The 56,395-nt window shown below is 72.4% G+C and carries 56 protein-coding genes (1 of these 56 cut by a window edge); 31 read left to right on the forward strand and 25 right to left on the reverse strand.

Translation table 11 applies throughout. The annotated features are described in order from the left end of the window. Positions 1–373: 373 nt before the first annotated feature. Both ASE20_RS09325 and ASE20_RS09330 read right to left on the reverse strand, forming a co-directional pair. Complete coding sequence (locus ASE20_RS09325) at positions 374–973, reverse strand: ClpP family protease (protein ID WP_056894279.1); 600 nt, start codon at positions 971–973, stop codon at positions 374–376. Continuing rightward, the gene (locus ASE20_RS09330) at positions 970–1,596 is read right to left on the reverse strand and encodes a ClpP family protease (RefSeq protein WP_056894280.1); all 627 of its coding nucleotides are present in this window, start codon (positions 1,594–1,596) and stop codon (positions 970–972) included. Before ASE20_RS09330 ends, ASE20_RS09325 begins: the two co-directional genes overlap by 4 nt. A 115-nt stretch (positions 1,597–1,711) precedes the next feature. Between ASE20_RS09330 and ASE20_RS09335 the strand changes: the two genes are divergently transcribed. The 3 genes from ASE20_RS09335 to ASE20_RS09345 all read left to right on the forward strand — a co-directional run bounded on the left by ASE20_RS09335 (position 1,712) and on the right by ASE20_RS09345 (position 4,881). Beyond that, positions 1,712–2,395: an SAM-dependent methyltransferase gene (locus tag ASE20_RS09335; protein WP_082612283.1), complete on the forward strand. Its 684-nt coding sequence runs from the start codon at positions 1,712–1,714 to the stop codon at positions 2,393–2,395. Between the two features lie 59 nt (positions 2,396–2,454). After that, positions 2,455–3,951: a cellulase family glycosylhydrolase gene (locus ASE20_RS09340; protein ID WP_162260990.1), complete on the forward strand. Its 1,497-nt coding sequence runs from the start codon at positions 2,455–2,457 to the stop codon at positions 3,949–3,951. 90 nt (positions 3,952–4,041) lie between these two features. Then, the gene (locus ASE20_RS09345; protein ID WP_056894282.1) at positions 4,042–4,881 is read left to right on the forward strand and encodes a Bax inhibitor-1/YccA family membrane protein; all 840 of its coding nucleotides are present in this window, start codon (positions 4,042–4,044) and stop codon (positions 4,879–4,881) included. Between the two features lie 224 nt (positions 4,882–5,105). Here the strand turns inward: ASE20_RS09345 and ASE20_RS09350 are convergent, their stop codons facing one another. Then, a complete protein-coding gene (locus ASE20_RS09350) occupies positions 5,106–6,128 on the reverse strand; it encodes an SGNH/GDSL hydrolase family protein (protein ID WP_082612285.1) in 1,023 nt (340 codons plus the stop codon). Positions 6,129–6,165: 37 nt separating this feature from the next. Between ASE20_RS09350 and ASE20_RS09355 the strand changes: the two genes are divergently transcribed. Continuing rightward, positions 6,166–7,551: a cystathionine beta-synthase gene (locus ASE20_RS09355; protein WP_056894284.1), complete on the forward strand. Its 1,386-nt coding sequence runs from the start codon at positions 6,166–6,168 to the stop codon at positions 7,549–7,551. Next, positions 7,544–8,053: a GNAT family N-acetyltransferase gene (locus ASE20_RS09360; RefSeq protein WP_225869026.1), complete on the forward strand. Its 510-nt coding sequence runs from the start codon at positions 7,544–7,546 to the stop codon at positions 8,051–8,053. Before ASE20_RS09355 ends, ASE20_RS09360 begins: the two co-directional genes overlap by 8 nt. A gap of 10 nt (positions 8,054–8,063) precedes the next feature. On the opposite strand, the gene ASE20_RS09365 is transcribed toward ASE20_RS09360, so the two are convergent. Continuing rightward, complete coding sequence (locus ASE20_RS09365; protein WP_056894285.1) at positions 8,064–8,459, reverse strand: low affinity iron permease family protein; 396 nt, start codon at positions 8,457–8,459, stop codon at positions 8,064–8,066. A 14-nt stretch (positions 8,460–8,473) separates the two neighbouring features. Beyond that, positions 8,474–9,424: a GNAT family N-acetyltransferase gene (locus ASE20_RS09370; protein WP_157538408.1), complete on the reverse strand. Its 951-nt coding sequence runs from the start codon at positions 9,422–9,424 to the stop codon at positions 8,474–8,476. A gap of 104 nt (positions 9,425–9,528) precedes the next feature. Between ASE20_RS09370 and fdxA the strand changes: the two genes are divergently transcribed. Together fdxA and dapC are read left to right on the forward strand one after the other, a co-directional pair. Beyond that, positions 9,529–9,855 (forward strand): ferredoxin, encoded by a 327-nt coding sequence (gene fdxA, locus ASE20_RS09375; protein WP_056894287.1) that lies wholly within the window; start codon positions 9,529–9,531, stop codon positions 9,853–9,855. Between the two features lie 12 nt (positions 9,856–9,867). Then, a complete protein-coding gene (dapC, locus tag ASE20_RS09380) occupies positions 9,868–10,986 on the forward strand; it encodes a succinyldiaminopimelate transaminase (RefSeq protein WP_056894288.1) in 1,119 nt (372 codons plus the stop codon). Positions 10,987–11,116: 130 nt separating this feature from the next. Here dapC and ASE20_RS09385 read toward each other — a convergent pair whose 3' ends face one another. Continuing rightward, positions 11,117–11,506 carry a hypothetical protein gene (locus tag ASE20_RS09385; RefSeq protein ID WP_056894289.1) on the reverse strand — a complete coding sequence of 130 codons (390 nt, stop codon included), beginning with the start codon at positions 11,504–11,506 and terminating at the stop codon, positions 11,117–11,119. A gap of 64 nt (positions 11,507–11,570) precedes the next feature. On the opposite strand from ASE20_RS09385, the gene ASE20_RS09390 reads away from it, so the two are divergent. After that, complete coding sequence (locus tag ASE20_RS09390) at positions 11,571–13,484, forward strand: hypothetical protein (RefSeq protein ID WP_056894290.1); 1,914 nt, start codon at positions 11,571–11,573, stop codon at positions 13,482–13,484. Here the strand turns inward: ASE20_RS09390 and ASE20_RS09395 are convergent. The 6 genes from ASE20_RS09395 to ASE20_RS09420 all read right to left on the reverse strand — a co-directional run bounded on the left by ASE20_RS09395 (position 13,477) and on the right by ASE20_RS09420 (position 17,860). Next, on the reverse strand, positions 13,477–14,436 hold the full coding sequence (locus ASE20_RS09395) for a hypothetical protein (protein ID WP_056894291.1): 960 nt from the start codon (positions 14,434–14,436) through the stop codon (positions 13,477–13,479). The genes ASE20_RS09390 and ASE20_RS09395 overlap by 8 nt on opposite strands. Positions 14,437–14,474: 38 nt before the next feature. Next, positions 14,475–15,416 (reverse strand): 2,3,4,5-tetrahydropyridine-2,6-dicarboxylate N-succinyltransferase, encoded by a 942-nt coding sequence (dapD, locus tag ASE20_RS09400; protein ID WP_056894292.1) that lies wholly within the window; start codon positions 15,414–15,416, stop codon positions 14,475–14,477. 36 nt (positions 15,417–15,452) lie between these two features. After that, positions 15,453–15,947 carry a DoxX family membrane protein gene (locus tag ASE20_RS09405; protein WP_056894293.1) on the reverse strand — a complete coding sequence of 165 codons (495 nt, stop codon included), beginning with the start codon at positions 15,945–15,947 and terminating at the stop codon, positions 15,453–15,455. Between the two features lies 1 nt (position 15,948). Continuing rightward, the gene (locus ASE20_RS09410) at positions 15,949–16,425 is read right to left on the reverse strand and encodes a DM13 domain-containing protein (protein ID WP_056894294.1); all 477 of its coding nucleotides are present in this window, start codon (positions 16,423–16,425) and stop codon (positions 15,949–15,951) included. A 108-nt stretch (positions 16,426–16,533) separates the two neighbouring features. After that, on the reverse strand, positions 16,534–17,328 hold the full coding sequence (locus ASE20_RS09415; protein WP_056894295.1) for an acyl-CoA thioesterase: 795 nt from the start codon (positions 17,326–17,328) through the stop codon (positions 16,534–16,536). A 46-nt stretch (positions 17,329–17,374) separates the two neighbouring features. After that, on the reverse strand, positions 17,375–17,860 hold the full coding sequence (locus ASE20_RS09420) for a DinB family protein (RefSeq protein ID WP_056894296.1): 486 nt from the start codon (positions 17,858–17,860) through the stop codon (positions 17,375–17,377). A gap of 162 nt (positions 17,861–18,022) precedes the next feature. Here ASE20_RS09420 and ASE20_RS09425 point away from each other — a divergent pair, with 162 nt between their 5' ends. The 8 genes from ASE20_RS09425 to ASE20_RS09455 all read left to right on the forward strand — a co-directional run bounded on the left by ASE20_RS09425 (position 18,023) and on the right by ASE20_RS09455 (position 26,976). Next, complete coding sequence (locus ASE20_RS09425; protein ID WP_157538407.1) at positions 18,023–18,535, forward strand: hypothetical protein; 513 nt, start codon at positions 18,023–18,025, stop codon at positions 18,533–18,535. Positions 18,536–18,805: 270 nt separating this feature from the next. Further along, a complete protein-coding gene (gene ileS, locus ASE20_RS09430; RefSeq protein ID WP_056894298.1) occupies positions 18,806–22,042 on the forward strand; it encodes an isoleucine--tRNA ligase in 3,237 nt (1,078 codons plus the stop codon). Positions 22,043–22,121: 79 nt separating this feature from the next. Then, the gene (locus ASE20_RS09435; RefSeq protein ID WP_162260989.1) at positions 22,122–22,535 is read left to right on the forward strand and encodes a PaaI family thioesterase; all 414 of its coding nucleotides are present in this window, start codon (positions 22,122–22,124) and stop codon (positions 22,533–22,535) included. Between the two features lie 61 nt (positions 22,536–22,596). Beyond that, positions 22,597–23,691 carry a succinyl-diaminopimelate desuccinylase gene (dapE, locus tag ASE20_RS09440; RefSeq protein ID WP_056894299.1) on the forward strand — a complete coding sequence of 365 codons (1,095 nt, stop codon included), beginning with the start codon at positions 22,597–22,599 and terminating at the stop codon, positions 23,689–23,691. After that, entirely contained in the window at positions 23,688–24,416 is a 729-nt protein-coding gene (locus ASE20_RS09445; protein WP_056894300.1) for a TIGR00730 family Rossman fold protein, read from the forward strand. Before dapE ends, ASE20_RS09445 begins: the two co-directional genes overlap by 4 nt. A 7-nt stretch (positions 24,417–24,423) precedes the next feature. Further along, entirely contained in the window at positions 24,424–25,098 is a 675-nt protein-coding gene (locus ASE20_RS24250; protein WP_225869025.1) for a DUF6278 family protein, read from the forward strand. A gap of 136 nt (positions 25,099–25,234) precedes the next feature. Further along, on the forward strand, positions 25,235–25,402 hold the full coding sequence (locus tag ASE20_RS24255; protein WP_082612288.1) for a DUF3117 domain-containing protein: 168 nt from the start codon (positions 25,235–25,237) through the stop codon (positions 25,400–25,402). After that, complete coding sequence (locus tag ASE20_RS09455; protein ID WP_082612289.1) at positions 25,399–26,976, forward strand: leucyl aminopeptidase family protein; 1,578 nt, start codon at positions 25,399–25,401, stop codon at positions 26,974–26,976. The genes ASE20_RS24255 and ASE20_RS09455 overlap by 4 nt, the downstream gene beginning before the upstream one ends. Here ASE20_RS09455 and ASE20_RS09460 read toward each other — a convergent pair. After that, entirely contained in the window at positions 26,968–27,624 is a 657-nt protein-coding gene (locus ASE20_RS09460; RefSeq protein WP_056894302.1) for an O-methyltransferase, read from the reverse strand. The two genes, ASE20_RS09455 and ASE20_RS09460, sit on opposite strands and share 9 nt — an antisense overlap. Positions 27,625–27,783: 159 nt before the next feature. Between ASE20_RS09460 and sigE the strand changes: the two genes are divergently transcribed. From sigE to ASE20_RS09475, 3 genes are read left to right on the forward strand one after another with little or no spacing between them, the layout of a single operon-like run. Continuing rightward, entirely contained in the window at positions 27,784–28,365 is a 582-nt protein-coding gene (gene sigE, locus ASE20_RS09465) for an RNA polymerase sigma factor SigE (protein ID WP_056894417.1), read from the forward strand. Next, positions 28,362–28,844 carry an anti-sigma factor family protein gene (locus ASE20_RS09470; RefSeq protein ID WP_056894303.1) on the forward strand — a complete coding sequence of 161 codons (483 nt, stop codon included), beginning with the start codon at positions 28,362–28,364 and terminating at the stop codon, positions 28,842–28,844. Before sigE ends, ASE20_RS09470 begins: the two co-directional genes overlap by 4 nt. Before the next feature lie 36 nt (positions 28,845–28,880). Next, positions 28,881–30,251 carry a S1C family serine protease gene (locus ASE20_RS09475; protein WP_056894304.1) on the forward strand — a complete coding sequence of 457 codons (1,371 nt, stop codon included), beginning with the start codon at positions 28,881–28,883 and terminating at the stop codon, positions 30,249–30,251. Positions 30,252–30,266: 15 nt separating this feature from the next. On the opposite strand, the gene ASE20_RS09480 is transcribed toward ASE20_RS09475, so the two are convergent. Beyond that, entirely contained in the window at positions 30,267–30,500 is a 234-nt protein-coding gene (locus ASE20_RS09480; protein WP_056894305.1) for a helix-turn-helix domain-containing protein, read from the reverse strand. 115 nt (positions 30,501–30,615) lie between these two features. On the opposite strand from ASE20_RS09480, the gene ASE20_RS09485 reads away from it, so the two are divergent. After that, a complete protein-coding gene (locus tag ASE20_RS09485) occupies positions 30,616–31,308 on the forward strand; it encodes a hypothetical protein (protein WP_157538405.1) in 693 nt (230 codons plus the stop codon). Further along, a complete protein-coding gene (locus tag ASE20_RS09490; protein ID WP_056894307.1) occupies positions 31,305–32,558 on the forward strand; it encodes an AAA family ATPase in 1,254 nt (417 codons plus the stop codon). The genes ASE20_RS09485 and ASE20_RS09490 overlap by 4 nt, the downstream gene beginning before the upstream one ends. On the opposite strand, the gene ASE20_RS09495 is transcribed toward ASE20_RS09490, so the two are convergent. Together ASE20_RS09495 and ASE20_RS09500 are read right to left on the reverse strand one after the other, a co-directional pair. Continuing rightward, entirely contained in the window at positions 32,548–33,891 is a 1,344-nt protein-coding gene (locus ASE20_RS09495; protein WP_082612290.1) for a hypothetical protein, read from the reverse strand. The genes ASE20_RS09490 and ASE20_RS09495 overlap by 11 nt on opposite strands. Beyond that, complete coding sequence (locus tag ASE20_RS09500; protein WP_056894308.1) at positions 33,888–34,247, reverse strand: hypothetical protein; 360 nt, start codon at positions 34,245–34,247, stop codon at positions 33,888–33,890. Before ASE20_RS09500 ends, ASE20_RS09495 begins: the two co-directional genes overlap by 4 nt. Before the next feature lie 145 nt (positions 34,248–34,392). Here ASE20_RS09500 and ASE20_RS09505 point away from each other — a divergent pair, with 145 nt between their 5' ends. Both ASE20_RS09505 and ASE20_RS09510 read left to right on the forward strand, forming a co-directional pair. Beyond that, complete coding sequence (locus ASE20_RS09505) at positions 34,393–35,856, forward strand: wax ester/triacylglycerol synthase family O-acyltransferase (RefSeq protein WP_056894419.1); 1,464 nt, start codon at positions 34,393–34,395, stop codon at positions 35,854–35,856. Positions 35,857–35,883: 27 nt separating this feature from the next. After that, positions 35,884–36,087 (forward strand): hypothetical protein, encoded by a 204-nt coding sequence (locus tag ASE20_RS09510; RefSeq protein ID WP_157538404.1) that lies wholly within the window; start codon positions 35,884–35,886, stop codon positions 36,085–36,087. Between the two features lie 177 nt (positions 36,088–36,264). Here ASE20_RS09510 and ASE20_RS09515 read toward each other — a convergent pair whose 3' ends face one another. Beyond that, positions 36,265–36,747, reverse strand: a complete 483-nt coding sequence (locus ASE20_RS09515; protein WP_082612291.1) for a DUF2505 domain-containing protein — start codon at positions 36,745–36,747, stop codon at positions 36,265–36,267. Positions 36,748–36,749: 2 nt separating this feature from the next. Next, on the reverse strand, positions 36,750–37,232 hold the full coding sequence (locus ASE20_RS09520) for a DUF2505 domain-containing protein (protein ID WP_056894311.1): 483 nt from the start codon (positions 37,230–37,232) through the stop codon (positions 36,750–36,752). 156 nt (positions 37,233–37,388) lie between these two features. Here ASE20_RS09520 and ASE20_RS09525 point away from each other — a divergent pair, with 156 nt between their 5' ends. Next, complete coding sequence (locus ASE20_RS09525; protein ID WP_056894312.1) at positions 37,389–42,383, forward strand: NAD-glutamate dehydrogenase; 4,995 nt, start codon at positions 37,389–37,391, stop codon at positions 42,381–42,383. 52 nt (positions 42,384–42,435) lie between these two features. Next, positions 42,436–44,154 carry an FHA domain-containing protein gene (locus ASE20_RS09530; protein WP_056894313.1) on the forward strand — a complete coding sequence of 573 codons (1,719 nt, stop codon included), beginning with the start codon at positions 42,436–42,438 and terminating at the stop codon, positions 44,152–44,154. A gap of 90 nt (positions 44,155–44,244) precedes the next feature. On the opposite strand, the gene ASE20_RS09535 is transcribed toward ASE20_RS09530, so the two are convergent. Beyond that, complete coding sequence (locus ASE20_RS09535) at positions 44,245–45,180, reverse strand: Ku protein (protein ID WP_056894314.1); 936 nt, start codon at positions 45,178–45,180, stop codon at positions 44,245–44,247. A gap of 49 nt (positions 45,181–45,229) precedes the next feature. Here ASE20_RS09535 and lhgO point away from each other — a divergent pair, with 49 nt between their 5' ends. From lhgO to ligD (ASE20_RS09550), 3 genes are all read left to right on the forward strand, one after another. After that, positions 45,230–46,423: an L-2-hydroxyglutarate oxidase gene (lhgO, locus tag ASE20_RS09540; protein ID WP_225869024.1), complete on the forward strand. Its 1,194-nt coding sequence runs from the start codon at positions 45,230–45,232 to the stop codon at positions 46,421–46,423. 8 nt (positions 46,424–46,431) lie between these two features. Beyond that, the gene (gene ligD, locus ASE20_RS09545; protein WP_412778590.1) at positions 46,432–47,361 is read left to right on the forward strand and encodes a non-homologous end-joining DNA ligase; all 930 of its coding nucleotides are present in this window, start codon (positions 46,432–46,434) and stop codon (positions 47,359–47,361) included. Between the two features lie 161 nt (positions 47,362–47,522). After that, positions 47,523–48,440 (forward strand): non-homologous end-joining DNA ligase, encoded by a 918-nt coding sequence (gene ligD, locus ASE20_RS09550; protein WP_056894317.1) that lies wholly within the window; start codon positions 47,523–47,525, stop codon positions 48,438–48,440. Positions 48,441–48,492: 52 nt separating this feature from the next. Here the strand turns inward: ligD (ASE20_RS09550) and ASE20_RS09555 are convergent, their stop codons facing one another. The 4 genes from ASE20_RS09555 to ASE20_RS09570 all read right to left on the reverse strand — a co-directional run bounded on the left by ASE20_RS09555 (position 48,493) and on the right by ASE20_RS09570 (position 50,840). Then, a complete protein-coding gene (locus tag ASE20_RS09555) occupies positions 48,493–48,861 on the reverse strand; it encodes a hypothetical protein (RefSeq protein WP_056894318.1) in 369 nt (122 codons plus the stop codon). A 76-nt stretch (positions 48,862–48,937) separates the two neighbouring features. Next, positions 48,938–49,747, reverse strand: a complete 810-nt coding sequence (locus ASE20_RS09560; RefSeq protein WP_056894319.1) for a PP2C family protein-serine/threonine phosphatase — start codon at positions 49,745–49,747, stop codon at positions 48,938–48,940. 125 nt (positions 49,748–49,872) lie between these two features. Then, positions 49,873–50,100: a DUF3107 domain-containing protein gene (locus ASE20_RS09565; protein ID WP_056894320.1), complete on the reverse strand. Its 228-nt coding sequence runs from the start codon at positions 50,098–50,100 to the stop codon at positions 49,873–49,875. An 86-nt stretch (positions 50,101–50,186) separates the two neighbouring features. Continuing rightward, positions 50,187–50,840 carry a TetR/AcrR family transcriptional regulator gene (locus ASE20_RS09570; RefSeq protein WP_056894321.1) on the reverse strand — a complete coding sequence of 218 codons (654 nt, stop codon included), beginning with the start codon at positions 50,838–50,840 and terminating at the stop codon, positions 50,187–50,189. A gap of 198 nt (positions 50,841–51,038) precedes the next feature. On the opposite strand from ASE20_RS09570, the gene moeZ reads away from it, so the two are divergent. Both moeZ and ASE20_RS09580 read left to right on the forward strand, forming a co-directional pair. Continuing rightward, positions 51,039–52,247, forward strand: coding sequence for an adenylyltransferase/sulfurtransferase MoeZ (gene moeZ, locus ASE20_RS09575; RefSeq protein WP_056894322.1), 1,209 nt, complete (start codon positions 51,039–51,041; stop codon positions 52,245–52,247). Positions 52,248–52,448: 201 nt separating this feature from the next. After that, positions 52,449–52,748, forward strand: coding sequence for an MGMT family protein (locus tag ASE20_RS09580; RefSeq protein WP_200952755.1), 300 nt, complete (start codon positions 52,449–52,451; stop codon positions 52,746–52,748). Positions 52,749–52,780: 32 nt separating this feature from the next. Here ASE20_RS09580 and tpx read toward each other — a convergent pair whose 3' ends face one another. Both tpx and ASE20_RS09590 read right to left on the reverse strand, forming a co-directional pair. Continuing rightward, complete coding sequence (gene tpx, locus ASE20_RS09585) at positions 52,781–53,272, reverse strand: thiol peroxidase (protein ID WP_056894324.1); 492 nt, start codon at positions 53,270–53,272, stop codon at positions 52,781–52,783. 35 nt (positions 53,273–53,307) lie between these two features. Continuing rightward, entirely contained in the window at positions 53,308–55,842 is a 2,535-nt protein-coding gene (locus ASE20_RS09590) for an SCO7613 C-terminal domain-containing membrane protein (RefSeq protein ID WP_056894325.1), read from the reverse strand. A 501-nt stretch (positions 55,843–56,343) separates the two neighbouring features. On the opposite strand from ASE20_RS09590, the gene ASE20_RS09595 reads away from it, so the two are divergent. Then, positions 56,344–56,395: the beginning of a cupin domain-containing protein gene (locus tag ASE20_RS09595; RefSeq protein ID WP_056894326.1), read on the forward strand. It continues 359 nt past the right edge of the window; the window shows 52 of its 411 coding nt (coding positions 1–52); the start codon lies at positions 56,344–56,346; the stop codon falls past the right edge of the window.

Genomic DNA, 56,395 nt, shown 5'->3' on the forward strand with positions numbered 1-56,395 from the left:
ACGGACTTCGTCCGCGCCGCCGCTGACGCGGCCGCCCGGCTCGTTCTGGCCTGTTGGGCGTTGGTGACCCCCGTCGTTTGGTCACAGACCGCAGAAAAACCGGCCCGGAATCTGCGGTTCGTGCCCACTCGAGGGGGTCACCACGCACCACCACGCGCCACCACCCCAAGCCGGCCGCAACCCGGCCGCCGGACCCGACCCACGACCCGACTCGTCCGGTCGCTGCCGCCTGCGAACCCCACCACCGACCGACGCAACATCGCGCCGGTGACCCGGAGCGCGGCCCACCGATGCACCACAAGAGCCGGGATGTCTGCGGTTCCTGCCCACTCGAAGGGGGACGAGGACCCGGACGGCTGCCCGACCCGCGGCATCACGCGAGCGCGGGACGCTCCTCGATCACCTGGTCGATCAGCCCGTACTCGCGCGCCGCGGCCGCGGTGAACACCCGGTCGTGGTCGGTGTCCGCGCGCAGCCTGGCGACGTCCTGCCCCGTGTGCCGCGACAGGATCCGCTCGATGTCGGCGCGCACCCGGACCACCTCGTCGGCCTGGAGGATCAGGTCGGGGATCGGACCGCGGCCGCTGGCCGCGGGCTGGTGGAGCACGACCCGGGCGTGGGGGAGCGCCGATCGCTTGCCGGGGGCGCCGGCGGCGAGGAGCACCGCTCCGACGGCGACGGCCTGGCCGACGCAGGTGGTGGCGACCTGCGGCCGGATGTACTGCAGCGTGTCGTGGACGGCGAGCATCGCGCTCGGGTCGCCGCCCTCGCAGTTGATGTAGAGCTGGATGTCGCGGTCGGGGTTGTCGGCCTCGAGGAAGAGCAGCTGCGCGACGAGGGCGTTCGCGACGCCGGCGTCGATCGCGGTGCCGAGGTAGACGACGCGCTCGGTCAGCAGGTGCGAGTAGACGTCCATGACCCGCTCGCCGCGCGGGTGCTGGGCGATGACGTTGGGGATCGTGTAGCTGCTCATCGTGCACCCGCTGCGAACGTGCCGAGACCGACGGTACGACGCACCGTCGTCGCCACGGCGTGGAAGGAGTCGACCACCTCGTCGACGAAGCCGTACTCGAGGGCCTCGGTCGCGGTGTACCAGCGGTCGCGCAGCGAGTCCTCGAAGACCCGCTCGATCGGCTGGCCGGTGTCCTCGGCGATCAGGCCGAGCACGGTGTCGCGCATGTGCCGAAGATCCTCGGCCTGCAGCTCGACGTCGGCCGCGGTGCCGCCGATCCCGGCGGAGCCCTGGTGCATCAGGATCCGGGCGTGGGGGAGGGCCCGGCGCTTGCCCGGCGTACCGGACGACAGCAGGAACTGCCCAGCGCTGCAGGCGATGCCGAGCGCGAGGGTGGAGACGTCGCAGGGCACCAGCCGCATCACGTCGCGGATGGCGAGCATCGCCGGCACCGAGCCGCCGGGTGAGTGGATCCACAGGGCGATCTCGGAGGCCGGGTCCTCGGCGGCGAGGCCCAGGAGCTGGGTGGCCAGGACGAGGCCGTTGTCGTCGTCGAGCGCGCCGTCGAGCACGAGCACGCGTTGCTGGTGGAGCTCGCGCCGACGGCGGTCGTCGAACATCCGTGGGCGTTGGTCATCGGTCATGGCGCCACGATGCGTCGCCGTACGACGGCGGACCAGCGGTTGCTGCCCACGGCGGAGACGCGCTGCTCACGGCAGCAGTTGACTTCAGGTCGACCTGAACCGCCACAGTGGACCCATGCAACGTCACGACCACGACCACGACCACCTGTCCGTCGAGACACTCCGCGAGGCACTGACCGCCGGCTTCTGGGACGAGCGCTACGGCGGCAGTGACCGCGTGTGGAGCGGCCGGCCCAACCAGCGGCTGGTCGAGCAGGTCGCCGACCTCGAGCCCGGTACCGCGCTCGACGTGGCCTGCGGCGAGGGCGGCGACGCGATCTGGCTGGCCAAGCAGGGCTGGCGGGTGACGGCGGTCGACGTCTCGCAGGTCGCCCTCGCGAAGGTCGCCGCCCACGCCGAGCAGGAGGGTGTCGACGACCGCCTGCGGCTCGGGTTCTACGACGCCCTCGCCGACCCGCGGCCCGCCGGCCGGCACACGTTCGACCTGGTCACGGTGAGCTTCCTGCACGTGCCGGTCGACGACTTCGGTGCGATCTACCGCGGGATCGCTGCCGCGGTCGCGCCGGGTGGCCGGCTGCTCGTCACCGCCCACCACCCCGAGGACGTCGCCACCGGCGCACGGCACGACCACGGTCCCGGCCTGCTGTTCGAGCCGGACCGGGTGCTCGCGACCCTGGGCGCGGACCAGCCCGACTCGGAGTGGGAGGTCGAGGTCGCGGACACCCCGGACCGGGTGCAGGAGACGGTCGACGGGCCGCTCGCCGTGCGGGACACGGTGGTCCGGCTGCGCCGTCGCTGACCCGCGCCCGCTGCGGCGAGGGGTGACGGAGGTCACTCCCGTCGCGTACCGTGCCGGACGTGCTCCCTGCAACACGTTCTAGTTCGCTGTGCCGTGCCGCCCTGTTGGTCGCCGCCGTGCTCCTCGCGGCCCTCGGCCTGACCGCGACGGCCGCGTCGGCGAGCGCGGCGCCCACCGACGACGACACGCCCCAGCTGCGCAAGCAGGGGCGTTGGCTCGTCGACGAGCAGGGCCGGGTCGTGATCGTGCACGGGTTCAACCTGGTCTGGAAGCTCGACCCGTACGTCCCACCCGCGACCGCGGAGGGCTTCACCGCCGCCGACGCCGACTGGCTGGAGCAGCACGGCTTCAACGGCGTCCGGCTCGGCACGCTGTGGGCGGGGATCACGCCGGACGCACCGGGGGTGGGCGACCCGTCGTACCGCACCGGGTGGCAACGGGTGATGGACCTGCTCGCCGACAAGGGCATCTGGATGCAGCTCGACATGCACCAGGACCAGTTCCACGAGACGTACGGCGGCGAGGGCGTGCCGGACTGGGCGCTGCACCGGCCGCTGGTCCTCGGGCTGCTGCCGCCCGTCAACCTGCCCTTCCCGATGGGCTACTGGACCCCCGAGAACTCGCTGGTCTTCGACGAGTTCTGGGCCAACCGCCACCGCGGCATCGACCACTGGGCGTCGGCCTGGCAGGTCGCCGCCGGCTGGTGGAGGGACCAGCCGTACCTGATGGGCTACGACCTGATCAACGAACCCTGGATGGGTCTGGAGTGGCTCGCCTGCTTCACCGGCGGCTGCCAGAACAGCTACGTCAAGGAGCTGCAGCCGGCCTACGAGAAGGTCACCCGCGCCATCCGTGCGGTCGACGGCGAGAACGTCGTGTGGTGGGAGCCGCAGCAGCTGGCGGCCGGGCGCCCGGTGCCGACGTACCTCGAGCCGATGGCGGGGGAGCAGCAGCTCGGCTACTCGTGGCACAACTACTGCCAGGACGTCTTCCTCGAGTCGCAGGGCCTGCCGTTCGGCAACGTCGAGAACTGCTGGAAGTTCAGCCAGGAGCGCACGACCACCGCGCTCGCGCAGGCCGCGCGGATCAGCGCCGCGCCGATGATGAGCGAGTGGGGCGCGACCGACAACCTCCGCGCCGTCGAGATCGACGCGGCGGTCGCCGACCGCAACCTGATGGGCTGGACGCACTGGGCCTACAAGCAGTGGCAGGACCCGACCACCGCCGACGACGCGCAGGGGATGTTCCACGACGACTCCGACCTCGGCTCGGTCAAGGCCGACAAGCTGCGCGTCCTGGTCCGCACCTACGCCCAGGCCACGGCCGGAACGCCCCTCGCGATGGACTTCGACGCGACCACCGGCGCCTTCTCCTACCGCTACCGCTCGAACGCCGTCGACGCCCCGACCGAGATCTTCGTCAGCCCGCTCCACTACCCGCACGGGTACGACGTCGCGGTCACCGGCGGCTCGTGGGCGCCCGGCACGGACGGCCGGATCGAGGTGCGGCCCGACGTACCCGGGCAGGAGGTGGGGGTGCGCATCTCCGCCCGCTGAATTCCGGGAACCATTCGCCAGCACCGGGCGTTCCATCAGCATCAGGCCCCTAGACTGGGGTCCTCGACCTATCGCTGTGCGGAGGAGATCATGCAGAGCAACAACCCGGTGTTCCGGCGCTCCGAGGAGTTCACCCGGAGCGGTGCCGGCGCCTACCAGCAGTTCGGCCAGCCCCAGTACGGCGGCCAGCCGGGCTACCCGGCCCCGCCCGCCCCCGTCCAGCAGAGCGGCCGGATGACGATCGACTCCGTCGTCCAGTCGACCGCGATCACGCTCGGCATCACGATCGTCGCCGCCGCGGCGACGTGGTTCCTCACCCCCGACATCGACAGCACCGAGGCGATCAGCACCCTCTCGGGCATCATGATCGTCGGTGCCGGCGCGGCGTTCATCCTGTCGCTGGTCAACTCGTTCAAGCGGGTCATCAGCCCCGCCCTGGTCATGGCGTTCGCCCTGGCCGAGGGTGTCGCGCTCGGTGGCCTGAGCAAGTTCTACGACGCTGCCTACGGCTCGGACGCCTCCGGCATGGGCGGCATCGTCGTCCAGGCGGTCGTCGGCACCTTCGCCGCCTTCGGTGGCACGCTCGCGGCCTACAAGTTCTTCGACATCAAGGTCGGCCAGAAGTTCCGCACCTTCGTCATCGCTGCGATGTTCGGCATGGTCGCGCTCAGCCTGATGGAGGTCGTCCTCGGCCTCTTCGGCAACGGCGTCGGCCTGTTCGGCGACGGCAAGCTCGGCCTGCTGTTCGCGGTCGGCGGCCTGGTGCTCGGTGTGTTCATGCTGATCCTCGACTTCGACTTCGTCGAGCAGGGCATCGCCAACGGCCTGCCGGAGCGCGAGTCGTGGCGGGCCTCGTTCGGCCTGCTCGTCAGCCTGGTCTGGATCTACACCAACCTGCTCCGGATCCTCGCGATCCTCCAGCAGGACTGATCCCTGTCGTACGACGGCCCCGGCCCACCTCGGTGGGCCGGGGTCGTTCGGTTTTTCCGGCCCTCCTGCTGCTCTCGTGGCACACCTGTCGCGGTGGCTCCGGCGGCCGCGCGTAGCCGACCGACCCCCGGCGCGAACGTCACCACCGGACCAACCGCAGCGTGGTGCGGAGAATCCGCGACGCGACTCATGGAGACGTCGCAGGAGTCGGCCTCCGGAGCGGGTCAGTCCGCGGCCGGGACGCTCTCGTGCTCGGCAGGCGCCTCGCCCGGGACGTGCTGGCGGCTGCGGCGGTGGCGCAGCTCGACCCACAGGCCGCGTACGCCGGCGCGACGGCCGGCGATCTCGGTGCCGTCGAGCTCGGTGCCGGGCTCCTTGACGGCCTGGACGGCCGCACGGGTGACGGGCAGCACGCCCTCGCCGCGGAAGGCCTCCAGCCCGACCTCCTCGGCCGGCGCCTGCTCGAGCGCGGCGAGCACGGAGGGGATCAGCACGTCGGCGAGGCGGCGGTAGCCCTCGGCGGAGGGGTGGAACTGGTCGGGGCCGAACAGCAGCGCGGGCGCGGCCGCGAACTCCGGGCCCAGGACGTCGCCGAGCGACACGGTCCGGCCGCCCTCCTCGATCACCGCGATGGTCTGCGCGGCGGCGAGCCGGCGCGACCACGAGCGCGCGACCTGGCGCAGTGGGGGAGCGATGGGCTGGATGGTGCCGAGGTCGGGGCAGGTGCCGACGACGACCTTCGCGCCGGAGCCCATCAGGCGTCGTACGCCCTCGGAGAGGTAGCGCACCGACTGCGAGGGCCGCATCGTGTGGGTGACGTCGTTGCCGCCGATCAGGATGACCACGGCCTCGGGCTCGATCGGCAGTGCGCGCTCGACCTGCGATGCGAGGTCGGACGACTTCGCGCCGACGACGCAGAACTCGCGCAGGTAGACGCGGCGGTCGGCGTGCTCCGCGATCGCCGAGGCGATCAGCGCACCGGGTGTCTCCTCGACGCGCTCGGCGCCGTAGCCGGCCGCGCTGGAGTCGCCGAGCAAGGCGATCCGGATCGCCGGACCGGGTCGGCCGCGGCCGTACCAGCCGGTGGCGTCCGGCGGCGGCTCCTCGCGAGCGGGGCCGATCGTCTTGCGCGCCAGCCGGGCCTCGGCGGTCAGCACGCCGTAGAGGCCTGCGCCCAGCGCGGAGAGCCCGCCCCCGCCGTAGAGCGCGGCGGAAGCGAGCTTGCGGGCTGCGGACGCCTTGCTCACGGCGGCAACTCTACGGATCCACCGATACGGTGTCCGCATGGAGTACGTCGAGTCCCTGCTGGAGCTGATCGGCAACACCCCGCTGGTCCGGCTCAACCGTTCCCTCGACCTGCCAGCCGACGGACCGTTGGTGCTGGCCAAGGTGGAGTACCTCAACCCCGGCGGTTCGGTGAAGGACCGGATCGCCACCCGGATGATCGAGGCCGCCGAGGAGTCCGGCGCCCTCAAGCCCGGCGGCACGATCGTGGAGCCCACGTCCGGCAACACCGGCGTCGGGCTGGCGATGGTGGCCCAGCAGAAGGGCTACCACTGCATCTTCGTGTGCCCTGACAAGGTGAGCGAGGACAAGCGCAACGTCCTCAAGGCCTACGGCGCCGAGGTGGTCGTCTGCCCGACGGCCGTCGCCCCCGAGCACCCCGACTCCTACTACAACGTGTCCGACCGCCTCGCCAGCCAGCCGGGCGCGTGGAAGCCCGACCAGTACTCCAACCCGCACAACCCGCGCTCGCACTACGAGGAGACCGGACCCGAGCTCTGGCGCCAGACCGAGGGCCGGATCACCCACTTCGTCGCGGGTGTCGGCACCGGCGGCACGATCTCCGGCATCGGTCGCTACCTCAAGGAGCAGAACGCCGAGGTCCAGGTCGTCGGCGCCGACCCGGCCGGCTCGGTCTACTCCGGCGGCACCGGCCGCCCCTACCTCGTCGAGGGCGTCGGCGAGGACTTCTGGCCCGAGACCTACGACCGCGAGATCGCGGACCGGATCATCGAGGTCTCCGACGCCGACTCGTTCGCCTTCACCCGCCGCCTGGCCCGCGAGGAGGCGATGCTCGTCGGCGGTTCCTCCGGCATGGCCGCCTACGCCGCGCGCCAGCTCGCGCAGGAGCTCGCTGCCGAGGGGCGCAACGACGCCGTGATCGTGGTCCTGCTGCCCGACTCGGGCCGCGGCTACCTCAGCAAGGTCTTCAACGACGACTGGCTGGCCCAGTACGGCTTCAGCAACGGACAGGCGCAGCCGACCCGGTCGATCGGGGAGGTCCTGAGCCACAAGACCGGCGGGCTGCCCGCGCTGGTCCACACGCACCCCAACGAGACCATCGCCGAGGCGGTCGGCATCCTGCAGGAGTACGGCGTCTCGCAGATGCCCGTCGTCCGCGCGGAGCCGCCGATCGTGGCCGCCGAGGTCGCGGGCTCCGTCTCCGAGCGGGCGCTGCTCGATGCGCTGTTCACGGGCAAGGCCCGGCTCAGCGACGCGGTCGAGGACCACATGTCGGCCGCGCTGCCGACGATCGGCTCGACCGAGGAGGCCACCGCCGCCGTACCCCTGCTGGAGTCGGCGGACGCAGTGCTCGTGCACGAGGACGGCAAGCCGGTCGGCGTGCTGACCCGCCACGACCTGCTGAGCTTCCTGGCGCGTGGCTGACGCAGGCCCGGGCCTGCCGGCCGGTGTCCGGCACGCGAGGCCGGAGGACGTCCCCGACGTCCTCCGGCTGATCCGTGGGCTCGCCGACTACGAGCGCGAGCCCGACGCGGTCGAGACCACGGAGGACGACCTCCAGCGCTGGGTGTTCGGCGACGACCCGGTCGCCAACGTGCTGGTCGCGGAGTCCGCGCCCGGCGGCCCGGTCGTCGGCATGGCGCTGTGGTTCCGCACGTACTCGACGTGGACCGGCGTGCCGGGTATCTACCTCGAGGACCTGTACGTCGACCCGCAGGCCCGCGGCACCGGCCTGGGCAAGGCGCTGCTGGCCGCGCTCGCCCGGATCGCCGTCGACCGCGGCTACCGCCGCGTGGAGTGGGCGGTGCTCGACTGGAACACGCCGTCGATCGAGTTCTACGAGAGCCTCGGCGCCTGCCCGATGCAGGAGTGGTCGACGTACCGGCTGACGGGCGAGGCGCTCACGGAGCTGGGCCGCACGGACTGACCCCGCCGGGTCAGTGGCGCTCCTCGAGGCCGACGGCCTCGCGCAGCCGCCGCACCGACGCACCGAGCTCGCCGGACTCGTCGGGCTGGTGGGCCATCAGGTCCGAGAGCGCCTCGGCGATCACGTTGAGCTTCTCCTGCGACGCCTCCTCGCCGCGCCGCCCGGCGTTCTCGAGCAGCACGAGGAGCAGCAGGGACAGGATCGAGGATCCCGTGTGCAGCCCGAGCTCCCACTTGGTCGTGCTGGCCCACAGCGGCTTGCTCAGCCCCCACAACGCCAGCGCCACGACGATGACGCCGAAGAAGGGCGCCCTGCTGATCCGGTGGTTGATGGCGTCGACGAACACCTCGAACCGGCCGGGGCCTCGCGTGCCGTGCCGGGACTCGCTCGCGGGATTGCTCTCCATGTCCGGAGGCTACGTCAGTGGACCGGCCCCGGCGCGTAGTAGCGGCAGGTGTGGTGGGGTGTGAACCCGAGCGCGTCCCAGAACGCGAGTCCGGCGTCGTTGGCGGTCTCGACGTGCAGCCACACCGTGAGCGCACCCTGCTCGGCGCCCCACTCCAGGAGCTCGGAGAGGACGTCGGTCGCGAGCCCGCGCCGGCGGTGGCCGGGATCGACGGTCAGGCCGTAGATGCCGAGCCAGTCGCCGTCGATCGTGGCCTGGGCCTCGGCGAGCGGGTCGCAGCCGGTGCCGATCGTGGCGAGGGCGCGGGCGCCGGTGACGGCCAGCTCGGGCGCGTGTCGCTGGCGGGGGAGGGCCCGCCGGACCCTCGAGACCGCGGCGAGGCGCAGCTCGGACTCGCCGTACCCGAGCGGTTGCCAGCCGAGTTCCTGCAGCCCGGCCTCGACGTCGGAGCCGGCCTCCAGCTGGATGAGCGGGTCGCGCGAGCGGGCGGCGTAGAACTCCCGCACCTGCGCGGCCGCCTCGGCCAGCGGTACGCCGGGGTCGCCGATCGCCAGGCAGGAGTTGGCGCGCTTGCGGAGCACCGTCGCCCCGGAGGGCTGGCAGCGCAGCTCCCACTCGCCGAGGGGCAGGCGCTCGAGGTCGGGCCAGAGCGCGCCGGTGCGGGCCTCCGCCTCGCGCACGCCGACCCGCTGGCGCACCGACGGCCGCGGCGGGACCGGCTTGCCGGAGACGATGTCGGTGACCGGGATCGCCACCGGCTCGCCGGACTCGGGCTGCACGACGCAGCGGCCGTCGGCCCACGACGTGCAGACGCCGAGGACGTCGGTGAAGGCGGGGCCGCCGGTCGGACCGGTCTCGCCGTGCACCAGTCGCCGGACGACGACGCGCTGGCCCACGACGTGGGGACCGAGCAGGTGCTGGCCGGGACGGTGTCCATCTTCGGGGGGTCTGCGAGCGTCGGACACGATCGGGATACTAGGCTGCCCCTCGACACGAAACCCCTTCGTTATCGGGCGCCGTCGTGTCGGCATGCCAAGCCCCAGTTGAAGTCCTGGTCCAGGAGGAACCGATGACCTACATCATCTCGCAGCCGTGCGTCGATGTTAAGGACCGTGCGTGCGTCGACGAGTGCCCGGTCGACTGCATCTACGAGGGCAAGCGGATGCTCTACATCCACCCCGACGAGTGCGTCGACTGCGGTGCCTGCGAGCCGGTCTGCCCGGTCGAGGCGATCTTCTACGAGGACGACGTTCCGGAGGAGTGGAAGGACTACTACGACGCCAACGTCAAGTTCTTCGACGACCTCGGCTCGCCCGGCGGTGCCGCCAAGATGGGCGAGATCGACAAGGACGCCGAGTTCGTCGCTGCGCTCGACCCGCAGAACCAGGACCACTGAGTCCTTCCTGCGATGGTGGAGGCCTCGAAACCCGTCTCGGGTCGGCTGCCCGACTTCCCGTGGGACAAGCTGACGCAGTACGCCGCCACGGCGCGCGCGCACGCTGACGGGATCGTGGACCTGTCGATCGGTACGCCGGTCGACCCCACCCCCGAGGTCGCGCGCCGCGCCCTGGCGGAGGCAGCGGACTCGCCCGGCTACCCGCTCACCGTCGGCACCCCCGAGGTCCGCCAGGCCGTCGTCGACTGGCTCGCCGGCACGCACGGCGCCACCGGCATCGGCACCGACCAGGTGCTGCCGCTGATCGGGTCCAAGGAGTTCATCGCCTCGCTGCCGACCTTCCTCGGGCTCGGCCCCGGCGACGTGATCGGCTACCCCGAGCTGGCCTACCCGACGTACGAGGTCGGGGCCGCGCTGGTCGGCGCCCAGGCCGTCGCCACGGACTCCCTGACCACCTTCGGTCCCGAGACGCCGACGCTGCTCTGGATCAACTCGCCCTCGAATCCGTCGGGCCGGGTGCTCCCCAAGGAGCACCTCAAGAAGGTCGTCGACTGGTGCCGCGAGCGGGGCGTGCTGCTCGTCTCCGACGAGTGCTACCTCGACTGCGTCTGGGAGGGTGAGGCCTACTCCGTCCTGCACCCCGACATCTGCGGCGGCTCCTCCGAGGGCATCCTCGTCGTCCACTCGCTGTCGAAGCGCTCGAACCTCGCCGGCTACCGCTGCGGCTTCGTCGCCGGCGACCGCGCGGTGATCGCGGAGCTGCTCGCCGTCCGCAAGAACCTCGGCCTGATCATGCCCGGCCCCGCCCAGCACGCGATGGCCGCCGTGCTCGGCGACGAGGCGCACGTCAAGGAGCAGCACGAGCGCTACCTCGCCCGTCGCACCAGGCTCCGCGCGGCGCTCGAGGCCTCGGGCTACACGATCGACCACTCCGAGGCCTCGCTCTACCTCTGGACGACCAAGGGCCCCGACGGTCCCGGCGCCTGGGAGCTCGTCGCCGAGCTCGCCGAGCTGGGCATCCTGGTCGCGCCCGGGGCGTTCTACGGCGCCGCCGGCTCGCACCACGTGCGGATCGCGCTGACCGCGACCGACGAGCGGATCGACGCCGCGGTCGCGCGCCTGACGGCCTGACCACCGGCGTGACCACTCAGCTCGCTCGCTTGTAACTCGGTGTCCGTGCGTCCACCACGGTGTCCTGACCGGTCACGACACCGTGGCAGTGCACCCGAACACCGAGTTACAAGCCGCCGACGCCGGGCGGCTACGCCGGGATCGTCGCGAGCACCCCGAGCATGTGGTTCATCACCGCCAGGTGCTCGGCGGCCGGGCTGAACATGACGAGCTCGGCCTCCTCCTCGACCCGCACGGTGTGGCCTGCGGGCCAGTGGACGACCTCGCCGGCCGTGCAGCGCTCGGTGCTGCCGTCGCCGTAGGTCACGACCACGACGCCGCGCACGACGTAGCCCCAGTGGGCGGCGAAGCAGAGGCCGTCGTCGAGGCCGGCGAGCAGGGGAGCGACGTCGACGCCGGTCGCGAGGACCAGGTGCTCGGCGGCGAGGGTGCCGTAGGCGGTGCCGAACTCACCCTGGTGGCGGGCGACGGCGCCGAGGGCGTTCATCTTGACCGGGAGGTCGGTGGTGGTGGCGTGCATGGCGTTTCCTCTCCTCGGGAGCTGTTCACCCCTGAGGCGTGACAACCGGTGTCACAATGCGACAGTGAGCCCCGAGGACCTCGAGAGGCAGGCACTGGAGCGGTACGCCGCCGGTGACCTCGAGGGCTCGGTCGCCGCCTGGGAGGCCGTGTACGACGCCGAGCTGGTCGCCGGGCGCGACGAGGCCGCGGCCCGGGCCGCCGCGCTGGTCGCGCTGAACCTGCTCTGCGAGACCGGGCTGATGGCGCCGGTGCGTGGCTGGGTGGCGCGGGCGCGCCGGCTGGTGGCCGACGCCGAGCCGGGCCCGGTGCACGCGCTGCTCGCGGTCATCACGACCTACGAGCGCTTCCTCTCGGGCGACCCGGCCGCGGCGCTCGCGCCGGCGCGGGAGGCCGTGGAGCTGGGGGAGCGCTTCGGCGTGGACCCCGCGCGCGGGCTGGGTCGGGTGGCGGTGGCCCGGCTCGCGTTGCACGCCGGCGACCTGGACGGCGGGTTCGCGCTGCTCGACGAGCTCGCGGTGGACCTCGGCGCCGGCCGCTTCGACCCGCTGACGACCGGCAACGTCTACTGCGAGCTGATCTGCGCGGCGCAGTGGCTGGGCCGCCACGACCGGGCGCGTGAGTGGACCGAGGTGATGGATCGCTGGCGCGAGGGCCCGGCGTTCGGCGCGACCCACGGCCGTTGCCGCGTGCACCGCGCGGAGCTGCTCCGGATCTCCGGGCCGGCCGACGTCGCCGAGGACGAGGCGCTCGCCGCGTGCGACGAGCTGCGGCCGTGGCTGCGCCGTGAGCTGGGCTGGCCGCTGGTCGAGCTGGGCACGATCCGGCTGCGCCGGGGTGACCTCACCGGGGCGGAGGAGGCCTTCCGCGAGGCCCACCAGCGCGCCTGGTCCCCGCAGCCGGGCCTCGCCCTGCTCCGGCTCGCGCGCGGCGACCTCACCGGCGCCGCCGCGATGATCCGCAACGAGATCGCCCACCCCAGCGACGTGCCGTGGAAGGAGCGCCCGCCCTTCGGCGACCTGCGCCTGGTGCCGTTGCTGGCCGCCCGGTCCGAGATCGCCGCCGCGTCGGGAGACCGCACGGAGGCGGAGCAGGCCGCCGACGAGCTGGCGCGGATCCAGGCCACCTACCCGAGCCAGTCCCTGGCCGCCGAGGTCGCCCTCGCGCAGGCGCGTGCCGCGTTGCTCGCGGACGACCCGGCGACGGCGATCGGTGCCGCGACCGCCGCCGTCGCGACGTGGACCGACCTCGACGCCCCGTACGACGCCGCAGGCGCCCGGGTCGTGCTCGGCGCCGCCCACCACGCCCTCGGCGAGGCCGACCTGGCCCGGCTGGAGTGGGAGGCGGCGGCCGACGGGTTCGTGAGGTTCGGGGCGCCCGGTCGTGCCGCGGAGGTGGCCGCGCTGCTCGGCGAGCAGCTCACCCCGGCCGCGACGGCCCACCGGAGCGCCTCGCTGGTCAAGGAGGGCGACCGCTGGCGGATCGCCCACGGTGGCACCGAGGCGTGGCTCCCCGACCTCAAGGGCGTGCACCTCCTGGCCGCGCTCCTGGCCTCCCCCGGCCGGGAGGTGACGGCGCTCGACCTGGCCGGTGCGGGCGTGGTCGAGAGCGGGCTGCCGGTGCTGGACGAGGAGGCGCGGGCGTCGTACCGGCGGCGGCTGGTGGAGGTCGAGGACGACCTCGCCGAGGCCGAGCGCGACCATGACGAGGCCCGGCGGGAGCTGGCGGAGCGGGACCGGGAGTACCTGCTCGCCGAGCTCAGCGGCGCCCTCGGTCTCGGGGGCCGGCACCGGGTGGTCGGCGGCACGGCGGAGCGGGCCCGCACCAGCGTCACCCGGTCGCTGCGCTACGCGCTGGCCCGGATCGCGGAGGCCCATCCCGAGCTGGGCGGTCACCTCGACCGCGCGGTGCGCACCGGCACCTGCTGCAGCTACGTGCCGGACCCGATCGCCCCGCTGGCGTGGGAGATCGTCACCTGAAGACGTCGACGTGGACGTGGTCGCGGTGCTCGAGGATCTTGATGTCGCCGGACGACGACGGCGGGTCGTAGTCGCGCCAGCCGTCACGGCCGGCGGTCCAGATCCGGTCGTCGAAGATGACCGTGCGGATGTCGAGGCGGGCGGCGTTGGCGACCGACCAGTGGGCGATGGCCCAACCCTTGACCTTGTTGGTGGCGTTGATCGGCCGAACGAACACGTCGATGGCGCGGCCGTCGTAGTGGGCCGAGCCCTCCATGTGGCCGCTGTTGACACCGTCGGCGTCGAAGCCGCCGAGGGAGAGCCGCCCGAAGGCCTCGAGCAGCTCCTTGCGGGTCGCGTCGGCGCGCGGGGTGAGGCCGGTGCCGGTGAGCTCGGTGTCGGCCGAGGGCGCGCCGCCGTCGAGGTCGCAGCTGAAGCTGGCGGGGGAGAAGCCGGTCAGGGACGAGGCCAGGGCGCGCCCGTCCTCCTCGTGGTCGGCGTACGCGTCCGGGAAGGCCGAGCGCTGCACGTGCTGCGCGGCGACGGTGATCTCCATGTTCTCGTAGCCGTCGACCTTCGCGAGCGCGTCGTAGAAGGCGTTGGTGGCGTGGACCGGGTCGAGGATCTGCTCGCGCGTGCCCCAGCCCTGCGAGGGCCGCTGCTGGAACAGCCCGAGGGAGTCGCGGTCGCCGTAGTCGATGTTCTCCAGCTTCGACTCCTGGTACGCCGTGGCGAGCGCGATCGACGCCGCTCGCGCGGGCATGCCGCGGCGCACCGCGATCGAGGCGATCAGGGCGGCGTTCTCGGCCTGCTCGGCGCTGACCTCGACCGTCGCACCGGACACGGTGGCGGTGCAGTCGCCGCTCGGGCCGCCGACGATGGCGTCGGTGGCCTTGAGCACGGCGATCCCGACCGCCGCGACCGTCGCCGCGACGGCGAGGCCCACGACGACCGTGGTGGCGTACCGCTTCACGTCACCCAGTGTCCGAGGTCGGGAAAAACGCAGCTGCGTCAGTTGGCGTGCAGCGCCGCGTTGAGGGCGATGCCCTCGCCCTGCCACGGAACGGCCTCGATGGCGCCCGACACGGAGTTGCGGCGGAACAGCACGTTGCTGGCTCCGGACAGCTCGGCGGCCTTGATGACGCGGGCGTCCTTGCCGGGCTCGACCACGGTGACCTTGGTGCCGGCGGTGACGTAGCAGCCGGCCTCGACGACGCAGTCGTCGCCGAGCGAGATGCCGATGCCCGCGTTGGCACCGAGCAGGCAACGCCGGCCCACCGAGATGACCTGCTTGCCGCCGCCCGACAGGGTGCCCATGATCGAGGCGCCGCCCCCGACGTCGGAGCCGTCACCGACGACGACGCCGGCCGAGATCCGGCCCTCGACCATCGACGTGCCGAGCGTGCCGGCGTTGAAGTTCACGAAGCCCTCGTGCATGACGGTCGTGCCGGCGGCGAGGTGCGCGCCCAGGCGCACCCGGTCGGCGTCGGCGATGCGTACGCCCGCCGGGATCACGTAGTCCACCAGGCGGGGGAACTTGTCGACGCCGTACACGGTGACGTGCTGGCCGGCGGCCTGCAGCCGGGCGCGGGTCAGCTCGAAGCCGTCGACGGCGCACGGACCGGCGGAGGTCCACACGACGTTGGTGAGCAGGCCGAAGATGCCCTCGAGGTTCTGCCCGTGCGGCGCGACGAGGCAGTGCGAGAGCAGGTGCAGGCGCAGCCACAGCTCGACGGTGTCGGCCGGCGCGGCCCCCAGGTCGGCGATCTCGACGAGGTTGACCTTGCGGGTGACGTTGCGTGCCTCGTCGGCGCCCTCGAGCGCGACCAGGTCGGCGGGCGCCTGCGCGTCGGCGGGCTTGTCGCCCAGCGCCGGAGCGGGGAACCAGGTATCGAGGACGGTCTCACCGTCGGCGGCGTACGTCGTCAGGCCGAAGCCCCATGCGGCAGTCACGGTGGTCCATCCTAGGGTGCGCCTCGACCGGCGGTGTCACAGCCACCGGCGCCACGACGCGTCGGTCCGGCGGCGCAGCGACGGCACCACCCGGAGGGCCAGCGACGTCACGGAGAAGCGACCGGCCTGCGCCGGGACGGCGACGACGAGCACGGACAGCCCGAGCATGACCGGGTACTGGTCGATCAGCTGGTCCGCGCTCCAGTACGACAGCAGCGCCAGCGTGGAGTTGACGGCCGCCGGCAGCGTCAGCACGCCGGCGATCAGGCCGAGGCCCAACGCCGTCTCGAGCAGCGGCATCAGGAAGCCGAACAGCTCGGCCTGCGGTCCCAGCACGTGCTCGGCGAAGGCGGCGAAGTAGTCGGGCACCCGGGTGTTGGCCGCGGCGCCGTCGGCCACCAGGTGGATGTCGGCGCTGCCGAACCCGGCCCGGTACTTGGTGATCCCCTCGTTGAGCCAGAGCCCGCCGAGGGCGACGCGGGCGGCGCCGGCGAGGACCGGCACCACCCACGTCCGGAGGGCGGCGGGCATGTCAGGCGAGCGGCGCGGCGCCGAAGACGGCCTTGGCCTTGTCGCAGTGGATCACCACGTCGGTGTACGACCCGGGGTCGATGCCGTCCAGCGTGAAGGACTGCGACGCCTCGTCGTACGCGATGGCGTCGACCTCCTTGCCGGCGCTCACGGCCGCCTCGTCGGTGCCGTTGGTGAGGTAGACGTGGAGGTCGGGCCCCTCGTCGGAGGAGAAGCCGGCGAGGCTGACCGCGTCGGCCGTCACGGTCACGGTTCCCGCCACCGACTTGCCGTTGAGTCCCTCGAACGTGCCGGTCCGTTCGCCGGTGCTGGTGTCGGTGCTGGTGTCGGTGTCGGCGCTGGTGCCGGTCGACGGGCTGGTCGTCGCCCCGGTCGAGCTCTCGGCGGTGCTGGACGTGTCGCCGTCGTCGCTGCCGCACGCGCTCAGCGTGAGCGCCGCGGTCAGGAGGACGACGCTGGTCAGGTTGCGGATCCGCATGGGGGTTCTCCTCTGTCGATGCCGGTGGGCGTCGTCGACAGTAGGAGCTGTGGAGGCCGCAGAGGGGCCGCAAACCTTACGACCCCGTGACGCCTGCGAGCCGCCGCGTCAGCCCTCGGCGAGGATCGCCAGCTGGCGGCTCTGCGCGATCAGGCGGCCCTGCTCGTCCCAGAGCTCGACGTCCTCGTCGTGGTAGCCCGCGATGACGTGGCGGGTGGTCACGTGGCCCAGTGCCCAGACGGTCTCGGGACGGCGGCGGTAGTGGACGGTCAGCTGGATCGTCGCCGAGGCGAGGTGCCCGATCTCGGCGGTCACCGGCGGGAAGGCGTCGGTCATCGCGCCCGCGAGCAGCGCGTCGACGGGCCGCCCGTCGACCGCGCGGATCCAGCAGATCGACTCGGTGACGCCGCTCGGCTCGCCCCGCAGCCAACCGGCCACGACCGGCGCGCGGTAGCTGTAGCGGTCGAGGATCGGCACCATGCCGCCGGGGATCAGCACGCTCGCGTCCGCACACTCCTCCGGCCGGGGTACGGCGGGCGCCGTGTGCGGCGTGTGCTCCGTGGTCCCCGCGGCGTCCCAGTCGTGCGTGCTGACGACCGCGTGCGCGACCTCCTTCTCGCCCTGGACCAGCACCGCGTCGTAGGTCGAGACGCGGCGGCCCTTGCGCACCTCGCGGACCCGGATGTCGGCCGGGCCCGGCAGCGCGGGCCGGAAGTAGGTGATCGAGATGCTGAGCGCGTCGGGGTGGGCCGACTCCTGCAGCACCGCGTGCTGCAGCAGGGCCAGGACGTAGCCGCCGTTGGGCGTCTGGTTGGCGGTGTTCCAGTCGGCGGTGACCTGGACGCGGTGCACGCCGTTGCCGAGGGGCTCGGACGCGACCGCGTCGTCGAGGAGGTGGCTCACCGGTCCATCGTGCCGGAGGACCGGCGAGCGCACGACGTGGCCGTGGTCACTCGCCGGTGGCGCCGTCGATGCACTCGCGCAGCAGGTCGGCGTGGCCGCAGTGCCGGGCGTACTCCTCGACCATGTGGACCAGGATGTCGCGCACGCTCGCCGTGTCGGTGCCGCTCCGGAAGGTGACCACCTGGCCCATGCCCTCGTCGGTGACCGAGTCGAGCCACTGGTCGGCCAGCGCGACCTGCTCGCGCCACGACGCCCATGCGAGGCTCACGGCCTCCTCGGTCGGCTCGACCTGGGCGAAGCCGGCGTCGCCGTCGTCGTCGTGCAGGCGATCACCGTCGACCTCCACCAGCGCCCGCTGGAACCAGAAGTGCTCGACCCGCGCCAGGTGGCGCACCAGCCCGAGCAGGCTCATCGAACTCGGCGGCACCGAGCGGCTGGCGAGCTGCTCGGGGGTGAGGCCGGCGCACTTGCGCTCGAGTGTCTCGCGGTAGTGGGAGAGGTAGTCGCGGTAGTTCGCCAGCTCGCCGGTCATGGCCTCACCGTAGGTGCACGTCGGTCAGCCGTACCTCGAGCGGCTCCGACAGCAAGTGTCGGATCTCCTTCCTCCGGGTGGCGCGGAGTCGCTAGCGTGCGCCGTGCCGGAGCCCGGGAACGGCGGAACTCGAGACGGAAACACTGCAACAGAGGTGGAGACATGGGGACCTTTTTCTCGCGCCGGACGAAGCGCACGGTGGGACGAGCGGCCGCGGTGGCGCTGGTGGTGGGCTCGGTCGGTGCGCTGAGCGCGGCACCGGCCTCGGCGGCGACGCAGAACGGGTGCTCGTGGAGCGTCCCGAAGCCGTCGGTCGTCGACGGCAAGGCCAACTTCAAGCTCGTCGTGACGTGCACGACCACGATGAAGTTCGGCACGACGCCGATGCGCGAGGTGGTCTTCGACCTGGTCGGTGACGACGTTTCCTTCGACGACACGATCAAGTGGGGCTGGAAGGAGATCCCGAACTCCGGGACCTACACCTTCGACATCAAGGGCTGGCCCTGCAACGAGGACGCGATCGGCAACGACGAGATCTACGTGCGGGTGCACACGGGCACCCGCACCGCCGCCCAGATCGGCGCGGCGGCCACCCAGGGCGGCCTCAAGCCCGGCCAGGGCTACAAGATGGCGGCCTGGACCGTCGGCGCCACGGCGTCCGGCGCCTGTCGCTAGCGACCCAGCGGAACGGGAGCCCCAGCGGGCTCCCGTTTCGTGGTCGGGGCGGGTGCGCCGTACCCTTGGACCACAGCGTTCGAGCCGTCATCAGCGGCGAGCTCCGGGAAGAAAGCCTCGTGCACCGGCAGGGGGCAAGTAGAACCCGGCGGGCAGGCCCGTCACAGCCGTAAGGAGCGGTCGTCCCGAGGTCGGGGGCGGCAAGCGAGGTGGTACCGCGGCAGACGTCGTCCTCGTGTCAGGACCGACGACGCAGGAGACCACAGGCCGATGACCTATCCGAAGGTCAGCACCGACCCCACCACCGACTCCCGACCGGCAGCCGCCGTGCCCGGCTCCCCGCGCTTCCCGGAGATCGAGGAGCGGATCCTGGCCTACTGGGCCGAGGACGACACCTTCCGGGCGTCGGTCGAGCAGCGCGACCCCGGCGCAGGAGGCGAGAACGAGTTCGTCTTCTACGACGGCCCGCCGTTCGCCAACGGCCTGCCGCACTACGGCCACCTGCTGACGGGCTACGTCAAGGACATCGTGCCGCGCTACCAGACGATGCGCGGCAAGCGCGTGGAGCGCCGCTTCGGCTGGGACACCCACGGCCTGCCGGCCGAGCTCGAGGCGATGCGCCTCAACGGCATCAAGACCACCGACGAGATCGTCGAGATGGGCATCGACAAGTTCAACGACGCCTGCCGGGCGTCGGTGCTCAAGTACACCGGCGAGTGGCGCGACTACGTCACCCGCCAGGCCCGCTGGGTCGACTTCGACAACGACTACAAGACCATGAACCCCGAGTTCATGGAGTCGGTGCTGTGGGCCTTCAAGAGCCTGTTCGACAAGGGCCTGGTCTACGAGGGCTTCCGCGTCCTGCCGTACTGCTGGAACGACGAGACGCCGCTCTCGAACCACGAGCTGCGGATGGACGACGACGTCTACCAGATGCGCCAGGACCCGGCCGTCACGGTCGGCTTCGAGATCACCGGTGCCAACGAGCGGGCGGGCGACCTCGTGGGCGCGAAGCTGCTGATCTGGACCACGACGCCGTGGACCCTGCCCAGCAACCTCGCCGTCATGGTGGGCTCCGACATCGACTACGTCGTGGCGGAGCACGAGGGACAGCGGCTCGTGCTCGCCGAGGCCCGGCTGGCGGCGTACGCCCGCGAGCTCGGCGACGAGCCGACGATCGCGTGGCGGGGCAAGGGCTCCGACCTGCTGGGGCTGACCTACGCGCCGCCGTTCTCCTACTACGCCGGCCACGAGAACGCCTTCCGCGTTGTCGCCGCCGACGAGGCCGTCACGACGACCGACGGCTCCGGCCTGGTGCACAGCGCCGGCGCCTTCGGTGAGGTCGACAAGGAGGTCACCGACCGCGAGGGCATCGAGCCGGTCATGCCGGTCGGCAAGGACGGCCGGTTCACCCACCCCGTCGCCGAGTACGCCGGCATGCTGGTCTTCGACGCGAACCTCCAGATCATCGACGACCTCAAGAACACCGGAGGCGCGGTCACGCCCGGCACGGTCCTCTTCCGTCGCGAGACCTACGACCACTCGTACCCGCACTGCTGGCGCTGCCGCGAGCCCCTGATCTACAAGGGCGTGAGCAGCTGGTTCGTCGAGGTCACCGCGATCAAGCAGCGGATGGCCGAGCTCAACCAGGACATCCGCTGGGTGCCGGAGCACATCAAGGACGGCCAGTTCGGCAAGTGGGTCGACAACGCCCGCGACTGGTCGATCACCCGCAACCGCTTCTGGGGCTCGCCCGTGCCGGTGTGGAAGTCGGACAGCGAGGAGTACCCGCGGATCGACGTCTACGGCTCGTTCGAGGAGATCGAGCGCGACTTCGGCCGCCTGCCGCTCAACGCGCAGGGCCTCCCGGACCTGCACCGTCCGTGGGTCGACGAGCTGACCCGCCCGAACCCGGACGACCCGACCGGGCAGTCGACGATGCGCCGCGTCTCCGACGTGCTGGACGTGTGGTTCGACTCCGGCTCGATGTCGTTCGGGCAGGTGCACTACCCGTTCGAGAACGCCGAGTGGTTCGAGCAGCACTTCCCGGCCGACTTCATCGTCGAGTACATCGGCCAGACCCGCGGCTGGTTCTACACGCTGCACATCCTGGCGACCGCGCTCTTCGACAAGCCGGCGTTCTCCTCGTGCATCAGCCACGGCATCGTGCTCGGCTCCGACGGCAACAAGATGTCGAAGTCGCTGCGCAACTACCCCGACGTGGCCGAGGTGTTCGACCGCGACGGCGCCGACGCGATGCGCTGGTTCCTCATGGCGAGCCCGATCCTGCGCGGCGGCAACCTCGTGGTGACCGAGCAGGGCATCCGCGACGCCGTGCGCCAGGTGATGATCCCGCTCTGGAACACCTGGTACTTCTTCTCGCTCTACGCCAACGCCGAGCAGTACGACGCCGCGGGGCGCACGGACTCCACCGACCCCCTGGACCGGTACCTCCTCGCCAAGACGCGCCAGTACGTCGAGAAGCTCACCTCCGAGCTCGACGACTACGCCATCGCGGACGCCTGCGAGACCACCCGGACCTTCCTCGACGTGCTGACCAACTGGTACGTCCGGCGCTCGCGCGAGCGGTTCTGGGAGGGCAAGCCGGAGGCCTTCGAGACCCTGGCCGCCGTGCTCGACGTCGTCTGCCGGGCCATCGCGCCGCTGCTGCCGCTGACGACCGAGGAGATCTGGCGCGGCCTGACCGGCGGTCGCTCGGTCCACCTCGCCGACTGGCCGGACGTGTCCGCGCTCCCCGCGGACGACTCGCTCGTCGCCGCGATGGACCAGGTCCGCGAGGTCTGCTCGTCGACGTCCGCGCTGCGCAAGGCCGCCAAGCTGCGCAACCGCCTGCCGCTGGCTGGTCTGACCGTCGTGGTGGCCGACCCGGCCGCCCTCGAGCCCTTCTCGGCAATCGTCGCCGACGAGCTCAACGTCAAGGCGGTGCGCCTGCTGGCCGCGGACTCCGACGAGGCCGCCGGCTACGGCGTCGAGCAGAAGCTCACCGTCAACGCCCGCGCTGCCGGCCCGCGCCTCGGCAAGGACGTCCAGCTCGCGATCAAGGGCTCCAAGTCCGGCGACTGGTCGGTCTCCGCCGACGGCGTCGTGACTGCCGGTGGGCTGGCCCTGGTCGAGGGCGAGTACGCCCTGGAGACGGTCGTCGGTGACGCTGCGGAGGGCGTCGCCACCGCCATGCTCCCGTCGGGCGGCTTCGTCGTCCTCGACACCGTGGTCACGCCGGAGCTGGCCGAGGAGGGCGTCGCCCGTGACCTGGTCCGGGCGGTCCAGCAGCTGCGCCGCGACTCCGGGCTCGAGGTGACCGACCGGATCGAGCTCGTGGTCGGCGGTACGCCGGCGGTCCTCGCCGCGGCCCGCGCCCACGAGGGGCTCATCGCTGGCGAGACGCTCGCGACGTCGTACTCCGTGGGGGAGCAGACCCCGTCCGGCGCGACCGAGGTCGTCGTCGGTGACGGCGAGAAGGCGGCCCTGCTGCTCGCCATCGCCTGAGCCGCCTGCGCATCCCGGCCGGCCGGTCATGACCCCCGAGGTCATGGCCGGCCGGCCTGCTTCTCCTGACCATGGACGCATGCACACGCTCGCCCGTACCTGGATCGACGATGTCCTGGCCGGTTCCCCGGTCACCCGCGCCCTCGGCATCGAGGTGGTCGCGGCCGCGCCCGAGGAGGTCACCCTCCGCCTGGCCTTCCGCCACGACCTGACCACCGTCCCCGGCGTCCTGCACGGCGGGGTGGTCGCCACGCTGGTCGACGTCGCGGGCGCCGCGGCCTCAGCCTCCGGCCTCACCCCGGGCGACGCCGCCACGGGCGGCGCCACCACCCAGCTCGACGTCTCGTACGCCGGCGCGGCCGGCTCCGACCTCACCGCCACGGCGACGGTGCTGCGTCGTACCCGGTCGGCGACGCACAGCCAGGTCGTCGTCCGCGACCTCGACGGCGAGGTCGTCGCACTGGCGCAGGTGACCAGCCGCATCTTCCACTGACCCGGCGCCCGGCCCGCGGGGCTGCGCCGGCCGTCACGGCACGGCTGGTTGACTAGCACCCGTGCCCGCCATCGACCTCCACGCCGACGTCGTCACCCTGACCCGCCAGCTCGTCGACATCGAGTCCGTGAGCCGTGACGAGCAGGAGATCGCCGACGCGGTCGAGGCCGCCCTGCAGGCTCTGCCGCACCTCACGCTCACCCGCCGTGGCCACACGATCGTCGCGCGCACCGACCTCGGCCGGCCCAGCCGGGTCGTGATCGCCGGCCACCTCGACACGGTGCCGGTCAACGACAACATGCCGAGCCGGCTCGACGAGGCCGCCGGGATCCTGCACGGCCTCGGCACCTGCGACATGAAGGGCGGCGACGCGGTCATCCTCAAGCTCGCGGCCACCGTCACCGAGCCGGTGCACGACGTGACCTACGTGCTCTACGAGGCCGAGGAGATCGACTCGGCCTACAACGGGCTGCGCCTGCTGGGGGAGTCCGACCCCGAGCTGCTGCAGGCCGACTTCGCGATCCTGATGGAGCCGTCGAACGCCGGCGTCGAGGCGGGCTGCCAGGGCACGCTCCGCGTCGACGTGCGCACGACGGGCGAGCGCGCCCACTCGGCCCGCAGCTGGCGCGGCGTGAACGCCATCCACGGGGCGGCCGAGGTGCTGGCCCGCCTCAACGGGTACGTCGCCCGCAAGCCGGTCATCGACGGCCTCGAGTACCACGAGGGTCTCAACGCGGTCGGGATCCGCGGGGGAGTCGCGGGCAACGTGATCCCCGACGAGTGCGTGGTCACGGTCAACTTCCGCTTCGCGCCGGATCGCTCGGAGGCCGACGCCCTCGCGTTCGTCGAGGAGTTCTTCGACGGCTTCGCGATCACGCTGACCGACTCCGCGCCGGGCGCCCTGCCGGGTCTGGAGCGCCCGGCCGCCCAGGCCTTCATCGACGCGGTCGGAGGTGACGTGAACCCGAAGTTCGGGTGGACGGACGTCGCCCGGTTCACGGTGCTCGGCGTGCCGGCGGTCAACTACGGTCCGGGTGACCCGATGCTGGCCCACAAGCAGGACGAGCACGTGGAGACCGCGCAGATCGAGCGGTGTGAGCAGCAGCTGCGGGCGTGGCTGCTGGGCCAGTCCGACGACACGGAGGAGCACTCATGACGAGGCGCAGCAGTCCCGGCCCCCGACCCAGCAAGGGACGCCCGGAGGGCTCCACCACCGACCAGCGGCTGCTCGACAGCCGCGGCGACGGCGGCTGGGTCCACACCGACACCTGGCGGGTGCTGAAGATCCAGGCCGAGTTCGTCGAGGGCTTCAACGACCTCGCGGAGGTGGGTCCGGCGATCTCGGTGTTCGGGTCCGCGCGGATCCCGGCCACGCACCCGGCGTACGACATCGGCGTGCGCGTCGGTGCGGCCCTGGCCGGGGCCGGCTTCGCGGTCATCACCGGCGGTGGCCCGGGCGCGATGGAGGCCGCCAACAAGGGCGCGATGGAGGCCGGCGGCGAGAGCATCGGCCTGGGCATCGAGCTGCCGTGGGAGGCCAAGCTCAACGACTACGTCGGCTTCGGGCTCAACTTCCGGTACTTCTTCGTCCGCAAGATGATGTTCGTGAAGTACTCCCAGGGCTACGTCGTGCTGCCCGGCGGCCTCGGCACCCTCGACGAGCTGTTCGAGGCCATGACGCTCGCCCAGACGCTCAAGATCACGCAGTTCCCGATCGTCTTGATGGGCGTCGAGCACTGGCAGGGACTGATCGACTGGATGCAGGGCTCGATGCTCGAGGACGCGCGCATCAAGCAGACCGACCTCGACATGCTCACCCTGACCGACGACGTCGACGAGGCCGTCGCGCTCATGGTCGCGGCCCGCGAGCGGCACCAGTGAGGCAGCGGTGTCCGATCCGATGATGTGGGTGTTCGCGGTCCTCGTCGTGCTCGCCATGGGCGGGGTCGCGATGCTGGCGGCCGGGCACGGCGAGCCGATGGTGCCGTCCTACGACGACCGGCCGGACGCCCTCGTGCCCGCCCACCGTCCGGTCGGCGCCGGCGACCTGCGCAAGGTCCGCTTCTCCCTGGCCCTCCGCGGCTACCGGATGTCCGAGGTCGACGCCCTGCTCGCGCGCCTCGCGTCCGAGATGGAGGCCGGGCGCCCGGCCGACGCGGTGGCCCAGCCGGAGCTCGCGGAGCCCGGCGCTGCCGTGCGCACCACGGCCGAGGAGTGGGCGCTGGCGCACCCCGCCGGCACCGACATCCTCGACTTCTCGACCGAGAGCGTCGACCAGGTCGAGTCCTTCCTCGACCAGTGGTCGCGCCGCCCCGACCGCAGCGACGCCGCCGACAACGAGGACGTCTGGGCCGCCGGCGCGTACGTCGGCGAGATCATCGTCCGCACCGTCCCGGGAGCGCGCTGGGTGGAGCACCCGGACCACGCGCCGGTTCCCGTGGTGGTGATGCCCTCGGGCGCGCTGGAGAACCCCATCGGTCGGGCCCGCGCTCGCTACGAGGGTGACGAGGGCGACAGCATCGCGGCGTACCTCGATGCGACTCTCGCCGCCGAGCGCGTGTGAGCCATGGAGGCCCTGAGCGGTCGAAACACCGAGGGTCGCTGCAAGCATCGTGTGGCATGGGCGATAATGGTCCGGCGCACAGTCGGGTGCACAGGGCGTCCGACAGCACGCTGAGGTAGTGGAAGAGGGGTGCCGCATGGCGGCGATGAAGCCTCGGACCGGCGACGGTCCGCTCGAGGTCACCAAGGAGGGTCGCGGCATCGTCATGCGCGTCCCGCTCGAGGGCGGTGGCCGGCTCGTGGTCGAGCTCAACGCCGAGGAGGCTTCCGCGCTCGGCGAAGCGCTCAAGAACGTCGTCGGGTGACCTCACCCCGCTCCACCCGACCGGCCCCGGTGCTCCCGGGACAGGTCAACCCTCCCGAGTTCGCGTTGAGCGAGCTGCTCCCGGGTGCCATCAAGGGCGTCGATGTCGTCGCCCTCCCGGTGCTGCCCGGCGACGACGGCGAGCCGGTGCTGCTCGGACCCGGTGCTGCCGAGCTCGCTGACGAGCTGGGCCTCGACCTGGTGGGCATCGCCGAGGTGCACGGGCTGACCGGCGCGACGGCGGAGGTCGCCGTCGTACCCGTCCCGGAGGGCTCGGCGACGAACCCCGACCTGCGCGTCGTGCTGCTGGTCGGGGTCGGAGCCGCGCAGATCATCGACCTGCGCCGGGCCGGTGCCGCGCTCGCGCGGGCCGCCCGTGACCGCGGCGCGGTGGCGACGTCGATCCCGACGGTCCACCCCGACGCCGACGACGCGCTCGAGGCGTTCGTGGTCGGCACCATGCTGGGCGGCTTCGAGTTCCACTGGCGCTCGAAGGGCCCGCAGCACGAGCCGCCGCGGCGCGTCGTCCTCGCCGGCCCGACCGTGACCGCTGACCGTGGCGTCCTCGAGCGCGCCGTCGCCCTCGGCGGTGCCGGCTGGCGCTCCCGACTGCTCGCCACGGTCCCGTCCAACCTCAAGAACCCGGCCTGGCTGGCCGAGCAGGCGGCCGACGTCGCCGCCGCGTCCGGCCTCGGCATCGAGGTCTGGGACGAGCAGCAGCTCGCGAAGGACGGCTTCGGCGGCATCCTCGCCGTCGGCGCCGCGTCCGCGACCCCGCCGCGCCTGATCCGCCTCGACTACACGCCCGCCGGCGTCTCGGCCCGTGCGGCGAAGAAGCTCCCGCTCGTGGTGCTGGTCGGCAAGGGCATCACCTTCGACACCGGCGGCCTGTCCATCAAGCCCGCCGCATCGATGGGCTCGATGAAGCGCGACATGACCGGTGGCGCCGTCGTCCTCGCGACCATGGCCGCGCTCGCCGACGTCGACTGCCCCGTGCGGGTGGTCGGCCTGGTCGCCGCCGCCGAGAACGCCATCTCCGGCAGCGCGCTGCGCCCCGGTGACGTGATCACCCACTGGGGCGGTCGCACGACCGAGGTCGGCAACACCGACGCCGAGGGCCGCCTGGTCCTCGCCGACGCCCTGGCCTACGCCGTCGCCGAGCTCGACCCGGCCGTGCTCGTCGACGTCGCGACCCTCACGGGTGCGGTCAAGGTCGCGCTCGGCCAGCAGGTCGGCGGCCTGTTCGCCAACGACGACGCCCTCGCCGACGTGCTGCGCGACGCCGGCGACCGGGCGGGGGAGCCGCTGTGGCGCTTCCCGCTGTACGCCGGCTACGAGGACAAGCTCGCCTCGAAGGTCGCCGACGCCAGCAACGACCCCGGCGGTGCCGGCGCGATCACGGCCGCGCTGTTCCTGCAGCACTTCGTCGGCGACGTCCGCTGGGCGCACCTCGACATCGCCTCCGTCGGCGACGTCGAGAAGGAGTGGCACGAGTGGACCGTCGGTCCCTCGGGCTTCGGGGCGCGCCTGCTGCTGACCTGGCTCGGGACGCCCGAGCCGGTCGGGTCAGTCTGACTCGGGAACCCATTCCTTCTTGGCGAGCAGCATCCCGTCCCCGACGGGCAGCAGCACGGGCACCAGGCCCTCGGCCGCGGCGACCTGCTGCACGAGATCGCGGACGGCGACGGTCTCCTCGTCGCGCTGGGCGGGGTCGGCGACCCGGCCGTGCCAGAGGGCGTTGTCGAACGCGACCACGCCGCCGGGGCGCAGCAGCCGCAGGGCCTCGGACAGGTAGGCGCCGTACTCGCGCTTGTCGCCGTCGGCGAACACGATGTCGTAGTGCCCGTCCGTCAGCCGCGGCAGCACGTCGAGCGCGGAGCCCGCGATCGTGCGCACCCGCTGCGGGGCGACGCCGGCGTCCTTGAAGGACTCGCGGGCCAGCCGCTGGTGCTCGGCCTCGACGTCGACGGTGGTCAGCACGCCGTCGGGACGCATCCCGCGCAGCATCCACACGCCGGAGACGCCGGTGCCGGTGCCGATCTCGACGACCGCGCGGGCCTCGAGCACCGAGGCGAGGAAGCGCAGCGTGGCGCCGGAGCCGGCGCCGATCGGCGTCACGCCGACCTCTGCCGCGCGTGCCCGGGCCGCGGCCAGGACGTCGTCCTCGTCGACGTAGGTGTCGGCGAAGGTCCAGCTGGTCGAGTCGATCGGTGTCGGAGCCACGGTCCCAGCCTAGGACCTGAGGGTCCCGGGACGTCGGAGGCGGGGAACACCGGGTCCATGCCGTTCGTTGGGGTTGTTCACAGGGAACGCTCAGGACCGACCCCTACGGTGAGAGGAGCCAGGAGACCCTTGGCACTGATCCAGCGGAAGAAGGCCACGATGAAGGAGCCCGTCGATCCCCAGCCCCAGGACCTTTCCTGGGAGAGCATCGTCGAGGAGCACTCCGACCGTGTCTACCGTCTGGCCCTGCGCCTGACGGGCAACCGCCACGACGCCGAGGACCTCACCCAGGAGGTCTTCGTGCGCGTCTTCCGCTCGCTGCACACCTACACGCCCGGCACGTTCGAGGGCTGGCTGCACCGGATCACCACCAACCTCTTCCTCGACCAGGCCCGCCGCAAGCAGCGGATCCGGTTCGATGCCCTCTCCGACGAGCGCGCCGCGCGGATCGCCAGCGCCTCGCCCGCCCCCGAGCTGGCGTACGCCGACCAGACCTTCGACGACGACGTCGAGGCCGCGCTCGCGTCCCTCCCGCCCGACTTCCGAGCCGCCGTCGTCCTCTGCGACATCGAGGGCCTCAGCTACGAGGAGATCGCCGAGATCCTCGGCGCCAAGCTGGGCACGGTGCGCTCGCGGATCCACCGTGGCCGCGGCCTGCTCCGCACCGCGCTCGCCCACCGCGCCCCGACGGCCGGCCGCACCCAGTACGCCGGGCCCGTGACCCCGGTGGGCGCCCCGTGATCGGTCACCTCGGCACCCGCGTCAGCGCCCTGCTCGACGGCCAGCTCTCGGCCAAGGACGCCGAGGAGGCCTGGGCGCACGTCTACGCCTGCCACGCCTGCCGCGACCTCGTCGAGCGGGAGGGCTGGGTCAAGACCCGGCTCGCCGGCCTCTGCTCGGGCGAGCGGGAGGTCCCCTCGGGCCTCAAGGGCTCGTTGATGAGCATGCCGCCGGGGGACGCGCTGCTGGCCGGCACTCCCGCGACGGGCCACGCCGGTCGTCGTACCGGAGCCGTGATGCTGGGCGGCAGCGCCGTCGGCGCCGCCATCCTCGGGGTGGTCGCTCTCGGCTTCACGTCCGGCTCCACCCCGCCCGCAGACCGTCGCCCACCGGTCACCCAGATCAACAACAGCTCGGTGCCCGCCACGCCGACGCCGGTCTCGACGCCCTCGTCCGGCGGTCCCGGGCAGTCGGTGCCGATCTTCCGCAAGCGGCCCTGACCCGAGCCCTCAGGGGCGATCGGCCATGATGGGCGGGTGAACGACGAGCACGACGCCGACCGGGAGCCCACCGAAGCCTTCGAGCCGGTCTCGCAGTGGGCGCCGCCCGCTCCGGGGGCCGATCGGCTCCCTGACGCCCCCGCGCCGGCGGCGGTGGCGCCCGTCGCACCCGAGCCCACGGCCGTGCTTCCGAGCGACCAGCTGACCGCACCGATGGCGCCGTCGCTGATGCCGCCCGCACCGCCGGTCCCGCCCCAGCCGGCGGACCTCACCGTGCGCCGTCCGTCCGCCGAGGGCGCCGGCGTTGCCAAGCGGCTGTCCCTCGTCGTCCTCGTGGCGCTCGTCGTCGGTCTCGGCGGCGGCTTCCTGGGCGCGCTGGGCTACGACAAGGTCGCCGGTGACGACACCTCCGGGTCCGGGTACGCCGACGGCGGCCTCTCCGACGTCGACCTCGAGCAGTCCGCGCCGCTCGCCGCCCCCGGCTCGGTCGCGGCCGTCGCCAAGGCCGTCCTGCCCAGCACCGTCCAGATCCTCGCGGAGTACAACGGCGAGGCCGCCGGCGCCACCGGCTCCGGCTGGGTGATGGACGCCGACGGCCACATCGTGACCAACAACCACGTCGTCGCCGAGGCCGCGAAGGACAACGGCCCGATCGTCGTCATCGACCACGACCGCAACCGCTACGACGCCGAGGTGGTCGGCCGCAGCCCGGTCTACGACCTCGCGATCCTCTACGTGGAGAAGCACGACAAGCTCACGCCCGCCAAGCTGGGCTACTCGCGCAAGCTCCAGGTCGGCGAGCCCGTCGTCGCCATCGGCTCGCCGCTGAGCCTGGCCGACACGGTCACCTCGGGCATCGTCAGCTACCTCCACCGCCCGGTGACCACGGGGGCCACGGCCTCCGAGTCCTCGTACATCGACGCCGTGCAGACCGACGCGGCGATCAACCCCGGCAACTCCGGCGGCCCGCTCGTCAACCAGAAGGGCGAGGTCATCGGCGTCAACTCCGCCATCGCCACCGCCGGCGGCGGCTCGGTCGACAAGGAGGCCGGCAACATCGGCGTCGGGTTCGCGATCCCGGTCGAGCAGGTCCGGGTCACCGCCGACCAGATCCTCAAGTCCGGCAAGGCGCAGTACCCCGTCATCGGCGCGAAGGTGAAGACCGGTGGCATCCCGACCGGTGACGGTGCGGTGCTCGACGAGATCCTCCCCGACAGCCCGGCCAAGGCCGCGGGACTGCGCAAGGGCGACCTGATCACGCACGTCAACGGCTCCCGGGTCGCCGACGGCATCTCGCTGATCGTCGCGATCCGGACCTTCCAGCCCGGTCAGTCGATCGAGTTCACCATCGAGCGCGGCTCGGAGCAGCGCAAGGTCAAGGTCACTCTCGACGGCGAGGACGGCTGACGCCTGCGGAACTCCTCAGTCGGCGTCGGTGTCGACGAAGGGGTGCTCGGCGACGTACTGCTCGGTCTGGCGGTACTGCTCGGCGATGTAGTCCTCGAGCCGCGACCGCTCGACCCGCCACTGGCCGCGGCCGCCGACCTTGATCGCGGGCAGCTCGCCGCGGCGGACCAGCGCGTAGACCTGGGCGCTCGACGTGTTGAGCACCTCGGCGACGTCGGCGAGGGTGAGGAACCTCGAGTTGTCGGCCATGGCCCCATCGTCGCACCCGCGGCAACGATGCCCGACACGGCACGCCCCTCCTGTGGACGAGTGGGCCTGTGGACGACCGGGTGACCCCGACGGGGGTCGGGGGCATGATGTGCCCGTGTCCAGAGATCTCGGGAACTCTCCGGGCACGCCTGCCCCGCCCCCGGCCACTCGCGTGGCCCGGCCCGGCTGGCGTGACCCCAGGTTGTGGCTCGGCGTACTCCTCGTCGCCGGCTCGGTCGTGCTCGGTGCCCGCCTGCTGGCGGCCGCCGACGACACGGTGGCGGTCTGGGCCGTCGTCGACGACCGGGGGAGCGGCACACCGGTCGTCGCGGCCGACCTCGCCGTGGAGCGCGTCCGCTTCGGTGACGGCGACGTCCTCGACCGCTACTTCCCGGCCGACCAGCCGGTGCCGGACGGCCTGGTCCTGACGCGTGCCGTGGGTGCGGGCGAGCTCCTCGCGCGGTCCGCGGTGGGCGACGCCGAGCGCACCGACGTGCTCCAGGTGCCGCTCGCCGTCGACCCGCAACGGGTGCCGCCCGACGTGGCCGCCGGCTCGGTCGTCGACGTCTGGATCAGTGACGGGACCGCCGACAGGGACCGGGCGCGGGACGACGACGCCACGGCCGGCACGGACGGGCCGGCCCTGAGCGGTGTGACCGTCGTCGCGGCGCCGGGCTACGACGACACCTTCGCCGTCTCCGGCACCCGTCAGGTCGTGGTCGCGGTCGACGACGAGCGCGCGGCCGCCTTCGAGCAGCTGCTGAGCGGCCTCGGCGACCCGGTCATCCGGATCCTCCAGCGCTCATGAGCAACCCGCCCACCGTCGTCCTGCTGGTCTCGACCGGTGCCGCGTGGGAGGGTCGCGCGCTGTCGGCGCTGCAGTCCCACCCCGGCACGGTCCTGCTCAAGCGCTGCGTCGACGTCGCCGACCTCCTCGCCGCCGCGAGCACCGGCCAGGCCGACGTCGCCGTGCTCGCTGTCGAACTCGCCGGCCTCGACCGTACGGTCGTCGACGAGCTGGCCCGCCACGACGTCCGCGTGGTCGGCGTCTCCCCGGACTCCGGGCCCGCCCAGCCGCGCGCCGCCCGCGCCGGCCTGGTCACGGTCATCGACGAGGCCCGCATCGACGACCTCGCCCGCCTGGTGGTCGCGCTGCCGGCCGACAGCGCCGTGCCGACCGCCGTGCCGTCCGCCGTGCCGTCCGCACCGTCACCGACGGGGTCCCCGTCCGAGGAGGTCCTCGCGGAGCCACCCGGGCCAGCCGGCCTGACGCCGGGGCGCGTGATCGCCGTCTGGGGCCCGGGCGGCGCACCCGGCCGCACCACGCTCGCGGCCGGCATCGCGGCCGAGCTGGCGCGCCGCGGGCTGAGCACGCTGCTCGTGGACGCCGATCCCTACGGCGGCGCGGTCGCCCAGCAGCTCGGCATCCTCGACGAGGTCTCCGGCCTGCTCGCCGCCGCCCGTCTCGTCGCCGCCGGGACGGTCGAGCAACGCTTCGCCACCGTCCAGCGCCGGATCTCCGACCGCCTGAGCGTGATCACCGGCCTACCGCGGCCGGACCGCTGGACCGAGGTCCGCCCCGGCACCCTCACCGCGCTCGTCGAGCACGCCCGCCAGCACGGCCAGGTCGTCGTCGACACCGGCTTCAGCGTCGAGCCCGACGTCGCCACCGACCTCGGCCGCCCGGCCCGCAACGACCTCACCCGCGAGGCCCTGGAGGCCGCCGACGAGGTGGTCGTCGTCGGCGGGGCGGATCCCGTCGGCCTGGCGCGCCTCGCCCGCGCCGTCACCGACGTCCACGAGCTGCTCCCGGACCCGCCGCGGGTGGTGGTCAACCGGATGCGGCCCACACTGGGCTGGCGCGAGGCCGACGTGGTCGCGATGCTCGGCGGCTTCGGTGCCCGCGACGTGCACTTCCTCCCCGACGACCAACCGGCCGTCGACCGGGCGCTGGTCGCCGGACGCCTGGTGGTCGAGTCGGGGGAGTCGCCGCTGACCCGGGCGGTCGGCAGGCTCGTGGACGCGATGGCCCGCCCGCCGACCGGCGTCAGGCGCTGAACAGGAGCATCAGGCCGCCCGCCGTGAACGTCACCATGACGAACAGCAGCGGCAGCTGGCCGGTCACCTGGTCCCGCTTCGGCAGCAGGGCCAGTGCCCGGTCGTGGGCCGCCACGGCAGCCACGACGTGACCGATCACCACGGCGAGCACCTTGACGGTGGCGAGCGTCGTGGCGTGGTACGAGAACCAGTACGACGGCTCCACGGCCGCCGTACCGAGGATGTCCCAGCCCTTGCCGAACGGGTCGCTGGCGCGGGCGAGGGTCTGCGTGCCGACGTCGATGAAGAGCGTCAGGTAGTGGGCGACGATGTAGCCGAGGACGATCGGCACGATCGAGTGGGCGTAGTGCCGCGGCAGCTCGCGCCGGGAGATCTCGCCCCCGGACGGCGTGAGCATGCTGGCGAGGCTGAACAGGCCGCCCGCGACGAGCACGAACACCAGCAGGGCGACGTTGTCGAGGTAGACCTTGCTGATGCTGGCGTCCTGGTAGGTCTTCACCCAGAACGTCGACTCGCGGAAGGAGTCGAAGGCGGTGCTGCCGAAGAGAACGCCGACGACAGCCACCAGGCCCGGCAGCGTGGGCACCGTGGAGAGGTTCGCGAGCGGGCTGCGCAGCACGAGGCGCCCCTCCTCGTCGCGGGCCCACGGCGAGAGCTTGGCGATCATCGAGGAGTAGACCTCGAAGGGGTCGGCCCGCTCGTAGAACCGGTTGCCGAAGATCGCACCGCCGACGAGCATCACGCCGACGTACACGGCGCACCAGAAGCGGACCGAGCCGAGCTCGGTGGGGTACTTGTACGCCAGCTCCATCCAGACGAAGGCGTAGAGGCCGATGGCGGCGGGCCAGTAGCCCAGCCGATCGGGGTACGCCGTCAGGCCGGCGTCGGGGTCGCTGCCCGCGACCCGCGCGATGAGGGCGTTGAGCGTGCGCACCGGGCTGATCGCCCGCCACACCGGACCGAGCAGTGCTGAGGCGAAGACGAGCCCGACCCACCACCACACGTAGAAGATCCCGAAGAACGGGTTGGTCAGGTTGTCCTGGCCGGCGACCGCGACGGCGATCGTGTACGCCGCCAGCAGCACGCCGATCCCACGCAGGGCCACCTTCCAGCCGGTCGAGGAGACCAGTCGGTCGAGCCACGGCCAGACCGGGCGCCCGGCGAGCGGTCGGCCGTCGTAGCGCGGGTTGCGCCACGCCACGATCAGGACGGTGAAGGAGACGACGAGGGCCGCGACGGCACCCGACACCGCGAGGCCGAGCGAGATCGGGAGATCCGCCTGGCCGCCGATGCCGTGGGCCTCGACGGTGCCCTCGATCGCGGCGGCGATCAACGGACCTCGAGCTGGACGATGACCTGGTCCAGCTCGTGCGACTCGACCGCGACCACACCCGGGCGGTTGATCGAGATCGGGAGCGTCGTCGTACCGGCGTCGTAGTCGAGCTGCTGCTCCGGCTCGGAGTGGATGTGCAGCTCGCCGGGCTCGTCGGCGGTCACGACCAGGTCGACACCCTGGTCGACCTTGACGTCGACGCGGTCGCCGCTGGGGGTGACCTTGCCGTCCTTGATCGTGATGTCGATCGTGACGACCTTGTCGTCGGATCCGGACTTCTCGTCACCGCCACAGGCGGTGACGGTCGTCAGCAGTGCGACGCCGGTGAGCACGGCGCCGACAGCGCGCAGGCGCATCTGTCCTCCTCGTCGGGGAGCGACACTCGTGGACGAAGTGGGTCCGGCTCCCGGTTCTCTGCCAGAATCTCACGGTGACCCCAACACGTCCGGATGGGGCCGGGCGTCGTAGGCCTTCGGGGGTCCGTGCAGAGTGGAGTACGACGTGGTGGATCGGGTCCGTCCTCGCGACCTGACGTTCCTCGCTGAGGAGACGCCGGAGACGCCGCTGCACAACGCCACCATCGAGATCTTCGATCCCGGTGAGGGCGAGGGTGCCTTCGACCACGCCCAGCTGGTCGCGCTGATCCGCGACCGGATCGCATTCGTCCCGCGCTACCGCCAGCGCCTGCAGACCGTGCCCGGCCACCTGGCCAACCCGGTGTGGGTCGACGACGAGAACTTCGACCTCGGCTTCCACGTCCGCCGCTCCGCCCTGCCCCGCCCCGGTACGTCGGCGCAGCTCCTCGAGCTCGTCTCACGCATCGTGTCGCGCCCGCTCGACCGGACCCGCCCCCTGTGGGAGATCTACTTCGTCGAGGGCCTCGAGGGAGGCCGGGTCGCGCTGCTCTCCAAGACCCACCAGGCTCTCGTCGACGGCGTCCACACCGTCGACCTCGGCCAGCTGCTGCTCGATCTGCAGCCCGAGGCGCGCGAGCTCGACCCTGACGACTGGGTCCCGCGCCGCTCGCCCAACCCGGCGCGTCTGCTCGGCGGCGCCGTCCGCGAGAACCTCACCGACCCCGGCGTGCTCCTCGACACCGTGCGCACCGGGTCCCGCGCCGTCGCCCGCGAGGCTGACCGCCGCAGCGGCAAGGCGCGGTCGTTCCTCGCCGCGGCCACGGGCCGCCGTCCCAAGCGTCGTGGCGTGATCAGCGGACCGCTCTCGCAGCAGCGTCGCGTCGTCACCGTCGAGACCCGGCTGTCCGACTACCGCAAGGTCCGCCAGGCCCACGGCGGCACGGTCAACGACGTGATCCTGGCCACCGTCACCGGCGCCCTCCGGGCCTGGCTGATGACTCGCGCCGAGTCGATGGGCGGCATGCGGCAGGTCCGCGCCGTCGTCCCCGTCTCGGTGATCGACGAGGAGCTCGAGGCCACCTCGCTCGGCAGCCAGATCGCCGCCCACTTCGTCGACCTGCCGATCGGCGAGACCAGCCCGGTCGTGCGCCTGCACCAGGTGTCGTACTCGTTCCAGGCCCACAAGGACACCGGCCGCAGCGTCGCCGCCAACCGCCTCGCCGGCATCGCGGGTTTCGCCCCCACGACCTTCCACGCCATCGGCTCGCGGGTCGCCGCCGCCGAGCTGCGCCGCGGCTACCAGCTCTCGGTCACCAACGTCCCCGGCCCGCAGGCGCCGCTCTACGCCGCCGGCGCCCGCATGCTCGCCAGCTACCCCGTCCCGCCGCTCACCGAGGGCCACCCGCTCGCCATCAGCGTGACGTCCTACGACGGCGGGGTCTTCTACGGCATCACCGCCGACCGCGACTGGATCCCCGACGCCGACCTGCTCGGCGTCTGCGTGCGCGAGGCCCTCGAGGAGCTGCTCGAGCTGTCGTCGGCCACGCGCGAGCGCGCGCCCCGCGGCCGTCGCAACCCGAGGCCCAGGCCGGGTGGCAAGAACAGCTGATCCCGCGATCCGTGGGACGATGGTGCCGTGATCCCGTTGCACATGGGCGCCCTGCACCCCGCCGAGCAGGTCGCCACCATCGCGCTGGCCTTCGGCCCGTTCGTCGTGCTCGGCATCGTGATCATGATCCGGCGCCGGGCCGAGCTCGAGGAGGAGCGCCAGGAGGCCGCTCGCGTGGCTCCCGGGAACGACGAGGCCCGGCCCTCCGACGGAGAACCGGGCCTCGACTGACGACCTGAGCGCCAGGGACCAGGAGGCTGCTGAACAATCCGCGCGGCTACGCGACGCCGGGTGGAGCGTTCGCGGCGTTCGGCTCGGTTGACGTGACCCGTCACGCCTGTCCTCGCCGCTCTGGCGACCGCACGCACCCAGCGTCGCTCGCGCTCGCCCGTCTTGTTCAGCAGTCTCCTAGCGGGCGAGCCACGCCTTCCCGGTGCGCTCCTCGGCGCGCAGCGCGCTGCCGAGCAGCTTGGCCAGCAGCTGCTCCACCTTGCCCGCGACGAGCGGGATCTTGACGGTGATGTCGAGGGTGACGGTCTCGGTGGTGACGCCGTCCTTCTCGAGGAGCACGGCCGTGCCCTTCATCTCGCCGGGCTTGCCGGGGATGGTCACGTGGATGTCGGCGTGCGAGGCGCTGGACCAGGCCTCGGTCTGCACGATCGTGACGGTGTCGCCGACGATCTTCTTCGCGAACGACGGCACCCGGTCGGTCGGCTGGGTCATCTCGACCCGGACGGCCTTCTCGTTGGCGTCGCCCTCGATCTCGGCGGTGTAGGCGGTGGCGCGCTGGTTGCGGCACACCTCCTGCCGGAACTCCGGGTCGGAGAGCATCCCCGCGACCTCGATCAGCGATGCGTCGTACACCATCTCGTGCACCAGACGTGTTGCCATGCTCAGCGCTCTCCCCTCAGCCAGGCGATGCCCGTGGTGTGCTCCACGGACAGGCCCTCGTCGATGTTGTCGGCCATGATCTTCTCGAGCTTCCCCGCGATGAGCGGGACCTTGACGCCCACCTCGAGCTCCTGGACGTACGACGTCCCGGCGCCCGCCGCGCTGAGCCGGATGGTGCCGACCATCTTCGTCGGCTTGCCCGGCGCGGTGATCTCGATGGTCCCCGCGGTGGCGTCGGACCACTCCTCGCGGATGATCGCCTGGGTGGTGTCGCCGGCGATCTTCTTCGCGATCGCGGGCAGCCCGGCGGTCCGCTGGACCTGGTCGCTGACCATCGTGAACCCCTCGCCCTGCGGCGTGATGGTCACGTCGACCGAGACCACGTCCTGGGCGGCGGCGACCTTCTCGCGGAACGCCGGGTCCGCGAGCATCGCGAACACGTCGGCGGGCGCTGCCTCGTAGGACAGCTCGCGTCGGAACCTCATGGCGACATCATGTCGCACAGGTGTCCACGCGCGGACGGTGACGCGCAGCGGTGGTCAAGCGGTGAGGGCCCCGATCCGTCGACACGTCTCGGATGCGAGACGGTGCGGCGCCGACCCCGGTTGTGGGTCGCACCACCGGGGTCCTAGTGTCGAGACGTGTCAACGACGACGCTGCCGCCCTCGGCCCCGGGGGCCGACCGTGACCGAATCTTCGAGCAGGCCGCCGCGGCGGCCGGGACGCCGAAGGGGTCCGGTGGGCCGCCGCGTGATGCGCTGCCGGTCATGCTGCCGGCCTACTACCGGCACGTCGCCACCGAGGAGCTGGCCGCGCGCAGCGACGTCGACGTCTACGGCGCGTTCGCCTCGCACCACCACCTCGCCCAGGAGCGCCGGCCCGGCCAGCCGAAGGTCCGGGTGTTCACCCCGACGGTCGCCGAGCACGGCTGGTCCGCCGCGGGCCACTCGGTCGTCGAGGTCGTGGGCGACGACATGCCCTTCCTCGTCGACTCCCTGACGATGCTCCTCGCCGGGCTCGTCCACGACGTGCGCACCGTCATCCACCCGACCTTCGACGTCCGGCGCGACGACGGCGGTCATCTGCTGTCGGTCGAGCCGGTCGCGTCCGGTGCGGTCACCGCGCCCGAGGGTGCGGTCCGCGAGTCGTGGATGCACATCGAGATCAGCCGTCTCGGCAGCGAGGCCGACGGCGACGACCACCCCGAGCGGGTCGCGGCCGCGTGCCTGCGGGTCCTTGCCGACGTCCGTGCGGCGGTCGAGGACTGGTCCGGCATGCAGGCCCAGGTGAGCGACCTCATCGAGGGCCTCTCCGCGAGCCCGCCGCCCCTCGACCCCGAAGAGGTACGACGGGCGCGGGAGCTGCTGGGCTGGCTGGCCGACGAGCACTTCACCTTCCTCGGCTACCGCGAGTACGTGCTCGAGAAGGTCGAGGTCCCCGGCGCCGACGGCTCGGGTGACGTCGAGGACGTGCTCCGCCCTGTCGCCGGCACCGGCCTCGGCATCCTGCGCGAGAAGCCCGACGAGGTCGACTCCTCGGTCGCGTTCAGCCGCCTGCCCGACGCCGTGAAGGCGAAGGCGCGCGAGAAGACCCTGCTGGTGCTGGCCAAGGCCAACTCCCGCTCGACGGTGCACCGCCCGGCGTACCTCGACTACGTCAGCGTGAAGACCTTCGGCGACGACGGCGAGGTGGTGGGGGAGCGCCGCTTCCTGGGCCTGTTGTCGAGCGCGGCCTACACCGAGTCGCTCCTGCAGATCCCGCTGCTGCGGGAGAAGGTCGCCGAGGTGCTGCACCGCAGCGGCTTCGACGGGCGCAGCCACGACGGCGCCGCGCTGCTCGACACCCTCGAGACCTACCCGCGCGACGAGCTCTTCCACACGCCGGTCGACGAGCTGTCGCCGATCGTCGAGGCCGCGATGCAGGCGCGCGAGCGCCGCGCCGTCCGGCTCTTCATCCGGCGCGACACCTACGCGCGCTACCTCTCCGTGCTCGTCTACCTTCCGCGCGACCGCTACAACACCGGTGTCCGGCAGCGTTTCGTGCAGATCCTCGTCGACCAGATCGGTCGCGGCCGGATCGGCCCCGACGACGTCGAGTTCAACGTCAGCATCAACGAGTCGACGACCGCGCGGGTGCACTTCGTCGTCCACCTGCCCAAGGGCGAGCTGGTCCCCGACGACATCGACACCGCCGACCTCGAGCGCCGTCTCGTCGAGGCGTCGCGCTCGTGGCAGGAGGACTTCCTGCAGGCCGTCATCGCCGAGTACGGCGAGGAGGTCGGCGCGCTGCTCGGCCGCCGCTACGTCGACGCCTTCCCCGAGGCCTACAAGGAGGACTTCAGCCCGCGGACCGCGGCCGTCGACCTCGGCCGGATCGAGGGCATCCACGGCGAGGAGGGCCGCGACCAGGCGCTGTACGCCGACATCGACGCCGCCGACGGCGAGGCCCGGCTCAAGATGTTCCGCGTCGGCGAGCCGCTGTCGCTGAGCGCCGTGCTGCCGATGCTGTCCTCGATGGGGGTCGAGGTCGTCGACGAGCGGCCCTACGGCCTGATGGGCCTCGAGCGTCGTACCCACATCTACGACTTCGGCCTGCGCTACGGCGAGGCCCTGCCCGACCACGCGCGGGAGCTGTTCGCCGACACGCTGCGCGCGATCTGGGACGGCTACACGGAGGTCGACGGCTTCAACCGCCTGGTCCTGCGGGCACAGCTGACCTGGCGCCAGGCGATGGTGCTGCGGGCGTACGCGAAGTACATGCGCCAGGGCAACAGCCCGTTCGCCCTCGACTCGATCGAGCAGGCACTGGTCGACAACGTCGAGCTGGCCGGGCTGCTGGTGCTGCTGTTCGAGGCCCGGTTCGACCCGACGGCGAGCGACGGGCGCGAGGAGCGCGAGGCCGGCCTCGTCGAGCGGATCCGCACCGCTCTCGACGACGTCGCGAGCCTCGACCACGACCGGATCCTGAGGTCGTACCTCACCCACATCCGGGCGACGCTGCGCACCAACTACTTCCAGGTCGAACGGGAAAACTCGGTGGTTGAGGTGCGAGGAGCGCCAGCGACGAGCCTCGAAACCCCGAAGCAGTACCTGTCGCTCAAGCTCGAGCCGTCCGCCATCCCGGACCTGCCGGAGCCCCGGCCGAAGTTCGAGATCTTCGTCTACAGCCCCCGCGTCGAGGGCGTGCACCTGCGCTTCGGCGCGGTCGCCCGCGGTGGGCTGCGCTGGTCCGACCGCCGTGACGACTTCCGCACCGAGATCCTCGGCCTCGTGAAGGCGCAGATGGTCAAGAACACCGTCATCGTGCCGGTCGGCGCCAAGGGCGGCTTCTACGCCAAGCAGCTCCCCGAGCCGAGCGACCGCGAGGCGTGGCTGGCCGAGGGCGTGGCCTGCTACAAGACCTTCATCCGCGGCCTGCTCGACGTCACCGACAACCTGGTCGGCGGCGAGACGGTGCCGCCGCCGAGCGTGGTGCGCCACGACGCCGACGACTCCTACCTCGTCGTGGCCGCCGACAAGGGCACCGCGACCTTCTCCGACATCGCCAACGGCGTCGCGGCCGACTACGGGTTCTGGCTGGGCGACGCCTTCGCCAGCGGCGGCTCGGTCGGCTACGACCACAAGGCGATGGGCATCACGGCCAAGGGCGCCTGGGTGTCGGTACGACGCCACTTCCGCGAGATGGGCGTCGACTGCCAGAACGAGGACTTCACCGTCGTCGGCATCGGCGACATGTCCGGCGACGTGTTCGGCAACGGCATGCTCTGCTCCGAGCACATCCGGCTCGTGGCCGCGTTCGACCACCGCGACATCTTCATCGACCCCGATCCCGACGCCGCGGCGTCGTACGCCGAGCGCCAGCGGCTCTTCGCGCTGCCCCGCTCGAGCTGGCAGGACTACGACCGCTCGCTGATCTCGGAGGGCGGCGGCATCTTCCCGCGCAGCGCGAAGTCGATCCCGGTCAACGCCCGTGTGCGCGAGGCGCTCGGCATCGCCGGCGACGTCGCGCGCATGACGCCGGCCGAGCTGATGCGCGCGATCCTGCTGGCACCGGTGGACCTGCTCTGGAACGGCGGCATCGGCACCTACGTCAAGGCGGAGACCGAGACCGACGCGGACGCCGGTGACAAGGCCAACGACGCGATCCGGGTCAACGGCGGCGAGCTGCGCGTGCGCTGCGTCGGCGAGGGCGGCAACCTCGGTTGCACCCAGCGCGGCCGCATCGAGTACGCCGTGACCGGGGGCCGCATCAACACCGACTTCATCGACAACTCGGCCGGTGTGGACACCTCCGACCACGAGGTCAACCTCAAGGTGCTCCTCGACCGGGTCGTGCGCGACGGCGACCTGACCGGCAAGCAGCGCAACGAGCTGCTGGCCTCGATGACCGACGAGGTCGCCGATCTGGTGCTGCGCGACAACTACGAGCAGAACCTCGCCCTCGCCAACGCCGCGAAGAACGCGCCGTCCCTGCTGCACGTCCACGAGCAGTGGATGCGTCACCTCGAGACCGAGGGCCTGCTCGACCGCGCGCTGGAGGCACTGCCGCCGACCCGCGAGGTCAAGCGGCGGATCGAGGCGGGGGGCGCCCTCACCCAGCCGGAGCTGGCGGTGCTGATGGCGTACACGAAGATCGTGCTCGCCGAGGAGCTGCTGGCCTCGGACCTGCCGGACGACCCGTACCTCACCCTGGACCTGCGGTCGTACTTCCCCAAGCCGGTCCAGGACGGCTTCCTCGACCAGATCGCCGCCCACCCGCTGCGTCGCGAGATCATCGTGACGCAGGTCGTCAACGACCTGGTCAACGGCGCCGGCATGACCTACTGGCCGCGCCTGGCGGGGGAGACCGGTGCGAGCCCGGCCGAGCTGACCCGCGCGAACTTCGTCGCGCGGGAGATCTTCGGCTCGCTCGACGTGCGCCGTGAGCTGGAGCAGTACGACAACGTGCTGGACGCGGGCCTGCAGACCCGGATGCGCGTCGAGATGCGCACCCTCGTCGAGCGCGCGTCGCGCTGGCTGGTCACCAACCGGCGGCCCCCGCTCGACAGCCAGGGCAACGTCGAGTTCTTCGCGACCCGCGTGCAGGACGCCATGCTGGAGCTGCCGCACCTGCTCACCGGCGCCGAGCTGGCGTCGTACGAGGCCCGGCGCGCGTCGCTGGAGGCGCAGGACGTGCCGGCCGACCTCGCCTCGCGGGTCGCCTCCTTCGACGTGGCCTACACGTTGCTCAACGTCACCGAGATCGCCGAGGCCGCGGACCTGCCGCCGGCCGACGTGGCCCGGGTGCACTTCGCGCTCGGGGAGCGGCTGGGCGTCTCGGCGCTCCAGCAGCGGATCGTCGACCTGCCGCGCGCCGACCAGTGGCAGACCATGGCGCGCGCCGCGCTCCGTGACGACCTGCACGCCGTCCACGCGCAGCTGACCGGCGAGGTGCTCGCCGCGACCTCCGACCTGGCCCCCGAGCCCGACGAGGACGCTCGTGCGTTCGCGTCGCGACGGGTGGCGGCGTGGGAGGACAACGCGGGTGGTGTCGTCGACCAGGCGATCGGTGCGCTCACCGCGGTCTGCACCGACGAGCCGAGCGACATCGCGAAGGTGTCGGTCGGGCTGCGGGTGGTCCGGGGCCTCCTCGCCTGAGCATCGCGAGGGAACGCCGTGAGCCGGCCTGTGCGCCAGTAGGGTTGCGCCCATGGTCGGTCTTGTCGCGGAGCTGGACGGTCGCGTCCTCAGGCTCGACGGCAAGACGTCGTACCGGATCGGGCGCGCGATCGAGGCGGACGTGGTGCTCACCGCCGGCTCCGTGTCGCGCCAGCACGCCGAGATCCGCCTCGTCGGGGGCCTCTGGGTGCTCGTCGACGCGGGCAGCAACTTCGGCACCTACGTCGACGGCGAGCGGATCACCGAGTACGGCATCGAGCAACGGATCACCGTCCGCTGCGGTCCGCCCGCGCCCGGCGCCGAGCTGGTGATCATCCCCGCCGACCAGTACGACGAGGTCCTCGCCGCTCCGCCCGCTCCGCCGGCTCCGCCCGTCGCCCCGCCACCGCCTCCCGCGCCGGCGTCGGCGTCGGCGTCGGCGCCCGTCCCGGACCGGCCGGTCGCCCCGCCTGCGGCGGCACCGGTGATGGCCGGCAACGAGGCGACCCAGATCCTCGCGGCAGCGCCCCCGTCGGTTCCGGGCCAGGTCGGACCGCCGCCGGTGCGCAGCGGTCCCGACCTGCTGCTCGTCGCGGAGGGCCGCGAGCACCGCTTCCGCCACCCGGCGCAGATCACCGTGGGCCGCCGCAGCGACTGCACGGTCGTGATCGGCGATCCGGCGTGCTCCCGCGTGCACGGCCGGATCGACGCGCACCCCGGCGGCTGGACCTGGACGAACCTCTCCAGCGAGGGCACCTGGCTCGACGGTCGCCGGGTCGACCGCCGCCCGTTCGACGAGCGGGTCTCCCTCCGGCTCGGCCACCCGGTCGCCGGGACCGAGCTGACGCTCGTGCCGATCCTCTCGGCTGCCGAGGAGGAGCGCCGGATCGCCCGCCGCCGCTGGGGGCGCCGGCTCGTCGTGGTTGGTGCGGTCGCCGCCGGTCTGCTGCTCGTCGGCGGCCTGCTCGGCGCCGCCTGGCTGGTCCTCCGCGACGACGACAGCAGCACGACCGCGGGCGAGCGTTCGTCATCCGGCGGACCGAGCTCGATGGACACGCTCACCAACGACGAGCTCGACTCCGCCAAGGCAGCGGCCGTGAAGATCACGGCCGACACCGTCGACCTCGCCGACCAACCCGTCAGCTACGGCGGCTCGGGATCCATCATCCGTGCGGACGGGCTGATCCTGACCAACGCCCATGTCGCGGCCCCGGAGTCCCCGGGCCTGGCCGAGCAGTACGTCGGCCTCGACCTGCGCGACCCCGACTTCCTGCTGATCCACCTCACCGACGGCCGGACGGACACGAACTCGCCGGCGGCGTACCGGGCCCGGGTGGTGGAGGCCGACGGCTACCTCGACGTCGCCGTCATCCAAGTCTACGCCCGTGCCGACGGCAGCCCGCTCGGCGGCGACCTGAGCCTGCCGACCGTGCCGATGGGCGACTCCGACGCGCTGCGCGCCGGTGACGACGTCACCGTCCTCGGGTTCCCCGCGATCGCGCGCTCGGAGGACTCGATCACCGTCACCACCGGCGTGGTGTCGACCGTCATCAACGACGGCACCCTCGGCCCGCGCTCCGAGCTCGACACCGACGCCCGGATCGCCCCCGGCAACTCGGGCGGCATGGCGATCAACAACGACGGCGAGCTGATCGGCATCCCCACCGCGCTGCTGCCCGACCAGGGCGGCTCGTCGGTGCTGAGCGGCCGGATCCGGTCGATCGACCCCGTGAAGGAGCTGATCACCGCCGCCGAGGCGGCGGTCGGCTAGGGCGTGTCTCCCAAGTCGGCGCCGTCGCGAGCGGCGTTTGCGGCCGATCTGGCAAGGCGGCGGAGCGACGATGTNCGCCCTAGGGAACGCCTAGCTCGCCTTCTTGGCAGCGGCCTTCTTGGTCGTCGTCTTCTTGGCTGCGGCCTTCTTCGCCGGCGTGGCCTTCTTGGCGGCGGCCTTCTTCGCCGGCGCCTTCTTGGCGGGCGCCTTCTTGCTGGCCGGCTTCTCGGGCTCCGCCTCGCCACGGCTGGTCTTGGCGGCCTCGACCGAGCGCTGCAGCGCGGCCAGCAGGTCGACCACCTCGCCGCCGGTCTTCGCCGAGGTCTCGGTGCGCTGCACCTCGCCGCCCTCGATCTTGGCCTTCACGACGGCGTTGACCGCGTCGGCGTAGTCGTCCTCGAACTCGGAGGCGTCGAAGTCGCCGGAGAGGGTCTCGATGAGCATCTGCGCCATCTTCACCTCAGCGGGCTTCACGTCGCCGGCCTCGACGGTGAAGTCGGGCTGCCGGATCTCGTCGGGCCACATCATCGTCTGCAGCACGATCACGTCACCAGCCTCGGTCTCGCGCACCCGCAGCACCGCGGTGGTGGTGCGCTGACGCAGCGCGACGGTCACGACCGCCATCCGCTTCGACTCCAGCAGCGCCTGGCGCAGCAGGGCGTAGGGCTTGGCACCGGTGCCCTCGGGCTCGAGGTAGTAGCTCTTCTCGAACAGCAGCGGGTCGATCTGCTCGGCGGGCACGAACTTCTCCACCGCGATCTCGCGCGAGGACGTCGTCGGCAGGTTGGCCATGTCGTCGTCGGTGAGGACGACCATCTCGCCGTCCTCGGTCTCGAAGCCCTTGGCGATGTCGGAGTAGGGCACCTCCTCGCCATCGATGGCGCACACCCGCTGGTACTTGATCCGGCCGCCGTCCTTGGCGTGGACCTGGCGGAAGGACACGTCATGGCTCTCGGTCGCGCTGTAGAGCTTGACCGGCACGCTGACGAGGCCGAACGAGACGGCACCCTTCCAGATCGCTCGCATGCGGCCAGCCTACGCCGAGCCGCCGACACCGCGCTGCCACGATGGACCCGTGGAGCAGACCATCGCGATCGTGGGCGCGGGCATCGTCGGCCTCGCCGTCGGCCGCGAGCTCACGCTGCGCAGACCGGGCACCCGCGTCGTCGTCCTGGAGAAGGAGGACCGGGTCGCTGCCCACCAGACGGGTCACAACTCGGGCGTGGTCCACGCCGGCATCTACTACCGTCCCGGCAGCCTCAAGGCCGAGCTGTGCACCCGCGGCCGGCTGCTGCTCCGCGACTACTGCGCCGAGCACGCCCTGCCCTACGACGAGTGCGGCAAGGTCGTCGTCGCCGTCGACCCCGACGAGCTGGGCCGGTTCGAGGCGCTCGAGCGGACCGCCCATGAGAACGGCGTCCCCGGCCTGCGCCGCCTCGACGCCGCCGGCCTGTCCGAGGTCGAGCCGCACGCCGTCGGCCTGGCGGCGCTGCACTCGCCGCACACCGCCATCACCGACTACGTCGCCGTCGCGCGGCAGCTCGCCGCCGACGTCGTCGCCGCCGGCGGCGCGGTGCACCTCTCCTCCCCGGTCACGGCCATCGACCCCGCCGGCGGCCGGGTACGCGTGCGGACCCCCGGGACGTCGTACGACGTCGACCGGCTCGTCGTGTGCGGCGGGCTCCAGTCCGACCGGCTCGCCCGGCTGGCCGGCGGGGGAGCCGACCCGCGGATCGTGCCCTTCCGCGGGGAGTACCTCGCCGTGCGGCGAGAGCTGCAGGACCTCGTGCGCGGGATGGTCTACCCGGTGCCCGACCCGCGCTACCCCTTCCTCGGCGTCCACTTCACCCGCCGTGTCACCGGAGCGCTCGAGGTCGGCCCGAACGCCGTGCTCGCACCGCACCGCGACCGCTACGACCGCTGCGCCGTGAGCGTCGCCGACCTCGCGAGCACCGCCGCCTGGCCGGGCTTCTGGCGGATGGCGCGACAGCACTGGCGCACCGGCGTGGACGAGGTCCGCGGCTCGCTGTCCGTGCGTGCCTACCTCCGCAGCGCCCAGCGCTACGTCCCGGCCATCGGTCCCGACGACGTGGTCCGTGCCGGCTTCGGCATCCGGGCCCAGGCGCTGGAGCGCGACGGCACCCTGGTCGACGACTTCCGCATCGACCACCTCGGGGGCGTCACCGTCGTCCGCAACGCCCCGTCGCCGGCTGCGACCTCCAGCCTGGCCATCGCCGAGCACGTCGTCGACCGCGTCGAAACGGCATGATGGACGCCGTGCCCGACCTGCTGCCGATGCTCGCCACGCACGGCACGCACGTCCCGCCGGGCGACGACTGGCGCCACGAGGTGAAGTGGGACGGCGTCCGGGCACTGACCCGGATCGCCGCCGGCACCGTCACCATGACCAGCCGCAACGCCAACCGGATCACGGCTGCGTGGCCCGACCTCTCGACCCCGCCCGACGTCGGCGACGACACGGTGGTCGACGGCGAGATCATCGCCCTCAACGAGCGTGGCGTGCCCGACTTCCGCGTCCTCGCCGACCGGATGCACGTCCGCAAGACAGCCACCGTGGCCCGCCTCGCCGCACGGGTCCCGGCGACGTACATGGTCTTCGACCTGCTCCGCCTCGACGGCGAGGACCTCTGCGGGCTCCCGCTCCACGAGCGCCGGCGCCGGCTGGGCGAGCTCGTACTCGGCCGCTCCGGGTGGCAGGTCCCGGCCGAGTACGACGACGGAGCGATGCTCCTCGAGGCCACGCGGGCGCAGGGGCTCGAGGGGATCGTCAGCAAGCGGGTCGACTCGACGTACCGGCCCGGGCAGCGCACCCCGCACTGGCTGAAGTTCCCCCACCGCCACCGCGGGTCCTTCGTGATCGGCGGCTGGCGTCCGCAGACCGGCACCCGCGACCGGCTGGCCGCGCTCCTGGTGGGGGAGCCGACGCCGGACGGGCTGATGTACCGCGGCCGGGTCGGCAGCGGCATCGGCCCGAAGCAGTCCCGCTCGCTCACCGAGCTGCTGGCCGGGCTCACCACTGCGGCCAGCCCGTTCGCCGACGAGGTGCCGCGCGTGGACGCAGAGGGCACCACCTGGGTCGAGCCGGTCGTGGTCGTCGACATCGACACCCACGGGCTCGGCTACGAGCGGCTCCGCCAGCCGTCGTACCAGGGTGTGCGGACCGACCTCACCCCCGAGGAGCTCTAGGTCGTGTCTCCCCTTCCCTGGCGGCGCCCACGTCGCCCAGCACGCACCCTGGCGGCGTTGCCGACGCTCGACGTGCGCCCAGCATGCCCGCGCGCCGGCGCCTTGCCATCGCACGCACTGGACGACCCGGGCATCCACCAAGGAAGGGGAGACACGACCTGATGCCGAAGAAGCCCGAGCACCCCCAGACCGAGGTGCACGTCGACGTCGAGGGTCGCACCCTGCGCCTCACCAACCTCGAGAAGGTGCTCTACCCCGCCACCGGTACGACGAAGGGCGAGGTCCTCGACTACTACGCCCGCGTCGCCCCCGTCCTGCTCCCGCACCTGGCGGGGCGCCCGGTCACCCGGATCCGCTGGCCGCACGGCGTGGGCGACAAGAGTTTCTTCGAGAAGAACGCACCCGCCGGCACACCCTCCTGGGTGCGCACCGCCGACGTGCCGACGACCGGCAGCCGGGGCACCAGCCGCCACGGCGACACGCTCCGCTTCCCGATCATCGACCAGCTCGCCACCCTCGTCTGGGCCGTCAACCTCGCTGCCCTCGAGCTGCACGTCCACCAGTGGACCGTCGACGACGACGGCGAGCCGGTCGGCGCCGACCGCATCGTGATCGACCTCGACCCGGGCGAGGGCGCCGGCCTGCACGAGTGCTGCGGCGTCGCCCTGCTGGCCCGCGACGCACTCGCCGAGCGCGGCCTCGACGCGCTGCCCGTCACCAGCGGGAGCAAGGGCCTGCACCTCTACGCACCGCTCGCCGAGCCGCTCCCCCCCGACGAGACCAGCGCGCTCGCGAAGGAGATCGCCGAGGAGCTGCAGGCCGCCCACGGCCACCTCGTCACGGCGACCATGACCAAGGCCCGGCGCCGCGGCAAGGTGTTCCTCGACTGGTCGCAGAACGCCGGCTCCAAGACGACCGTGGCGCCGTACTCCCTGCGGGGGACGCCGCGCCCGCAGGTCGCCACCCCGGTCACGTGGGACGAGGTCGCCGAGGGCGCGGAGGACCCGCTCGGGCTCGACCAGTTCTCGATGGCCGAGGCGCTCGCGCGCGTCGAGGAGTGGGGGGATCTGTTCGCGTGACGGACTCGGACTTCGACGCGCGGTCGCGACCTCGTCCCTCGGTCGCGGTTGCTCAGAGGCGCCGGCGCATGGCGTAGACGTCGAACTCCGTCACGGCCCCGGCCGGGTCGCCGCCGGTGCCGACCGCGTGGGCCACCTCGTCGGGCGAGACGGCGTGGTCGGCCTCGTCGAGGGTGACGTCGATGAGCATCTGGAACTCCGGTGACGGGTGGTCGATCCGCAGCGCCGTGCCCTCGATCCGCCAGCCGTGGCGGCCGAGCTCGTTGAACAGCCCCATCAGCGTGGTGTTCTTCTCCGCAGCGATCCCCTCGAACCCGTCGGCGGCCTCGATCAGGTAGACCGGGCGGGTGACGGCGAGCGCAGCGGCGTCGTAGAGCGGCACCCAGAGGCGCGCGTACTCGTAGACCCGCTTCGTGCTCACGCGTCCAGTGTAGGACTCGCCGCCGACCTCCGCCCGGTCCTTTCGGCCGGTCCTGTCGGCCGGTCCGTCGGCAGGCTCAGGCCGAGCGCAGCGGGCGTACGGCGACCGGGTCGACCACGTGGGCCAGGTCGATGCCCGCGCCGAGCACCCTCCCGTTGCCGACCACGGCGGGGGCGTCGACCACGTCGGCGACCACCACGGTGACGTTGTCGCGGGTGCCGCTGTCGATCGCGGCGCGGACCAGCCGCTCGGCGGCGGCGCCGAGCGAGTCGATGCCGAGCAGCAGGTGCACGGTCGCGGGGGAGAGCACGTCGCTCATCCCGTCGCTGCACAGCAGCAGACGGTCGCCCGGGCGCAGGTCGAGCGGCTGCAGCACGGGCTCCGGCTCGTGCTCACCGTCGACGGCCTGCAGCACGACGTTCCGGTACGGCGACGCGGCTGCCTCCGCGGGTGTGAGCCGCCCGGCGTCGACCAGGGACTGGACCAGTGTCTGGTCGTGCGACAGCTGCACCAGGCGCCCGTCGCGGAGCAGGTAGGCCCGCGAGTCGCCCACCTGGGCGAGCGAGGTGTGGACCCCGTCGGTGAGGACCGCGGTCAGCGTGGTCGCCATCCCGCGGCGAGCCGGGTCGGCGGCGACGCCGGCGACGAGCTGGGTGTGCGCCTCGGCGACCGCGGCGCGCAGCAGCCGCTCGGGCTCGAAGCCCGGGTGCGCGAGGGACCGCGCGCTGACGACGTACGTCGTGGTCGCGGACGCGATCTCACCCGCGGCCGCACCGCCGACGCCGTCGGCGACGCAGAGCAGGTAGGGACCGGCGAAGCCGGAGTCCTCGTTGTGCTCTCGGACGGGGCCGGTCTCGCTCGACGCGGCGAAGCGGAACTGGAGCACGTGTCCTCCTTTCCGGCCTTCGCCGCCCTGGATCAGCTGCGGGGGTTTCGAGGCGGCTTCGCAAGCTCAGCCGGCACCTCAACCACCGACTTCTTTCGCTCCTAGCCTACGAGCGAGCTCGAAGGCTACGAGCGGAAGCCGACCTGACCGGACGTGCTGCGGCCGATCTCGACGTAGGCCAGCTTGGCGACGGGCACGACGGTGACCTTGCCCTTGGTGTCGGTGAGCGTCAGCACGCCGTCGGACGCGAGCGCCTCGGACACCAGGGTGGCGACGCCCTCGCTGGTGTTCTCGGTCTCGATCACGAGCTCGCGGGCGGTCTGCTGCACACCGATCTTGACCTCGACGGTCATGTCATTCTCCTCGTTCCGGGGGACGGCCCGCACCTGCGGAGCCGTTCACGCGACCCAGCCTAGTCAGCAGGCGGTCACGAAGGAGGTCAGGCCTGCTCGTCGGTCCTCGGGTAGCCACCGATGCCGCGCCACGCCAGGCCCGACACGAGGGTGGTCGCCTGGTCGCGGGTGAGCCCGGCGAGGCCGCCGTCGGTGTCGGTCGTCCAGAACCGGGCGCTGACCTGGGCCATGCCCACGAGCGCCACGGCGAGCAGCTGCGAGGCGGCCGGCGGCAGCGAGGTGTCCTCGGCGATGACCGAGGCGATCAGGTCGGCGCACTCGGTGGTGACCCGGTCGATGTGCCCGCGCACGGCCGGCTCGTTGGTCAGGTCGGACTCGAACACGAGCCGGAACGCGCCGGTGTCGTGGCCGACGTAGGCGTAGAAGGCGTCGATGGTCGCCGCCACGCGCTGCTTGTTGTCGTGGGTCGAGTCGAGCGCCTTGCGGCAGTTGTCGATGATCGCGTCGCACGCGGCGTCGAGGATCGCGAGGTAGAGCTCGAGCTTGCCGGGGAAGTGCTGGTAGAGCACCGGCTTCGAGACGCCCGCGCGCTCGGCGATGTCGTCCATCGCGGCAGCGTGGTAGCCCTGCGCGACGAACACCTCGAGGGCAGCCGCCAGCAGCTGGGCACGCCGCTCGCGACGCGGAAGCCGTACGCCGCGCGGCCGCGATCCGTCCAGGTCGAACTGCTCGATCACCACGGGTGTGAGCCTACTCTCCAGTAGCCCGCGGCAGCCGAGCGGTGTCCCGTGCGGGACACGCGTCCAGACGGTGGGACGTGGTGTCCGTGGCTTGGACCGGGCAGGGACGATGGAGGGGCAGGGGAACACCCGGCCGCGCCACGGCGTTGGGGCCGGGACATCCCCGTTCCGCACTGTTCAACCGAGGAGCTGAACCCCGTGAGCTTTCCCGCGCTGGTGGAGCCGGCCGCCGAGCTGACCATCGACGAGGTCCGCCGCTACAGCCGGCACCTGATCATCCCCGACGTCGCGATGGACGGCCAGAAGCGCCTGAAGAACGCCAAGGTCCTGGTCATCGGTGCGGGCGGCCTCGGCAGCCCCGCACTGCTCTACCTCGCCGCTGCCGGTGTCGGCACGCTCGGCATCGCCGAGTTCGACGAGGTCGACGAGTCCAACCTGCAGCGCCAGGTCATCCACGGCATGTCCGACCTGGGCAAGTCGAAGGGCCTCTCGGCCAAGGAGTCGATCCTCGAGATCAACCCGCTGGTCAACGTGGTCCTCCACGAGGAGCGCCTCGACAACGACAACGTCTTCGACGTGTTCAAGGGCTACGACCTCATCGTCGACGGCACCGACAACTTCGCGACCCGCTACATGGTCAACGACGCGGCGTACTTCCTCGGCATCCCCTACGTCTGGGGCTCGATCTACCGCTTCGACGGCCAGGCCTCGGTCTTCGCGCCCACCATGGCCGACGACGCCCCGTGCTACCGCTGCCTCTACCCCGAGCCGCCGCCGCCGGGCATGGTCCCCTCGTGCGCCGAGGGCGGCGTGCTGGGCGTGCTGTGCGCGTCCATCGGCTCGATCCAGGTCAACGAGGCGATCAAGCTGCTGATCGGCGCCGGCGAGCCGGCCATCGGCAAGCTGGTCATCTACGACGCCCTCGAGCTCGAGTGGCGCAAGCTGAAGGTCCGCAAGGACCCCAACTGCGCGCTGTGCGGCGAGAACCCGACCGTCACCGGTCTCATCGACTACGAGACCTTCTGCGGTGCGATCTCCGAGGAGGCCGCCGACGCCGCCGTCGACGCGACCATCTCGGTGACCCAGCTCGCCTCCATGATCAAGGAGAAGGAGGAGGGCAGCCGCGACTTCGTCCTCATCGACGTGCGTGAGCCCGCCGAGGTCGAGATCAACCACATCCCTGGCGCCGTCCTGATCCCCAAGGGCGACTTCCTCAACGGCACCGCGCTCTCGCAGCTCCCGCCGGTCGACTCCGGCAAGCAGGTCGTCCTGCACTGCAAGAGCGGCGTCCGCTCGGCCGAGTGCCTCGCCATCGTGAAGGGCGCCGGCTACGACGACGCCGTCCACGTCGGCGGTGGCGTGGTGGCGTGGGTCAACCAGATCGACCCGAGCCAGCCGTCGTACTGATCCCGTCCCACCAGCAACGCCCGTAACCGCGACGCGGTGTCCTCGTTGATCAGGGCATCGCGGCCCCGGTGACACGCCGGGCCCGCGCACCGGCTTTCCACAGGCGTTTGCCACACGAGGGAGCACCTGAGAGCCCCGTCCGACCGGACGGGGCTCTCGGCGTCTTCCGGGGCTGTCGACGCCCGGGTGTTGGATGTCCTCGTGGACGAGGGGTACGTCGAGTCGGTGCTCGAGCTGGTCGAGCAGGTCCCGGAGGGCCGGGTGACGACCTACGGCGCGCTCGCGGCAGTGGCCGGGGGAGGACCTCGTCAGATCGGGTCCGTCATGGCGCGCTACGGCGCTCCGGTGCCGTGGTGGCGGGTGGTGCGTGCCGACGGCACGCTCCCCGACAGCCACGGCGACCGGGCGCGGGAGAACTACCTCGCCGAGGGCACGCCGCTGCGGACGAGCGGCGGCCTCGACATGTCGCGGGCCTTCTGGGACCCGGCGACGGGGGACTGAGCCCGGAGGCTCGAGCCCCGACGTTCAGTCGATCAGCCGAGCGCGGCGATGGCCGCGTCGTAGTCGGGCTCCTGGGCGATCTCGGGCACGAGCTCGGTGTGCAGGACCGACCCGTCGGCGTCGACCACGACGACCGAGCGGGCGAGCAGGCCCTCGAACTTGCCGTCGACGAGCTTGACGCCGTAGTCCTCACCGAAGGTGGTGCGGAACGCCGACGCGGTGGTGACGTTCTCGATGCCCTCGGCGCCGCAGAAGCGGGCCTGGGCGAACGGCAGGTCCTGCGAGACGTTGATGACGGTGGTGTTGTCGAGGCCGGCGGCGAGCTCGTTGAACTTGCGCACGCTGGCCGCGCACACGCCGGTGTCGACGCTGGGGAAGATGTTCAGGACGGCGCGGGTGCCCTGCGGGAGGGACACCTCCGCGAAGTCGGATCCGACGAGGTCGAAGGCGGGCGCGGGGGCGCCGACGGCGGGGAGCTCGCCGACGGTGTGGACGGGGTTTCCGCCGAGTGCAGTGGTAGCCATGTCCTGATGTCTAGCAGGTCGCCCCGAGCCGCTCGTCACCGGAGCCGACCCAGCAGGCCGACCGCGCTGCGGACCTCGAGCAGACGTCGCTCCCAGGTGATGCCGACGACGGTCAGCAGCGCGCCCGCGAGGCCGATCCAGACCCACTTCGGGAAGTCGCCGGCGTAGGGCCCGAGCTCGCGCAGCACGATCGTCGCGCCGACGCTCGCGCCGATGACCAGCGGTGCGCTCCACCGCAGCGCCGCACCGGCGACGGTGAGGGCGAGGCACGCGGCGCCGAGCACGAGCGCCCGCAGCGAGACCGGGTCGCCGGCGACCCACAGCAGCGACGGGACGGTGCCGAGCAGCAGACCCGGCAGCAGGGCCTCGGTCGTGCCGGTGTCGGGGGAGCGGTGCATCCACGCCAGGCCCAGCGCCACGAGGACCACGGCCAGCGGCAGTGTGTACGGCTCCGGAGCGTGCACGTCGAGGTCCGCCAGGCGTACCCAGCTCGCCAGGACCAGCAGCGCGCCACCCAGCCACACCAGGTGCCGGCGCGACTCGTTGACCAGTGCGCTCGCGCAGGCGAGGAAGCCCGCGACCGTCAGCCACAGCGCCGTCAGGCCGCCCGGGTCGGACGCGGTGCCGAGCGAGACCGGGAACGCGAAGGCCGCGACGAGGACAGCGGCGACCTCGAGCTCGAGGCGCGGCAGGACGACCGCCAGCACGCCCACGGCGAGCAGCACGGGGACGGCGACCCACGCAGCACCGCCGTCGACGGCATGCACGAGGGCAGCGACCGCGAGGCCGAGCAGCGGCGGGGCGGTGAGCCGGCCGGTGACCCGGGCGACGTCGGTGCGGCCGAGCGTGGCCAGGGCCAGCGCGACGACGGTGCCGACTGCGCCGACCAGCGCCGCTATCGGCGCGCTCGGCACGGCGGCCAGCGTCGCTCCGCCAGCCACGGCGAGCCCGGCAACGGCGTGTCCGGAGGCGCGTGCGCCGGTGGAGCGCAGGGACACGGCGGTGCTGAGCGCCGCCGTCAGGATGAGGGCCGCGACGGGCGCGGCGAGCTGGACGTCGTACGAGGTGAGGGTGGCGGCGACGCCGAGGCCCGCGAGCACGCCGCCGGCCTCGGCCCACTCGAGGAGCGCGGCGCGGCTGCGGTTGCTCGCGACCAGCGCGAGGAAGGCGAGCGGGACCAGCAGCGACGGGACGAGGAGCAGCGGCTCCGTGACCGGGTCGGTGCCGCCGATCGTGACGTCGAGCGTGCGGGCGAAGGCCGTGGACGCGTCGGCCCAGCGGGCGAACGCCACTGCGGCGGTGGTGAGTGCGAGGCCGCCGAGGACGAGGCTGCCGAGCGCAGAGGGCGCCACGGCGACCGGACGGGCCACGCGGGGCAGGACGGCGAGCGCGGCGACCCAGGTGGCCGTCGTACCGAGGGCGACGAGGCCGAAGGTGGTGGCGTCGGTGTCGACGCTCGGGAGGGTGAGCACGAGCGTCACGACCATGGCGGCGCAGCTCGCGCCGGCCAGGGCGAGACGCTGGTCGCGGACGACGAGGCCAGGGACGAGCATCGCGGCGGCCGTGACGAGCAGCGACCACCCCGAGCCGTCGACCCACAGCTGGTGGAGGTCGGGGTGAAGCAGTGCGGAGCTCGTCGCGACCGAGGCGGAGCCGAGCCACGCGACGGCGCCGGCCACGGTGACCGACCACTGCAGCGGGACGAGGCCGGTCGTGCGGCCGAGGAGGACGGCGCCGATCGCAGTGGCGGTGACGAGGTGACCAGCGACGAGGCGGTGGTCGGTGACGTCGATGGCACCGGTGTACGCGACGAGGAGACCGATGCCCGCGATGACCTGCGGAGCGACGAGACGCGGCTGGCCGCCGACCCGGACCAGCGCGGTCAAGGAGGCGGCGACGGCGACGGTCAGGCCCGCGACGAGCGTCGTGACGTCCCCGTTGCCGCCGAGCCAACCGGCTGCTCCGGCGCCGAACACGTCGAGCGCGAGCATCCCGAGCGCCACCACGATCAGCGACTCCCCGGCGACGCGCAGGCCCGAGCGGTGCAGCAGCAGGGCCGACGCGCCGGCCGTCAAGGTGAGACCGCCGAGGACCGCGGTGCGGCCGCCGACGCCGAGGGCCGACCAGGAGACCGCGAGGAAGATGACCGCGGCGACGAGGAGGCAGAAGGCGCCGAGGCCGAGGAGGATCTTGGGGACGGACGCGAAGGCGACGCCGCCGCGCTCGGGCATCGGCGCCGCCGTACCGGGGTAGGGCGGGAGGGGCGGCGTCGGGCCGGCCGGCACCGCCTGGGTCGGCGCGGCCGGGACGCCGGGTGCGACCAGCGGGCCGCCGAGGGTGGCGGTCGCGGTCGCCGAGGTGGACGCGGCGCTGGCGGCAGCCGGGTGGTCGTGGAAGGCATCGCTCGCGGTGCGCAGCTCGCCGACGAGGGCGTCGGCGCGCTGCAGGGTGCGGAACAGGTGCACGGCCAGCGGGTGCCGGACCAGGAGGTCGCAGCTCGGGCAGACGGAGATGCCGGACGGCAGCGCGGAGCGGCAGTCGGGGCACAGGGACGGGTCGGCGTAGCGCATGCGTCCATTTCCTCAGTGCGCGTGCTCGTCCGGGATCGTGCGGACACTCAGGTACGGGTGAGTACGGGTACTCAGCGGCAGCGCGGGAAAAAGGTGAAGGGCCCTCGTGAGTATGAGTCACAAGGGCCCTTCGGGGTGACCAGTACTGGTGACGCTCCCGGTCCACCCGCCCGCTGCTCGGATCCCACGCGCCTCGTCACCCGGCTCGTGCGGCCGGCGTCCCGAAGGGCCGCCTCGACCTCGCCCTGAAGGGCTCCGTCATGGCCGTCTGGATCCTCGCCTTCCGGCGGATCCCGCTCTCCCGGAGGAGTGCGTGGGAGAAGTTCTACGCCCGTCGCTCCCGTGCTGACAAGGGCTTTTCGCCAGGTTTTTCGGGGGTTTCCGCTCATCCACCGATCGTCGGCGTGTCGTCCACAAGTCCACCGTCGCTCGTCCACAGGACCGAGCGGGTTCTCCCCAGGTTGTAGGTCAGCCTGTGGAGGACGGCGGCAGACTGGGGGCATGGACCGACCGCCTCTCGCCGTACGCCACGACCTCGCTCCGCATCCCGAGG

Origin of the sequence: Nocardioides sp. Root240 (genome assembly GCF_001428825.1) — a bacterium.
In the GTDB taxonomy this organism is placed as follows: Bacteria; Actinomycetota; Actinomycetes; order Propionibacteriales; family Nocardioidaceae; genus Nocardioides.

Excerpts from the sequence above, each read along its gene's own strand:
- ASE20_RS09325 (WP_056894279.1), bottom strand. The coding sequence starts at position 973 with ATGAGCAGCTACACGATCCCCAACGTCATCGCCCAGCACCCGCGCGGC.
- ASE20_RS09330 (WP_056894280.1), bottom strand. The coding sequence starts at position 1,596 with ATGACCGATGACCAACGCCCACGGATGTTCGACGACCGCCGTCGGCGC.
- ASE20_RS09335 (WP_082612283.1), top strand. The coding sequence starts at position 1,712 with ATGCAACGTCACGACCACGACCACGACCACCTGTCCGTCGAGACACTC.
- ASE20_RS09345 (WP_056894282.1), top strand. The coding sequence starts at position 4,042 with ATGCAGAGCAACAACCCGGTGTTCCGGCGCTCCGAGGAGTTCACCCGG.
- ASE20_RS09355 (WP_056894284.1), top strand. The coding sequence starts at position 6,166 with ATGGAGTACGTCGAGTCCCTGCTGGAGCTGATCGGCAACACCCCGCTG.
- ASE20_RS09365 (WP_056894285.1), bottom strand. The coding sequence starts at position 8,459 with ATGGAGAGCAATCCCGCGAGCGAGTCCCGGCACGGCACGCGAGGCCCC.
- fdxA (WP_056894287.1), top strand. The coding sequence starts at position 9,529 with ATGACCTACATCATCTCGCAGCCGTGCGTCGATGTTAAGGACCGTGCG.
- dapC (WP_056894288.1), top strand. The coding sequence starts at position 9,868 with ATGGTGGAGGCCTCGAAACCCGTCTCGGGTCGGCTGCCCGACTTCCCG.
- ASE20_RS09385 (WP_056894289.1), bottom strand. The coding sequence starts at position 11,506 with ATGCACGCCACCACCACCGACCTCCCGGTCAAGATGAACGCCCTCGGC.
- ASE20_RS09405 (WP_056894293.1), bottom strand. The coding sequence starts at position 15,947 with ATGCCCGCCGCCCTCCGGACGTGGGTGGTGCCGGTCCTCGCCGGCGCC.
- ASE20_RS09410 (WP_056894294.1), bottom strand. The coding sequence starts at position 16,425 with ATGCGGATCCGCAACCTGACCAGCGTCGTCCTCCTGACCGCGGCGCTC.
- ASE20_RS09420 (WP_056894296.1), bottom strand. The coding sequence starts at position 17,860 with ATGACCGGCGAGCTGGCGAACTACCGCGACTACCTCTCCCACTACCGC.
- ASE20_RS09425 (WP_157538407.1), top strand. The coding sequence starts at position 18,023 with ATGGGGACCTTTTTCTCGCGCCGGACGAAGCGCACGGTGGGACGAGCG.
- ileS (WP_056894298.1), top strand. The coding sequence starts at position 18,806 with ATGACCTATCCGAAGGTCAGCACCGACCCCACCACCGACTCCCGACCG.
- ASE20_RS09435 (WP_162260989.1), top strand. The coding sequence starts at position 22,122 with ATGCACACGCTCGCCCGTACCTGGATCGACGATGTCCTGGCCGGTTCC.
- ASE20_RS09445 (WP_056894300.1), top strand. The coding sequence starts at position 23,688 with ATGACGAGGCGCAGCAGTCCCGGCCCCCGACCCAGCAAGGGACGCCCG.
- ASE20_RS24255 (WP_082612288.1), top strand. The coding sequence starts at position 25,235 with ATGGCGGCGATGAAGCCTCGGACCGGCGACGGTCCGCTCGAGGTCACC.
- sigE (WP_056894417.1), top strand. The coding sequence starts at position 27,784 with ATGAAGGAGCCCGTCGATCCCCAGCCCCAGGACCTTTCCTGGGAGAGC.
- ASE20_RS09480 (WP_056894305.1), bottom strand. The coding sequence starts at position 30,500 with ATGGCCGACAACTCGAGGTTCCTCACCCTCGCCGACGTCGCCGAGGTG.
- ASE20_RS09490 (WP_056894307.1), top strand. The coding sequence starts at position 31,305 with ATGAGCAACCCGCCCACCGTCGTCCTGCTGGTCTCGACCGGTGCCGCG.
- ASE20_RS09500 (WP_056894308.1), bottom strand. The coding sequence starts at position 34,247 with ATGCGCCTGCGCGCTGTCGGCGCCGTGCTCACCGGCGTCGCACTGCTG.
- ASE20_RS09515 (WP_082612291.1), bottom strand. The coding sequence starts at position 36,747 with ATGGCAACACGTCTGGTGCACGAGATGGTGTACGACGCATCGCTGATC.
- ASE20_RS09520 (WP_056894311.1), bottom strand. The coding sequence starts at position 37,232 with ATGAGGTTCCGACGCGAGCTGTCCTACGAGGCAGCGCCCGCCGACGTG.
- ASE20_RS09530 (WP_056894313.1), top strand. The coding sequence starts at position 42,436 with ATGGTCGGTCTTGTCGCGGAGCTGGACGGTCGCGTCCTCAGGCTCGAC.
- ASE20_RS09535 (WP_056894314.1), bottom strand. The coding sequence starts at position 45,180 with ATGCGAGCGATCTGGAAGGGTGCCGTCTCGTTCGGCCTCGTCAGCGTG.
- ligD (WP_056894317.1), top strand. The coding sequence starts at position 47,523 with ATGCCGAAGAAGCCCGAGCACCCCCAGACCGAGGTGCACGTCGACGTC.
- ASE20_RS09565 (WP_056894320.1), bottom strand. The coding sequence starts at position 50,100 with ATGACCGTCGAGGTCAAGATCGGTGTGCAGCAGACCGCCCGCGAGCTC.
- tpx (WP_056894324.1), bottom strand. The coding sequence starts at position 53,272 with ATGGCTACCACTGCACTCGGCGGAAACCCCGTCCACACCGTCGGCGAG.
- ASE20_RS09590 (WP_056894325.1), bottom strand. The coding sequence starts at position 55,842 with ATGCGCTACGCCGACCCGTCCCTGTGCCCCGACTGCCGCTCCGCGCTG.